51 protein-coding genes and 1 pseudogene (2 of these 52 cut by a window edge) are annotated in these 57,671 nt (G+C 68.4%); 47 read left to right on the forward strand and 5 right to left on the reverse strand.

What is annotated here, in order from left to right; genetic code table 11:
* Positions 1 to 199, reverse strand: partial view of an FAD-binding domain-containing protein gene (locus ASG64_RS16680; RefSeq protein WP_056074708.1) — the beginning only. The gene continues 1,055 nt to the left of window position 1, outside the view; the window shows 199 of its 1,254 coding nt (coding positions 1–199); its start codon is at positions 197 to 199; the stop codon falls past the left edge of the window.
* A gap of 107 nt (positions 200 to 306) precedes the next feature.
* On the opposite strand from ASG64_RS16680, the gene ASG64_RS16685 reads away from it, so the two are divergent.
* Positions 307 to 1,344: an Rv2578c family radical SAM protein gene (locus ASG64_RS16685; RefSeq protein ID WP_082518613.1), complete on the forward strand. Its 1,038-nt coding sequence runs from the start codon at positions 307 to 309 to the stop codon at positions 1,342 to 1,344.
* An 11-nt stretch (positions 1,345 to 1,355) separates the two neighbouring features.
* Here the strand turns inward: ASG64_RS16685 and ASG64_RS16690 are convergent, their stop codons facing one another.
* The gene (locus tag ASG64_RS16690) at positions 1,356 to 2,135 is read right to left on the reverse strand and encodes an MBL fold metallo-hydrolase (protein ID WP_235579639.1); all 780 of its coding nucleotides are present in this window, start codon (positions 2,133 to 2,135) and stop codon (positions 1,356 to 1,358) included.
* 41 nt (positions 2,136 to 2,176) lie between these two features.
* A complete protein-coding gene (gene ypfJ / locus ASG64_RS16695; RefSeq protein WP_056074713.1) occupies positions 2,177 to 3,094 on the reverse strand; it encodes a KPN_02809 family neutral zinc metallopeptidase in 918 nt (305 codons plus the stop codon).
* 146 nt (positions 3,095 to 3,240) lie between these two features.
* On the opposite strand from ypfJ, the gene aspS reads away from it, so the two are divergent.
* The 14 genes and pseudogenes from aspS (at position 3,241) to aroB (ending at position 21,657) form a co-directional block, all read left to right on the forward strand.
* Positions 3,241 to 5,049, forward strand: coding sequence for an aspartate--tRNA ligase (gene aspS / locus ASG64_RS16700; RefSeq protein ID WP_042575390.1), 1,809 nt, complete (start codon positions 3,241 to 3,243; stop codon positions 5,047 to 5,049).
* A 51-nt stretch (positions 5,050 to 5,100) separates the two neighbouring features.
* Complete coding sequence (locus ASG64_RS16705; RefSeq protein WP_056074715.1) at positions 5,101 to 6,024, forward strand: DUF389 domain-containing protein; 924 nt, start codon at positions 5,101 to 5,103, stop codon at positions 6,022 to 6,024.
* Between the two features lie 79 nt (positions 6,025 to 6,103).
* Positions 6,104 to 8,689: a circularly permuted type 2 ATP-grasp protein gene (locus tag ASG64_RS16710; RefSeq protein ID WP_082518559.1), complete on the forward strand. Its 2,586-nt coding sequence runs from the start codon at positions 6,104 to 6,106 to the stop codon at positions 8,687 to 8,689.
* Positions 8,686 to 9,588: a transglutaminase family protein gene (locus tag ASG64_RS16715; RefSeq protein ID WP_056074717.1), complete on the forward strand. Its 903-nt coding sequence runs from the start codon at positions 8,686 to 8,688 to the stop codon at positions 9,586 to 9,588. Before ASG64_RS16710 ends, ASG64_RS16715 begins: the two co-directional genes overlap by 4 nt.
* Before the next feature lie 194 nt (positions 9,589 to 9,782).
* Positions 9,783 to 10,955 carry a phosphotransferase family protein gene (locus ASG64_RS16720; RefSeq protein ID WP_056074719.1) on the forward strand — a complete coding sequence of 391 codons (1,173 nt, stop codon included), beginning with the start codon at positions 9,783 to 9,785 and terminating at the stop codon, positions 10,953 to 10,955.
* A gap of 8 nt (positions 10,956 to 10,963) precedes the next feature.
* Positions 10,964 to 12,340, forward strand: a complete 1,377-nt coding sequence (locus ASG64_RS16725) for a replication-associated recombination protein A (RefSeq protein WP_056074721.1) — start codon at positions 10,964 to 10,966, stop codon at positions 12,338 to 12,340.
* A 45-nt stretch (positions 12,341 to 12,385) separates the two neighbouring features.
* Positions 12,386 to 15,058, forward strand: coding sequence for an alanine--tRNA ligase (gene alaS / locus ASG64_RS16730; RefSeq protein WP_056074722.1), 2,673 nt, complete (start codon positions 12,386 to 12,388; stop codon positions 15,056 to 15,058).
* A complete protein-coding gene (gene ruvX, locus ASG64_RS16735) occupies positions 15,055 to 15,627 on the forward strand; it encodes a Holliday junction resolvase RuvX (protein ID WP_156388445.1) in 573 nt (190 codons plus the stop codon). The genes alaS and ruvX overlap by 4 nt, the downstream gene beginning before the upstream one ends.
* Complete coding sequence (locus ASG64_RS16740) at positions 15,624 to 16,979, forward strand: endolytic transglycosylase MltG (protein WP_056074726.1); 1,356 nt, start codon at positions 15,624 to 15,626, stop codon at positions 16,977 to 16,979. The genes ruvX and ASG64_RS16740 overlap by 4 nt, the downstream gene beginning before the upstream one ends.
* On the forward strand, positions 16,976 to 17,803 hold the full coding sequence (locus tag ASG64_RS16745) for a shikimate dehydrogenase (protein ID WP_056074728.1): 828 nt from the start codon (positions 16,976 to 16,978) through the stop codon (positions 17,801 to 17,803). Before ASG64_RS16740 ends, ASG64_RS16745 begins: the two co-directional genes overlap by 4 nt.
* Positions 17,804 to 17,975: 172 nt before the next feature.
* On the forward strand, positions 17,976 to 18,572 hold the full coding sequence (locus ASG64_RS16750; protein ID WP_056074731.1) for a prepilin peptidase: 597 nt from the start codon (positions 17,976 to 17,978) through the stop codon (positions 18,570 to 18,572).
* A gap of 12 nt (positions 18,573 to 18,584) precedes the next feature.
* Positions 18,585 to 19,772 (forward strand): chorismate synthase, encoded by a 1,188-nt coding sequence (aroC, locus tag ASG64_RS16755; protein WP_042574631.1) that lies wholly within the window; start codon positions 18,585 to 18,587, stop codon positions 19,770 to 19,772.
* Positions 19,769 to 20,359 (forward strand): annotated as a pseudogene (locus tag ASG64_RS16760) (shikimate kinase); the annotation flags it as partial. The gene aroC and the pseudogene ASG64_RS16760, both read left to right, overlap by 4 nt.
* Before the next feature lie 188 nt (positions 20,360 to 20,547).
* A complete protein-coding gene (aroB, locus tag ASG64_RS16765) occupies positions 20,548 to 21,657 on the forward strand; it encodes a 3-dehydroquinate synthase (protein ID WP_042574630.1) in 1,110 nt (369 codons plus the stop codon).
* A gap of 92 nt (positions 21,658 to 21,749) precedes the next feature.
* On the opposite strand, the gene ASG64_RS16770 is transcribed toward aroB, so the two are convergent.
* Positions 21,750 to 22,391 carry a B-4DMT family transporter gene (locus ASG64_RS16770; RefSeq protein ID WP_156388446.1) on the reverse strand — a complete coding sequence of 214 codons (642 nt, stop codon included), beginning with the start codon at positions 22,389 to 22,391 and terminating at the stop codon, positions 21,750 to 21,752.
* Positions 22,392 to 22,497: 106 nt separating this feature from the next.
* Between ASG64_RS16770 and ASG64_RS16775 the strand changes: the two genes are divergently transcribed.
* The 25 genes from ASG64_RS16775 to ASG64_RS16895 all read left to right on the forward strand — a co-directional run bounded on the left by ASG64_RS16775 (position 22,498) and on the right by ASG64_RS16895 (position 47,846).
* Positions 22,498 to 23,619 (forward strand): M24 family metallopeptidase, encoded by a 1,122-nt coding sequence (locus ASG64_RS16775; RefSeq protein ID WP_056074733.1) that lies wholly within the window; start codon positions 22,498 to 22,500, stop codon positions 23,617 to 23,619.
* Positions 23,620 to 23,693: 74 nt separating this feature from the next.
* A complete protein-coding gene (gene efp / locus ASG64_RS16780; protein WP_042574628.1) occupies positions 23,694 to 24,257 on the forward strand; it encodes an elongation factor P in 564 nt (187 codons plus the stop codon).
* The gene (nusB, locus tag ASG64_RS16785; RefSeq protein ID WP_056074735.1) at positions 24,258 to 24,842 is read left to right on the forward strand and encodes a transcription antitermination factor NusB; all 585 of its coding nucleotides are present in this window, start codon (positions 24,258 to 24,260) and stop codon (positions 24,840 to 24,842) included. It begins immediately after the preceding gene.
* Between the two features lie 90 nt (positions 24,843 to 24,932).
* Positions 24,933 to 25,499, forward strand: coding sequence for a bifunctional pyr operon transcriptional regulator/uracil phosphoribosyltransferase PyrR (pyrR, locus tag ASG64_RS16790; protein ID WP_042574626.1), 567 nt, complete (start codon positions 24,933 to 24,935; stop codon positions 25,497 to 25,499).
* Positions 25,496 to 26,464, forward strand: coding sequence for an aspartate carbamoyltransferase catalytic subunit (locus ASG64_RS16795; RefSeq protein WP_268793338.1), 969 nt, complete (start codon positions 25,496 to 25,498; stop codon positions 26,462 to 26,464). The genes pyrR and ASG64_RS16795 overlap by 4 nt, the downstream gene beginning before the upstream one ends.
* Positions 26,464 to 27,780 (forward strand): dihydroorotase, encoded by a 1,317-nt coding sequence (locus ASG64_RS16800; protein ID WP_056074737.1) that lies wholly within the window; start codon positions 26,464 to 26,466, stop codon positions 27,778 to 27,780. The genes ASG64_RS16795 and ASG64_RS16800 overlap by 1 nt, the downstream gene beginning before the upstream one ends.
* Positions 27,781 to 28,293, forward strand: coding sequence for a PH-like domain-containing protein (locus ASG64_RS16805; protein WP_056074739.1), 513 nt, complete (start codon positions 27,781 to 27,783; stop codon positions 28,291 to 28,293). It begins immediately after the preceding gene.
* Positions 28,290 to 29,444, forward strand: a complete 1,155-nt coding sequence (carA, locus tag ASG64_RS16810; protein ID WP_056074741.1) for a glutamine-hydrolyzing carbamoyl-phosphate synthase small subunit — start codon at positions 28,290 to 28,292, stop codon at positions 29,442 to 29,444. The genes ASG64_RS16805 and carA overlap by 4 nt, the downstream gene beginning before the upstream one ends.
* Positions 29,444 to 32,848: a carbamoyl-phosphate synthase large subunit gene (gene carB, locus ASG64_RS16815; protein WP_042574622.1), complete on the forward strand. Its 3,405-nt coding sequence runs from the start codon at positions 29,444 to 29,446 to the stop codon at positions 32,846 to 32,848. Before carA ends, carB begins: the two co-directional genes overlap by 1 nt.
* Positions 32,845 to 33,690, forward strand: coding sequence for an orotidine-5'-phosphate decarboxylase (pyrF, locus tag ASG64_RS16820; protein WP_042574621.1), 846 nt, complete (start codon positions 32,845 to 32,847; stop codon positions 33,688 to 33,690). The genes carB and pyrF overlap by 4 nt, the downstream gene beginning before the upstream one ends.
* 183 nt (positions 33,691 to 33,873) lie before the next feature.
* On the forward strand, positions 33,874 to 34,194 hold the full coding sequence (gene mihF / locus ASG64_RS16825) for an integration host factor, actinobacterial type (protein ID WP_042574620.1): 321 nt from the start codon (positions 33,874 to 33,876) through the stop codon (positions 34,192 to 34,194).
* 35 nt (positions 34,195 to 34,229) lie between these two features.
* Positions 34,230 to 34,823 (forward strand): guanylate kinase, encoded by a 594-nt coding sequence (gene gmk, locus ASG64_RS16830; protein ID WP_042574619.1) that lies wholly within the window; start codon positions 34,230 to 34,232, stop codon positions 34,821 to 34,823.
* A gap of 73 nt (positions 34,824 to 34,896) precedes the next feature.
* The gene (gene rpoZ, locus ASG64_RS16835; RefSeq protein ID WP_056075124.1) at positions 34,897 to 35,205 is read left to right on the forward strand and encodes a DNA-directed RNA polymerase subunit omega; all 309 of its coding nucleotides are present in this window, start codon (positions 34,897 to 34,899) and stop codon (positions 35,203 to 35,205) included.
* Positions 35,202 to 36,518 (forward strand): bifunctional phosphopantothenoylcysteine decarboxylase/phosphopantothenate--cysteine ligase CoaBC, encoded by a 1,317-nt coding sequence (gene coaBC, locus ASG64_RS16840; protein WP_056074742.1) that lies wholly within the window; start codon positions 35,202 to 35,204, stop codon positions 36,516 to 36,518. Before rpoZ ends, coaBC begins: the two co-directional genes overlap by 4 nt.
* Before the next feature lie 109 nt (positions 36,519 to 36,627).
* On the forward strand, positions 36,628 to 37,842 hold the full coding sequence (gene metK, locus ASG64_RS16845) for a methionine adenosyltransferase (RefSeq protein WP_042574616.1): 1,215 nt from the start codon (positions 36,628 to 36,630) through the stop codon (positions 37,840 to 37,842).
* Positions 37,843 to 37,966: 124 nt separating this feature from the next.
* The gene (locus ASG64_RS16850; RefSeq protein ID WP_200933494.1) at positions 37,967 to 39,934 is read left to right on the forward strand and encodes a primosomal protein N'; all 1,968 of its coding nucleotides are present in this window, start codon (positions 37,967 to 37,969) and stop codon (positions 39,932 to 39,934) included.
* Positions 39,935 to 39,939: 5 nt separating this feature from the next.
* Positions 39,940 to 40,863, forward strand: a complete 924-nt coding sequence (fmt, locus tag ASG64_RS16855; RefSeq protein WP_042574646.1) for a methionyl-tRNA formyltransferase — start codon at positions 39,940 to 39,942, stop codon at positions 40,861 to 40,863.
* Positions 40,860 to 42,398: an RsmB/NOP family class I SAM-dependent RNA methyltransferase gene (locus ASG64_RS16860; protein WP_082518563.1), complete on the forward strand. Its 1,539-nt coding sequence runs from the start codon at positions 40,860 to 40,862 to the stop codon at positions 42,396 to 42,398. Before fmt ends, ASG64_RS16860 begins: the two co-directional genes overlap by 4 nt.
* 47 nt (positions 42,399 to 42,445) lie before the next feature.
* Positions 42,446 to 43,186, forward strand: a complete 741-nt coding sequence (locus tag ASG64_RS16865) for an SGNH/GDSL hydrolase family protein (protein WP_156388447.1) — start codon at positions 42,446 to 42,448, stop codon at positions 43,184 to 43,186.
* Positions 43,187 to 43,219: 33 nt separating this feature from the next.
* Positions 43,220 to 43,888, forward strand: coding sequence for a ribulose-phosphate 3-epimerase (gene rpe, locus ASG64_RS16870; protein WP_042574613.1), 669 nt, complete (start codon positions 43,220 to 43,222; stop codon positions 43,886 to 43,888).
* Complete coding sequence (gene ribD, locus ASG64_RS16875) at positions 43,888 to 44,913, forward strand: bifunctional diaminohydroxyphosphoribosylaminopyrimidine deaminase/5-amino-6-(5-phosphoribosylamino)uracil reductase RibD (protein WP_056074746.1); 1,026 nt, start codon at positions 43,888 to 43,890, stop codon at positions 44,911 to 44,913. Before rpe ends, ribD begins: the two co-directional genes overlap by 1 nt.
* Before the next feature lie 10 nt (positions 44,914 to 44,923).
* Positions 44,924 to 45,526 (forward strand): riboflavin synthase, encoded by a 603-nt coding sequence (locus tag ASG64_RS16880; protein ID WP_042574612.1) that lies wholly within the window; start codon positions 44,924 to 44,926, stop codon positions 45,524 to 45,526.
* A gap of 90 nt (positions 45,527 to 45,616) precedes the next feature.
* Complete coding sequence (locus ASG64_RS16885; protein WP_042574611.1) at positions 45,617 to 46,888, forward strand: bifunctional 3,4-dihydroxy-2-butanone-4-phosphate synthase/GTP cyclohydrolase II; 1,272 nt, start codon at positions 45,617 to 45,619, stop codon at positions 46,886 to 46,888.
* Entirely contained in the window at positions 46,888 to 47,373 is a 486-nt protein-coding gene (gene ribH / locus ASG64_RS16890) for a 6,7-dimethyl-8-ribityllumazine synthase (protein WP_056074747.1), read from the forward strand. Before ASG64_RS16885 ends, ribH begins: the two co-directional genes overlap by 1 nt.
* On the forward strand, positions 47,370 to 47,846 hold the full coding sequence (locus ASG64_RS16895) for a PH domain-containing protein (protein ID WP_042574609.1): 477 nt from the start codon (positions 47,370 to 47,372) through the stop codon (positions 47,844 to 47,846). Before ribH ends, ASG64_RS16895 begins: the two co-directional genes overlap by 4 nt.
* A 24-nt stretch (positions 47,847 to 47,870) precedes the next feature.
* On the opposite strand, the gene ggt is transcribed toward ASG64_RS16895, so the two are convergent.
* Positions 47,871 to 49,817, reverse strand: a complete 1,947-nt coding sequence (gene ggt, locus ASG64_RS16900) for a gamma-glutamyltransferase (RefSeq protein WP_056075129.1) — start codon at positions 49,815 to 49,817, stop codon at positions 47,871 to 47,873.
* A 114-nt stretch (positions 49,818 to 49,931) separates the two neighbouring features.
* Between ggt and uvrC the strand changes: the two genes are divergently transcribed.
* From uvrC to tpiA, 7 genes are all read left to right on the forward strand, one after another.
* Complete coding sequence (gene uvrC / locus ASG64_RS16905) at positions 49,932 to 52,091, forward strand: excinuclease ABC subunit UvrC (protein ID WP_042574644.1); 2,160 nt, start codon at positions 49,932 to 49,934, stop codon at positions 52,089 to 52,091.
* A gap of 2 nt (positions 52,092 to 52,093) precedes the next feature.
* Complete coding sequence (rapZ, locus tag ASG64_RS16910; protein ID WP_042574643.1) at positions 52,094 to 53,011, forward strand: RNase adapter RapZ; 918 nt, start codon at positions 52,094 to 52,096, stop codon at positions 53,009 to 53,011.
* Complete coding sequence (locus ASG64_RS16915) at positions 53,008 to 54,063, forward strand: gluconeogenesis factor YvcK family protein (protein WP_056074749.1); 1,056 nt, start codon at positions 53,008 to 53,010, stop codon at positions 54,061 to 54,063. Before rapZ ends, ASG64_RS16915 begins: the two co-directional genes overlap by 4 nt.
* Positions 54,054 to 55,037: a DNA-binding protein WhiA gene (gene whiA / locus ASG64_RS16920; protein ID WP_042574606.1), complete on the forward strand. Its 984-nt coding sequence runs from the start codon at positions 54,054 to 54,056 to the stop codon at positions 55,035 to 55,037. The genes ASG64_RS16915 and whiA overlap by 10 nt, the downstream gene beginning before the upstream one ends.
* A gap of 194 nt (positions 55,038 to 55,231) precedes the next feature.
* The gene (gene gap / locus ASG64_RS16925; protein WP_042574605.1) at positions 55,232 to 56,251 is read left to right on the forward strand and encodes a type I glyceraldehyde-3-phosphate dehydrogenase; all 1,020 of its coding nucleotides are present in this window, start codon (positions 55,232 to 55,234) and stop codon (positions 56,249 to 56,251) included.
* Between the two features lie 4 nt (positions 56,252 to 56,255).
* The gene (locus ASG64_RS16930) at positions 56,256 to 57,467 is read left to right on the forward strand and encodes a phosphoglycerate kinase (RefSeq protein WP_056074751.1); all 1,212 of its coding nucleotides are present in this window, start codon (positions 56,256 to 56,258) and stop codon (positions 57,465 to 57,467) included.
* A gap of 3 nt (positions 57,468 to 57,470) precedes the next feature.
* On the forward strand, positions 57,471 to 57,671 hold the 5' portion of the coding sequence (tpiA, locus tag ASG64_RS16935) for a triose-phosphate isomerase (RefSeq protein WP_042574603.1). 585 nt of this gene lie beyond the right edge of the window; 201 of the gene's 786 nt are visible here — the first part of the coding sequence; the start codon lies at positions 57,471 to 57,473; its stop codon lies off the right edge, out of view.

Here is a 57,671-nt window from a genome sequence, read left to right on the forward strand (position 1 = left end):
TGCGCGAGCGCGCATACCCGGCGATGTCGAGGCCGGCCAACGCAGCATCGGCCGCCGTCTGACCGCCTCTCATGCCGCCCGCGCGGACGCCGGCCGGCCCTTCCCGCGTCAGATCACCGAGATGCTCCGCGACCCATTTCACGACGTCCGCCGTGTCGGCGCCGTCCGCGACGGACGGGGGAGTCGGTAGTTGCACCATGAGTTGACACTCTACTAGAACGGATGTTCGACTGTGGGCGGGAGCCGAATTCGACCACGTGTTCGATGACGACCGCGGCTCCGGTGGGCTCGGGGATGGGAGGGTTCGTGAGGTGGGACGGCCAGACACTCGACGCGCCCGACGGGGCGCTCCCGGGTCTCGAACGCACCGGCCTGGTGAAGGCGGGGCTGATCCGCACGGTCCGGACACCCGAGTTCGACGGGGTGACGTTCCACGAGGTGCTGTGCAAGAGCGCACTGAACCGCGTTCCGGACGAGTCGGCGCTGCCGGCCAAGTGGACCATCAACCCGGCGCGCGGCTGCTCGCACGCGTGCCGGTACTGCTTCGCGCGTCCGACGCACGAGTACCTCGATCTGGACGCGGGTCGGGATTTCGACTCCCAGATCGTGGTGAAGACGAACATCGTCTCCGTCCTGCGTAAGGAACTGGCACGCGCGTCGTGGAAGCGGGAACCGGTGGCGTTGGGTACCAACACCGATCCCTACCAGCGGGCGGAGGGACGGTACGAGCTGATGCCCGGCATCATCCGAGCGCTCACCGAGTCCGGTACCTCGTTCTCGATACTCACCAAGGGAACGTTGTTGCGGCGTGATCTGCCGTTGCTCACCCTGGCCGCGACGAAGGTGAACGTGCAGGTCAGCATCAGCCTCGCGTTCCACGACGAGGAACTGCAGAAGTCGCTGGAACCGGGGGCGCCGTCGCCGCGCGCTCGCCTCGACCTCATCCGCGCCGTCACCGACGCCGGCCTGCCGTGTCATGTTCTGATCGCCCCCGTCATCCCGTTCCTGACCGACAGTCCGAAGCACCTCGACGCGTTGATGGGGGCCCTGCAGGCAGCGGGTGCGACGGGCGTGACGGCGCTGCCGATGCACCTGCGCTCGAGCACGAAGGAGTGGTTCATGAGCTGGCTGGCCGAGAATCATCCGGCTCTCGTGCGTCGCTATCGCGTGCTGTACGGACGGGGTGCGTACGTCAGCCCCGAGTACAAAGCGTGGCTCCGCGGCAAGGTGGAACCTTTGCGGGAGAAGCACTCTCTGCTCGGTCTCGATCCGATGGCGGTTCACGCCGTGCAGTCCACCGCGCCCGTCGAGAGCACGCCGGAGCCGGCCATGACCCTGTTCTGACTCCGCTCCGGTCAGAAGCCCGGCGCGACCCCGATGTGTTCGAGATACCGACGAGCGGACCGGACCACAGCGCCGTGCGCATCCTGCTCGACGACCTTCCCCCACCACGCGCCGTAGATGCGCTCGAACGGAACGTCCTTCAGCAGCGCCACCGTGCGCCGGACCGTGTCGGGATGTTCCGGGATCATGTTCGGGTAGCTGTACATGAACGACACCCACCGTCGGTCCGCGGCAACAGCGATGATGTCTCCCGTGCAGAGCGCGCCACGACCGTCCGTGCCTGCCCACCGCAGGACCGATCCTCCGGCGAAATGCACGCGGGTGTTGATCAGCGTTCTGCCGGGGAGAATCTCGAGGGTGTCGCCGCTCCACGTCCTGACGTTGCCGTCGCGCGGCAGCCAGCGCTTGTCCGACTCGTGGATGTAGACGGGTACTCCACCGAACGCCTCGCTCCACTCGATCATGGCGCTGTAGTAGTGCGGGTGCGACACCGCTATCGCCGATATTCCGCCGAGCTCACGGATGCGGTCGATCGCCGCATCGTCGATCGTGGAGACGCAGTCCCACAACACGTTTCCGCCGTCGCCCGGAACGATCAGGGCGCGCTGACCGATGGCGAACGAGGGTTCCGTTCCCACGCCCCACAAGCCGGGTGTCTCTTCACGAACCACGGTGCGGTGCGTGTCGAGAAGTCGGTGAACCGTCGTCCACTGCTGACCGTCGGCGCCGACGTACTGCCGTTCGTCGGTGCACACCGGGCACTCGTCGGAGTCGACGACGTCGAATTGCACTCCACACGTCACGCAGACGGGGAGCGTGGATCGCGAGGACATCAGCGCACGGACGACGGGTTGTTCAGATCCGAGGCGTCGTAGGTGTTGCAGGCTGCGACCTGGCCGGTGCGGTAGCCCGCGCTGAACCATGCCTGACGCTGCTCGGACGACCCATGGGTCCAGCCCTCGGGGTTCACCCGCCCGGTCGACGCCTGCTGGATCCTGTCGTCACCGACGGACGACGCCGCCGAGAGCGCGTCGGACACGTCCTGCTCCGTCAGCGGTTCGAGTAGCGGTTCGCTGGAGCCGGGAGCGGGCAGGTCGTCCGCGTAGTTGGCCCAGATGCCGGCGTAGCAGTCGGCCTGCAGTTCGGTGCGGACGGCGCCGGACTCGGGACCGTTCGGATCGGCCTGTGCCCGTCCGATGTCACCGAGTTGGTTCTGGATGTGGTGGCCGAATTCGTGGGCCACCACGTACTCCTGCGCCAGAGGTCCACCGCTGGAGCCGAACTGGTCGACGAGCACCTGGAAGAAGCCGGTGTCGAAATAGGCCGTGGAGTCCGCGGGGCAGTAGAACGGGCCGACGTCGGATGTTGCGTTGCCGCAACCGGTGTCCACCGAGCCGGTGAACACACGGACCTCCGGCTGCTGGTAGGCGACTCCGGTCTGGGTAGCGAGCTCCGCGTCCCACACCTGATCGAGGCTGTTCACCGTCGCGGTGACGCGGCAGTCGACGTTCGAGTTGGCGTCGGTTCCGGTGTCGCAGTTCTCGATGGTTCCGACGCCCTGCTCCTGCGAGGCGGATTCGCCGCCGCCCAGTTGGCCTATCACCGACGAGGGGTCGCCACCGAGCAGCAACGTGATGACGACGAGGACGATGCCACCGAGACCACCACCGACGGCGATTCCCTTTCCGCGGCCCCCGGAGCTTCTCGAGACTCGCGAGGAGTCGATCCGAGCGTTGGGGTCGAACGTCATGGGTCACCACTTTCGTCAGGCGTGTGCGGCACACAGCTTCGCACGGCAGCACTACCCACACATCGCTGTTTCTTACCGGCGTCGGGACGAGCCTGGATGGTCCGTAGGATCACCAGCTGTATTCGTCTACTTCTGGAAGGACTCCTGTGCTGCGCACGCACCTCGCCGGTTCGCTTCGAGCCGAGCACGCGGACCGACACGTCACCCTGACCGGTTGGGTCGCTCGCCGGCGCGATCACGGCGGAGTCATCTTCATCGACCTGCGTGACGCCTCCGGAGTGGTCCAGGCTGTGTTCCGCGACGGCCCGGCGGCCGAGCAGTCGCACCGCCTGCGGTCGGAGTTCTGCGTCAAGATCACCGGCATCGTCGAGCTCCGCCCCGAGGGCAACCAGAACCACGAGATCCAGACGGGCGCCGTCGAGGTGAACGTCACCGAGCTCGAGGTGTTGGGCGAGAGCGCGCCGCTGCCGTTCCAGCTGGACGAGACTCCGGGCGAGGAAGCGCGGCTCAAGTACCGCTACCTGGACCTGCGTCGCGCCGGACCCGGTCACGCGATCCGGCTGCGGTCGAAGGTCAACGCGGCGGCACGGTCCGTCCTGGCCCACCACGAGTTCGTCGAGGTGGAGACGCCCACGCTGACACGCTCGACCCCCGAGGGCGCCCGCGACTTCCTGGTGCCCGCGCGACTGCAGCCGGGAAGCTTCTACGCACTCCCGCAGAGCCCGCAGCTGTTCAAGCAGTTGCTCATGGTCGGCGGCATCGAGCGGTACTACCAGATCGCTCGCTGCTACCGCGACGAGGACTTCCGCGCGGACCGTCAGCCCGAGTTCACCCAGCTCGACGTCGAGATGAGCTTCGTGACGCAGGACGACGTCATCGTCCTCGCCGAGGAGATCCTGACGTCGCTGTGGAACCTCATCGGCTACGAGATCACCACCCCGATCCCGCGCATGACCTACGCCGACGCGATGCGGCGATACGGATCCGACAAGCCCGATCTGCGGTTCGGCGTCGAGCTGGTCGAGTGCGCCGAGTACTTCGCCGACACGCCGTTCCGCGTGTTCCAGGCGCCCTACGTGGGCGCCGTGGTCATGCCCGGTGGCGCGTCGCAGCCGCGTCGTCAGCTCGACGCGTGGCAGGACTGGGCGAAGCAGCGCGGCGCCAAGGGTCTGGCCTACGTCCTGATCCAGGAGGACGGGACGCTCGGCGGACCCGTCGCGAAGAACCTGTCGGAATCCGAGCGCGACGGCCTCGCAGCCCACGTCGGCGCGAAGCCCGGCGACTGCGTCTTCTTCGCCGCCGGTCCCGCCAAGGCGCAGCGCGCACTGCTCGGCGCCGCCCGCGGCGAGATCGCGCGCAAGCAGGGACTCATCGACGAGAACGAGTGGGCCTTCGTCTGGATCGTCGACGCGCCGCTGTTCGAGCCGACGTCCGATGCCACCGCCAGCGGCGACGTCGCGGTCGGCTCGGGATCGTGGACCGCGGTGCACCATGCGTTCACCTCGCCCAAGCCCGAGTCGATGGACACCTTCGACACCGATCCCGGCAACGCCCTGGCCTACGCCTACGACATCGTCTGCAACGGCAACGAGATCGGCGGCGGCTCGATCCGTATCCACCGCAAGGACATTCAGGAGCGCGTCTTCGCGATCATGGGTATCGACGCGGAGCAGGCGCAGGAGAAGTTCGGCTTCCTCCTCGACGCCTTCGCCTTCGGTGCGCCGCCCCACGGCGGTATCGCGTTCGGCTGGGACCGCATCACGGCCCTGCTCGCCGGTGTCGACTCGATCCGTGAGGTCATCGCGTTCCCCAAGTCCGGTGGCGGCGTCGACCCGCTGACGGACGCGCCGGCACCCATCACCCCGGCGCAGCGCAAGGAGTCCGGCATCGACGCGAAGCCGGTGCCGCGCGGTGGATCGGGCGAGAAGCCCGCGTCGGACACTCCCGCGACCTAGGCTCGAGCCCGGCTCGTCAGGGCCGGGCCGACGCGGTGCGAGGGAGAGTGCATGCAGAACCTTCGGGTGGTCACTCCCGCCGACAGGACGGACGAGGTTCTGCGCGTCCTCGAGGACACCCCGGGCGTCGCGCACATCGTGGTGATGCGCGGCGCCGCGGTGCGGCCCGAAGGCGATGTCGTCGATGCCGTCGTCGTGCGTGAGTGTGCGAACGACGTCCTGTCCGGTCTGCGCTCGCTCGAGCTGACCCACGACGGCGCGGTGACGATGCAACCGGTCGAGACCGTGCTGTCGGACGCCGCTCGGAGCGCCGAGAAGGACGCACCGGGCGACCCGGACGACGCCATCGTGTGGGACGAGCTCATCGGACGCACCCGTGAGGAGTCGTCCTTCACGGTCACGTTCGTCGCGTTCCTCAGCATCGCGTTGCTGCTGGCGGCCATCGGCGTCGTGACGGACTCACCGGTCACGATCGTCGGCGCCATGGTGGTCGGGCCGGAGTTCGGGCCCCTGGCCGCGCTGTCGGTCGGTCTGGTGCGGCGTCAGCGGTCGCTGGTACGGCGGTCGTTGTTGGCCCTGCTCGTCGGTTTCCCGACGGCCATGGTGATCACGACGATCGGCGCCGTCGTCGCGGAGTCGCTGGGGTGGATCGCGCCGGACTCGATCGACGATCTCCAGCAGGTCGACTTCATCTACCAGGTGGGCCCGTTCTCGTTCATCATCGCGCTGCTCGCCGGTGCCGCCGGGATGCTGGCTCTCGTGTCGGCGAAATCCGCGGCGCTGGTGGGCGTGTTCATCTCCGTGACGACGGTCCCCGCTGCGGGTTTCGCCGTCGTCGCCGCCACCGTGGGGTCGTGGCGCATCGCTGCGCTGTCCGCGGGTCAGCTGGGCATCAACCTGGTCGGGATCGTCGTCGCCGCCACGTTCGTCCTGTCACTGCACCGGCGGTCCGCCGCGGGTCGCACCGGAGGGTAAGTTCTGCCGAGTAGCTCGCCGACCCGGCGCGGGTGCCGGCGAGAAGGGGCGTGAGGTGCAGCAGAGGGAGTCGTCCCCGGTGCGCGAGGACCCCCGCCCGCCCGAGAATCCTCTCCTCGCGGCGTATCTCGCCGATCTGCGTCCCGGTGTCTTCGACGAACTCCGGGCCGGGGGCGAGTTCGGTCGACGCTGGTCGGCACTGGCCGAGAGCGGCCGGTTCGACGCTGCCGCCGTCGCCGAGGCCCAACTGCGGGTGGGTCGGCTGGTCGACGACTCCGGCATCACCTACAACGACACCGGGGAACTCGGGCGCACCGGATCTCGGTGGGAACTCGACGTCGTCCCGACGGTCGTGTCGGCGGCGGACTGGACTCGACTCGAGGCCGGCATGGTGCAGCGTTCCCGCATCCTCGACGCGGTCCTGACCGACCTCTACGGTGCACGCACGGTGCTCTCGCGCGGTCTGCTGGACCCGGAGATCGTGTTCCGTCACCGTGGGTATCTGCGTGCAGCGCACGGCATCACCATCCCCGGCCCGCATCAACTGTTCTTCCACGCCGCGGACGTCGCGCGCTGCGCGGACGGTGAGTTCCGGGTTCTCTCGGACCGGACCCAGGCACCGTCGGGCGCGGGATACGCGCTGGCCGATCGCTCCATCGTCGCTCGCGCGGTTCCCACCACGTTCGGGAAAATCGCGCCCCTTCCGGCGAGTACGTTCGTCGGCGCCATGCGGGTCGCCCTTGTCGAGGTCGCGCCCGCAGCTGCCGAGAACCCCTTGGTGGTGGTGCTGAGTCCCGGCGTGTGGTCCGAGACGGCGTTCGACCAGGCGCACCTCGCGACGGTGCTCGGCTTCCCGCTGGTCGAGTCGGCCGATCTGGTGGTGCGCGACGGTGCGCTGTGGATGCGCTCGCTCGGGACTCTCCGCCGCGTCGACGTCGTGGTGCGACGCGTCGACGACGACTACGCCGATCCCTTGGATCTGCGTCCCGACTCCAGACTCGGCGTGGTCGGTCTCCTGGAGGTGGCACGCCGAGGGGCGGTGACCGTCGTCAACACCATCGGCAGCGGAGTGCTGGAGAACGTCGCGTTGCTGGGACGGCTGCCGGCACTGGGTCGCGAACTGCTGGGGGAGGACGCGCTGCTGGAGTCCGTTCCGTCGTACTGGGCGGGGGATCGACTCGGCTTGTCCCACATCATCTCTCGCATCAACTCGCTGGTCGTGACCGCCGTCGGGTCGGACGAGTCGTTCGTCGGGCCCATGCTGACCACGACGGCGCGCGAAGACCTGCTCCGACGAGTGCAGGCCGATCCGGGCGGCTGGGCCGCGCGGGAGATACCCGACCTCGCCACGTCACCGGTGGGCCCGGTCGGACATCGGCGACACGACGCCGCCGTGTTGCCGGCTGCGGTGGGTATCCGACTGTTCGACGTCGCTCAACGCGTGGGATACACCCCGATGACGGGTGGTCTCGCGCAGGTACTGGTGACCGAGCCCCTCTCCGAACCGATGGCCACCACGGCGGCGAAGGACGTCTGGGTGCTCTCGGAGCGGCGCGCCCCGGCGGAGTCCGTTTCGGCGCGCCCGATCGACGGGATTCCGGATCGGGTGATCGGTACGCGGCGCCTGCGGGTCATCGATTCGGTCAGCACACCTCGCGTCCTCGACGATCTCTACTGGATGGGCCGATACGGCGAACGTGCGGAAGCCACCGGGCGCCTCCTGGTCGCGGCCAGTCGGTGTTTCCGGGAGAACGACGGCGGGGTGGCAGGAGACGACGGATCCGTGGCCTCGGCGATCGTGCTCGGGGCACTGACCGATGTCACGGCCACCGGACCGGGCTTCCACGACGCACCGACACGCGCTCGGACGCTGGCAGAGTTCCGGTCGCTGACCGTGGACGCGCGGCGGCAGGGCACGCTCGCGCACTCGGTCGCCGCATTGCAGACCTGCGCGCGCGCCGTGCGTGACCAGCTGGGTGAGGACACGTGGGCTGTCTTCAACAGGCTCGACACCGCACTGGCCGAGTGCGCGCAGTCGTCCGCCTCCGACGAGGCCGGCCTGTGGGCGACCCAGAGCCGCGTCGTCGGGTCGATGTCGGCGGTGTCCGGTCTGTCGGCCGAGTCGATGGTCCACGACCCGGGCTGGTTCCTGATGGACACCGGCAAGCGCGTCGAGCGCGCGCTGCAGATCACCGCACTGCTGGCGGAGACCGTCGGAACGGCTCGTCCACCCGGCGTCGAGCAGGTCGTTCTCTCGGCCGTTCTGGGCGCGGCCGACTCGTCGGTCACGTATCGACGCCGGTACCGAGGCGCGCCGGAGGTGGGGGCCGTCGCCGAACTCGTGTTGTTCGACAGCGGCAACCCGCGGTCGGTGATGTACCAGGTGCAGCGAGCTGCGACGAATCTCGCGGCACTGCCGGGCGCCACCGGCACGTCGAAGACCGACCGGGCGCTCGAACGTATCGTCTCCACCCTTCGACGAGTGGATCCGGCGGACCTCGAGGACGTCGACGCCACCGGTACGCGGTCGGAGTTCGACGAGGTCGTCCGCGCGGTCCATGCCGACCTGCTGGATCTCTCGGAAACCATCACCGCCGCCCACCTGACTCTCCCCGGTGGAACTCAGCCGCTGTGGGGTAGCGGCGGCGGGCGGGTGCTCTCGTGACCGCCGCGCCCGATGTGCGCTGGTACGCGATCACTCACCGCACGGAGTACGCCTACTCGTCGGTGGTGTCGTCGTCGTACGGCCGGGGCCACATCTTTCCGCGAACGACGGCCGAGCAGCTCTGCCTCGACGCGTCGGTGACGGTGACGCCGACACCGACCGACAGGTCGACCGGTGTCGACCTGTACGGGAACGAGGACCTCTACTTCCACGTCACCACCGATCACGATCATCTGTGCGTGACGGGACGTGCGCTGGTCTCCGTCCGGCCCCCCGATCCGGCCCGGTTGACCAGCGCCGGAGCCGTCGGACCGTGGGAGGACGCCCGACCGACCTCGGCCGACGGCGCGCTCGACGTCGACTTCGTCCTCGACCTGGTCCCTGCCGAGATCACCGACGAGGTTCGCGCCTATGCGGCGCAGTCGTTGACGCCGGGTCGTCCCCTGGCGGAGGCGGTCTTCGATCTGAACCGTCGGATCCATCGCGACTTCACGTACCTGTCCGGATCGACGACGGTGACCACGACGGTCGCCGACGTCTTCGCGGCCCGGACGGGTGTGTGCCAGGACTTCGCGAGGGTTGCCGCCGCATGCCTGCGCTCGCACGGCCTCGCGGTGCGCTACGTCTCCGGGTACCTCGCGACACAGCCGCCGCCGGGCAAGGAACGCATGATCGGCGTGGACGCCACGCACGCGTGGGCCTCCGTGCGGATGCCGGGCGGGCAGTGGCTGGCGTTCGACCCCACCAACGATCAATGGGTCGACGAGCGCTACGTGACGGTGGCGTGGGGGCGCGATTACGACGACGTGCCGCCGCTGCGCGGAATCATCTACACGGAGTCCTCGAGCAGCAGGATCTCCGTCTCCGTCGACGTGGCGCCGATCTCCGCCGCACGGTGACTCACCTTGCTGTCAGGGTCGTGCGATAGAGTCGAAAAACCGCATGACGAGCCTGTTTCGTCGAACGCGACGTGGGGAACACTGTTCTGCTCTCGCTGTTCGCACCTGATACATCCGGCCCTCGGGCCGGCACGAGTACGGAAACGAGGAAAGACCCTGCTGCTCCTCCTGGACGCGGCCGGGTCGGCACATCGATGACGGCAATGTTGGCAGATCCGGTGACCGAGGCGGTCGCCGCAGCACGTGAACTCCTCACCAGACGCACGGGTGCTTCCGTGACGCTGGTCGATCCGGTCGACCTCGGTGGTAGCGGTCGTACGGTCGTCATCCGCGTTCGCGTCGCCGAGAACCCGTTCCAACTTCCGCGCACGCTGGTGATCAAACAGGTTCGCGACAGTGCGACCGAGTCGGTCACCCGCACCGGCCTGGGCGCCGGCGACGACACGGCCTTCCTCCGCGAAGCGGTGTCGTACCAGTTCGCCACCGCGCTCGCGACGGACACGCGACCGGGTCCGGCGCTCATCGCGTACGACCTGAAGGAACGACTGCTCGTCCTCAGCGATCTGGGAGATGCTGCGCCGTTCACCAGTCTCATCGCCCATCCCGACCCGGCGTCGGTCACCAATTCCCTGATGGCTCTCGCTCAGGCGCTGGGCCGGATGCACGCCGCCACGTTCGGCCGCGAAGAGGACTTCGGTGCACTGCTCGGCCGTGCGGGCGTCGGGCATACCCGCGACGGCTTGAGCGACCAGGTCGCGGACGCCGTCGCCGACGTTCCGACGATGTTGTCCGCCGACTTGGGCATCGAGGTACCGCCTCGGATCGCCGAGGCGGTCACCCGTGCCGCGAAGCTTTTCGGATCGGGCGGACACCGCGCGTTCAGTCCGTCGGACCTCTGCCCGGACAACATCATCGTCAACGACGAGGGTGTTCGTTTCCTCGACTACGAGTGGGGCGGATTCCGCGACGCCACCCTGGACGTCGCCTACACGCTGATGTCGTATCCCGGATGCCTCTGCCGCCTGGATCTGACACCCGAGCGGGCCGAGGCCATGGTCGACGCGTGGCGCGCCGAGGTGGTGGGCATCTGGCCGCACCTCTCCGACGACGACGTTCTGCACTCCACCCTGCTGGACGCTCAGTTGGTGTGGGCATGGTTGACCACCCACTGGTTCCTCCCGGACGACGACACCCGCAACGCGGCACTGCGTCGGCACCACCTGTCGGTGCCCCGCTCGGTGGCGCTGACCGCGCGCTGGTCGATCCTGTCCGAGTACGCGAGGTTCGTCGGGCACACGGAGATCGCGGACTTCGCCGGCGCCGTGGTCGGTGGGCTCTCCGCCCGCTGGTCCGACACCACGTCCTGATCGGCGCCATGACCGGCGACGATTCCCTGTTCGGCGACGACTCCGAGTACGACGGAGATGCTGTCGAGTCTCTCGCGCCTCCGGTTCGACGAGCAGGTGGGCCGACCACACCCCTCGCGGTCCGGATGCGACCGCGCACTCTCGACGAGGTCGTGGGTCAAGGCCACCTGCTGACACCCGGCGCTCCGCTGCGCCGCCTGGTGGAGGGCTCCGGCGCCGCGTCGGTCATGCTCTACGGCCCGCCGGGGACCGGCAAGACCACGCTCGCGTCGCTGATCTCGGGCGCCACGGGTCGCAAGTTCGAAGCACTGTCGGCATTGTCGGCGGGAGTCAAGGACGTGCGCGCGGTGATCGACCTGGCGCGTCGACGGTTGCTGAACGACGAGCAGACCGTGCTGTTCATCGACGAGGTGCACCGCTTCTCCAAGACCCAGCAGGACGCTCTGCTCGCCGCGGTGGAGAACCGCATCGTGCTCCTCGTCGCGGCGACGACGGAGAACCCGTCGTTCTCGGTGGTGTCTCCGCTGCTGTCCCGATCGTTGGTGCTCCAACTCCGATCCCTGACCGACGACGACATCCGTGAGGTACTCACCCGTGCCCTGGCGGACGAGCGGGGACTCGCAGGCTCGGTGACCGTCACGGACGAGGCGATCGGTCATCTGATCCGGCTCGCCGGTGGCGACGCGCGGCGCGGACTCACGGCACTCGAAGCGGCCACCGACACGGCCGGACCCGGCGGGACCGTGGATCTCGACACGGTCGAGAAGAGCGTCGACCGCGCAGCGGTGCGCTACGACCGGGACGGTGACCAGCACTACGACGTCATCAGCGCGTTCATCAAATCCATCCGAGGCTCGGACGTCGACGCGGCGATGCACTACCTGGCGCGGATGATCACCGCGGGGGAGGACCCGCGGTTCATCGCGCGGCGCCTGGTGGTGCACGCGAGCGAGGACATCGGTATGGCCGACCCGACGGCACTCCTGGCCGCCACCGCCGCGGCGCAGGCGGTGCAGATGATCGGCATGCCCGAGGCACGTCTCGCCCTCGCGCAGGCGACGATCCATCTGGCCACCGCCCCCAAGTCCGGTGCGGTCACCTCCGCGCTGTCCGCAGCGATGGCCGACATCGCTGCTGGGAAAGCCGGTGCGGTGCCGCCGCATCTGCGCGACGGCCACTACGCGGGTGCCGCGGCGCTGGGCAGTGCCGTCGGATACAAGTTCCCGCACGACGATCCCGGTGGCGTCCTGACGCAGCAATATCCGCCGGACGAGTTGGTGGGCACCGACTACTACCGTCCGACGACGCACGGAGCCGAGCGCGAGCTCGAGACGCGGCTGGGCAAACTGCGTCGGATCGTTCGCGGTCGACCGTCGGGTTCCTGACGAGGCGTACCTGATCGCACGTCTCCCGCGCGATAGGGTGCATCCGTGCAGACACACGAGATCCGCCGTCGTTTCCTCGACCATTTCGAGAAGCTGGGACACACCCCCGTGCCCAGTGCTTCCCTGGTTCTCGACGACCCGAATCTGCTGTTCATCAATGCCGGCATGGTCCAGTTCGTGCCCTACTTCCTCGGCCAGCGCACGCCGCCGTTCTCCCGCGCGACGAGCGTCCAGAAGTGTGTGCGGACCGGCGACATCGAGAACGTCGGCGTGACGACGCGTCACAACACGTTCTTCCAGATGGCCGGCAATTTCTCGTTCGGTGACTACTTCAAGCGCGAGGTCATCGGCTTCGCCTGGACGCTGCTCACCTCCTCCGTGGAGGACGGCGGATACGGCTTCGACCCCGAACGCATCTGGGCCACCGCCTATCTCGACGACGACGAGGCGATCCAGATCTGGAAGGACGTCGCCGGACTGCCGGAGGAGCGGATCCAGCGGCGCGGCATGGCGGACAACTACTGGTCGATGGGAATCCCCGGCCCGTGCGGCCCCTGCTCGGAGATCTACTACGACCGCGGCCCCGAATTCGGCAAGGAGGGTGGCCCCGAGGCGGACGAGGACCGCTACATCGAGATCTGGAACCTCGTCTTCATGCAGAACGAGCGCGGCCAGGGCACGAGCAAGGACGACTTCGAGATCCTCGGACCGCTGCCGCGCAAGAACATCGACACCGGTATGGGTGTCGAGCGCGTCGCCTTCCTGCTGCAAGACGTCGACAACGTCTACGAAACCGACCTCGTGCGGCCCGTCATCACCGAGGCGGAAGCGCTGTCCGGGCGTCGATACGGAGAGAACCACGAGGCGGACGTCCGTTTCCGCGTGATCGCCGACCACGCCCGCACCGCCGTCATGCTCATCGCCGACGGCGTTACTCCCGGTAACGACGGTCGCGGCTACGTGCTGCGCCGATTGCTGCGGCGAATCGTCCGCAGCGCACGGCTGCTGGGCGCGGAGGACCCGTCGATGGCGCGGTTCGTCACCGTCGTCCGGGACACGATGGCCGAGTCGTACCCCGAACTCGTCGCCGACTTCGATCGCATCGAGTCCGTCGCGGTGGGCGAGGAGCGGGCATTCCTGTCGACTCTGAGCTCGGGATCGCGACTGTTCGAGAACGCCGCTCAGGCCGTCACAGCGTCGGGTGGCACCAGGATCGGGGGCGACGAGGCCTTCGTCCTGCACGACACCTACGGATTCCCCATCGACCTCACGCTGGAGATGGCGTCGGAAGCCGGCCTCGAGGTGGACGAGGCCGGGTTCCGCACGCTCATGGCGGAGCAGCGCAACCGCGCGAAGGCCGACGCCCGGGCGCGCAAGCACGCACACACCGACCTGTCGGTGTACAAGGAATTCGTCGACCGCGGCCCCACGGAGTTCACCGGCTTCGACGAACTCGACTCCGAGGCAACGATTCTCGCGATCATCTCCGGGGGAGTCCGGGTACCGACCGCAGCAGCGGGGGAGAAGGTCGAGGTCATCCTGGATCGCAGTCCGCTGTACGCGGAGTCGGGTGGCCAGCTCGCGGACATCGGAACGCTCACCGCGCCCGGCGTTTCCGTCACCGTCGGCGACGTGCAGAAGATCGCGAAGACCGTCTGGGTGCACAAGGTGACCGTCGACGAGGGTCAGCTCACCGAGGGTGACGTCGTCGTCGCACACGTCGACCAGCAGTGGCGCCGCGGTGCGACCCAGGGTCACTCCGGAACGCACATGGTGCACGGCGCGCTCCGACAGATCCTCGGGCCCAACGCGGTCCAGGCCGGATCGCTCAACAAGCCGGGCTACCTGCGGTTCGACTTCACCTACCAGGGCGCACTGTCGGAGTCGCAGCGCAACGACATCGAAGCCGTCACCAACGACGCCGTCGGTGCGGACTTCGCGGTGAACACCTTCGTCACCGACCTCGACGACGCCAAGGCCATGGGCGCGATGGCGCTCTTCGGGGAGAACTACGGCGACGAGGTACGCGTCGTGGAGATCGGCGGACCGTTCTCGATGGAACTGTGCGGCGGTACCCACGTGCAGCACTCGTCGCAGATCGGCCCGGTCACGATCCTCGGTGAATCGTCCGTCGGATCCGGTGTGCGTCGGGTCGAGGCCTTCGTCGGCCTCGACTCCTACAAGTACCTGGCCAAGGAACGTGCGCTTCTCGCCGGCATCGCCTCGTCCCTCAAGGTGCCCACCGAGGAGGTGCCCGCCCGCATCGAGACACTCGTCGAACGACTTCGTGTCGCCGAGAAGGAGCTCGACGCGACCCGCGCGGCCGCGGTCCTGTCCTCGGCCGGTTCCTTCGTCGACAAGGCCCGCCGCATCGGCTCCGTGCTGGTCGTCGCGGAACCCGCGCCCGCCGGCGTGAGTGCCGCCGATCTGCGCACCCTCGTCGGTGACGTCCGTGGGCGTTTCGGAACGCAACCGGCGCTGGTCGCGCTGTTCGGGGACACCGACGGCAGGGTTCCGTTCGTCGTCTCGGCGACCAAGGCGGCTCAGGAACTCGGCATCGAGGCCGGGAAGTTGGTGGCTGCCTTCGGGCCCAGCATCGGTGGGCGCGGAGGTGGCAAAGCGGACACCGCGCAGGGTGCAGGGTCGGACGCGTCGGGCATCCCCGCGGCGATCGAGGCACTGACGGCCCGGGTCACCGAGATCGCCGGGGACTCCTGACGGTGACGGGTGACGAACCCGACCGCCCCGGCGCGGACGACCCCGGTCGCGGCCGTCGATTGGCGGTCGACGTGGGGTCCGTCCGAGTAGGTGTCGCGTCCTGCGACCCCGACGGCACCATGGCGACCCCCGTCGAGACCGTGGCTCGCTCGTCGAAGACGCACTCCGATTCCGACGACGTGCAGCGCATCGTGGCGTTGGCCGAGGAGTACGAGGCCGTCGAGATCATCGTCGGGCTGCCGCGGACGCTGCGCGGCGAACGGGGGGCCGCAGCGAAGCTGGCCGTCCGATTTGCCCGAGTCCTGCAGCGTGCGCTGCCGTCGGTGCCGGTGCGCCTGTCCGACGAACGTTTGACTACCGTGAGTGCCGCGCGTGGTCTTCGCGACAGCGGAATCCGCGCAAAGGACCAACGGTCCATGATCGACCAGGCGGCGGCAGTCGCGATCCTGCAAGGATGGCTCGACGAACGTCGTCGTGTTCTGACGCAGACGCGGAACGACGACGGTGTGAACGAGGGAGGGGCAACGGTGCCCGAGGAACGCAGCAGTGGTCCGGAGTCGACGCAGTGAGCGATCACGATCGCCCGCATCGTCGTGGACGGCGAGACGAGTGGGACACCGATCAGCTCGACCTCCCGGTGGACGATCTCCGACGCACGCCGCTCGGCGAGGCGAGTCGCGCCGGCACGGGCTCGGGGCGCGCCCGTCCCAGCCGCGTAGCCGAGGCGGGCGGCACCAGTCGCGCAGCCTCCCGTCGCGACCGTGCTGCACGCAACCGCAAGCGTCGTTCGCGCATCATCGGGGTCCTCGGAGCCGTGGTGCTCCTCGGGCTCGTCGCCGTGGGAGGGGTGTGGGGAGTGTCGAAGGTGTTCGGCGGTGACGCCGCGCAGGCCGAGGACTATCCGGGCCCCGGTGGCGCCGCAGTCGTCGTCGAGGTCAACCCCGGTGACACAGCTCAGGAGATCTCGACCGCGATGGCGGACAAGGACGTGACGGCCAGTTCCGCCGCGTTCTACGAAGCCGCCGTGCAGAACACGGCCATGAACGCTGTACAGCCCGGCTTCTACCGGCTGCAGTCCCAGATGACCGCGGCCGACGCCGTCGCCACGCTCGTCGATCCGACCTCCCGCGTCGGTCAGATCCAGATCGCGGAGGGTCGGCAGCTCCACGACTCGACCGACGTCAACACCGGTGCGCTCCGTAAAGGCATCTACACTCTGATCTCCGAGGCCAGTTGTGCTGTCGGAGAGGGCATTCCGTGTGTGAGCTACGACGACCTGAACCTGGCCGGAGCCGGTGAGGACCCGTCGGCACTCGGTGTCGCCGACTGGGCCACCGACGCGGTTCGCCAGGTTCCGGATCGGGACCGTCAGCTCGAGGGCCTCATCGCCGCGGGCACGTTCAACTTCGATCCCAGTGCGTCTCCCACCGACATCATCCGTCAGCTGGTGTCCGAGAGCGCCACCGTGTACGAGGACACCGGCCTTCTCGACGCCGGTGCGACATCGGGTCTCGATCCGTACCAGGTGCTTGTCGCGTCGTCGTTGATCGAGCGTGAAGCGCTGCCCCAGGACTTCGCGAAGGTCGCCAGGGTCATCCTGAACCGCCTCGCCATCGGCCAGCGTCTCGAGTTCGACTCCACCGTCAACTACTCGCTGGACACCACCGAGGTGGCCACGACGGACGACGACCGTGCGCGCGTCACGCCGTGGAACACCTATGCCAAGGAAGGCCTGCCGGCGACGCCGATCTGCTCGCCCGGTGTGGGAGCAGTGCAGGCAGCGGAAGCGCCCGAGGCCGGGAACTGGCTCTACTTCGTCACCATCAACGCGGCGGGGGAAACGCTGTTCACGGACGACTACCAGGTGCACCTGGACAACATCACGAAGGTCGAGGGCGGATTCCTCGACAGCGGCCGGTGACCTCGGACGATCGCCGAGCGGCGGTCCTGGGATCGCCGATCGAGCATTCGAAGTCGCCGATCCTGCACGGAGCGGCCTATGCGGCACTCGGCCTGTCGGGATGGACCTACGACCGGATCGAGTGCACCGCCGAGCAGCTCCCCGGCCTGGTGAGCGGTCTCGGTCCCGAATGGGTGGGGTTGTCGGTGACGATGCCGAACAAGTTCGCCGCCCTCGAGTTCGCCACGGAACGCACGGAACGAGCAGAGATCGTCGGATCGGCGAACACGCTCGTCAGGGTTTCGTCCGGGTGGCGGGCGGACTGCACCGATGTCGACGGTGTCACCGGAGCACTCGCCGACGCCGGTCTGACGGACCTGACCGGACGGACCGCGGTCGTGGTCGGCGCCGGTGGAACCGCCAGGCCGGCATTGGTGGCGCTGGCGTCGCTCGGAGCTCGGTCGGTGCGGGTGATCGCCCGCGACGAGAGCAGGGCACAGGGTGCGATCGCGTGCGGTCACGCCGTGGGACTCGACGTCGTGTGGGTCGGCTTCGACGAAGCGGCGATCTCCACCGCCGTGTCGGACTGCGCTGCGGTGGTGTCCACGGTTCCCGCGGACGGCGCCGCGCCCTTCGCCGAGGCGCTGTCCGCGGCGCCGCTCCTGCTGGACGCGATCTACGACCCGTGGCCGACCCCGCTTGCCGACGCCGTCACGCGCGCCGGGGGAGTCGTGGTCGGGGGTCTGTCGATGTTGCTGAACCAGGCGTTCGGTCAGGTGGAACAGTTCACCGGAATGCCGGCACCTCGTCGGGACATGGCGGAGGCGCTCGCAGCGGCTGTCTGACGGACGGACCGGCGGTAGTCCGACCTGTGGCGTTTCCGCTCCTCTCGGGGCAGTGCTGCGCGGGATCCCGCCGAAACCTCGTGCGAGGGGAGCAGAAACACCACTCGCGAGTTATCCACAGGCACCCTCTCGGCGAGGTGGTTCACCGGATCGCTCGTGCGAGAGTCGCCCGATGACTGTCGCGTGTGTCGCACTGATCGGCTTCGGGGCGGGCTGGTTCGCTCCGACCGTCGTCGCGCAGTGGATCGGGTCGGCCGGCAAAGCGGCGGCGTTGGTGTGTGCGGTGGCTTGCGCTGCGGTGTTCGCCGTCGCCTGCGTCGTGCGATCCGGTGACGCGTTCGCCGCGATCGGCTACTGGTGCGTCTGCCTCTCGCTCGTCGACTACTCGTGCCGCCGGCTGCCCGACATGCTGACGCTGACCGGCGCCGGGGCCGTTCTGGCCGCTGCGGTGTGGGACGGATTCTTCGTCGCGGCGCTGGTCGGAGGTGGACTACTGGTCGCGATGTACGTCGCGGTGTATCTGGTGAGCAGAGGCGGCGTCGGATTCGGCGACGTCAAACTCGCCCTCCCACTGGGTGCGTTCGCGGCGTCGGCCGGGGGCAGCAGCTGGTCGGCGGCCGCAATGCTGGCGCCGACGGCTACCGCAGTGCTGGGGGTTGCCGGTTCCGGAGCCGGCCGAGGCTCGTCGGGCCCCGTCGATCGTGCTGTTCCGCACGGCCCGTCGATGTGCGCGGCGACCCTGGTGGCGTGGGTGAGCGTCGGCTCGTGAAAAGATCGAGCCGTGCTGCGATGGATCACTGCCGGAGAATCTCACGGCCCTGCCCTGGTGTCGATCATCGAGGGCATGGTGGCCGGAGTCGAGGTGACCTCCGAGGACATAGGAGCTCAGCTCGCACGTCGACGCCTGGGCTACGGCCGCGGTGCGCGGATGAAGTTCGAGGCCGACAAGGTCACCGTCATCGGTGGTGTCCGCCACGGGTCGACGTTGGGTGGCCCGGTCGCCATCGAGATCGGCAACACCGAGTGGCCCAAGTGGGAGACGGTGATGGCCGCGGATCCCGTCGACCCTGCTGTCCTCGCAGACCTGGCGCGTAACGCTCCGCTCACCCGTCCTCGCCCCGGCCACGCGGACTACTCGGGAATGCTCAAGTACGGCTTCGACGATGCACGTCCGGTCCTCGAGCGGGCCAGTGCCCGTGAGACGGCGGCGCGTGTCGCCGTGGGTACGGTCGCGCGACAGTTCCTCAAGCAGGTGCTCGGCGTCGACGTTCTCTCCCACGTCATCTCCATCGGTGCCTCCGACCCGTACGAGGGGCCGGAGCCGTCCGCCGGTGACCTCGAGGCGATCGACGCTAGCCCGGTCCGCGCATTCGACGCGGTGGCCGAGCAGTCGATGATCTCCGAGATCGAAGCGGCCAAGCGTGACGGCGACACCCTCGGCGGCATCGTCGAGGTCGTCGTCCACGGTCTGCCCGTCGGACTCGGATCCTTCGTCAGCGGTGACAGCAAGCTCGACGCCCAGCTCGCGGCAGCGCTGATGGGCATCCAGGCCATCAAGGGCGTCGAGGTCGGCGACGGCTTCGAGACCGCCCGCCGCCGCGGCAGCGCGGCCCACGACGAGATCCTGCCCGGACCCGACGGCATCGTCCGCAGCACCAACCGTGCGGGCGGTATCGAGGGTGGCATGACCAACGGCGCCCCCTTGCGTGTCCGTGCGGCGATGAAGCCCATCTCGACGGTGCCGCGTGCCCTGTCGACGGTGGACATGTCGACCGGCGAGGGCGCGGTGGCCATCCACCAGCGCAGCGACGTCTGCGCTGTCCCCGCGGCCGGTGTGGTCGCCGAGACCATGGTCGCGCTCGTGCTCGCCCGGGCCACGCTGGAGAAGTTCGGTGGCGACTCCGTCTCCGAGACCGCCGGCAACGTCGCTCGCTACATCGAGAACGCGCACGCTCGACCACCCCGATGACCGGGGAGGCCGGAGGCCGGCCGGATGTGCCCGGGGAGGCCGGAGGCCGGCCGCATGTTCCCGGTGAGGCCGGGCAGCCTGTCGTGCCGCGGGCTGTCCTGATCGGTCCGCCGGGTGCCGGAAAATCCACCATCGGCCGTCGGTTGGCTCGTGCGCTGGGCACCGATGTCTACGACACCGATGTGGCGATCGAACGTGAGACCGGCCGTACCATCCCGCAGATCTTCGCCGAAGACGGCGAGGCGGAGTTCCGTGCGATCGAGGAACGCGTCGTCATCGAGGCGCTGAGGTCGTACCCGGGCATCGTGTCGCTCGGTGGAGGCGCCATCCTGTCGTCGCGGACCCGCGACGCACTACGGGGGCACACCGTGGTGTACCTCGAGATCAGCATCGGCGAGGGCCTGAGGCGGACCGGAGCCACCACTGCCTCCGCGACGCGTCCGCTTCTCGCGGGTGCGGATCCCCGTGCGAAGTACCGAGAACTGATGCGCATCCGTCGGCCGTTGTACCGGGCGGTGGCTACGCATCGCATCCGGACCGACGGTCGCAGCCCGGCCCGCGTCGTCACCACCGTGCTGGGTCGTCTCGGTGTGTCGTCGGTGGACCGTGCGGATACCGCACCCACCCCGCCCACCCGCTCGACGCCGCGCCGTCGGATCAGGCGTAAGGGTGGTCGACCGATTCCGACGGATCCTCGGACGCCACCGCCGAGTGCGGCACGACCGACCGGATCCCGCCCCCCGCACGACCCGCCATCAACCGAGGAGAAGCGCTCGTGACAGAACCCGTACGCATCGATGTCCGGACGGCGAACCCGTATCCGGTGATCATCGGCCGCGGTCTGCTGACCGAGTTGGTCGAACAACTCGACGGCACCCGCACCGTTGCCATCTTCCATCAGCCGCCGCTCGCCGAGACCGCCGAGGCGGTCCGGGCGGCATTGGCGGACAAGGGGATCGACGCCCATCGCATCGAGATCCCGGACGCAGAGGACGGCAAGGATCTCGCGGTGGCCGGCTTCTGCTGGGAAGTGCTGGGGCGCATCGGCCTCACCCGCAGTGACGCCGTCGTCAGCCTGGGCGGCGGCGCCGCGACGGACCTCGCGGGGTTCGTGGCCGCGACCTGGATGCGCGGAGTCCGCATCGTCCACGTGCCGACGACGCTGCTGGCGATGGTCGACGCCGCGGTGGGTGGAAAGACCGGCATCAACACCGACGCGGGCAAGAACCTGGTCGGGTCGTTCCACGAACCGGCCGCCGTCCTGGTCGATCTGGTGACGTTGGAAACTGTGCCCCACAACGAGATCGTCGCGGGGCTGGCCGAGGTGATCAAGACGGGGTTCATCGCGGATCCGGTGATCCTCGACCTGATCGAGGCCGATCCCGCAGCGGCGCTCGATCCGAAGGGCGATGTCCTGCCGGAACTGATTCGTCGATCCATCGAGGTGAAGGCGCGCGTCGTCGCGGCGGACCTGCGTGAATCGAATCTGCGCGAGATCCTGAACTACGGCCACACGTTGGGGCACGCGATCGAGCGCCGTGAGAAGTACAAGTGGCGTCACGGTGCCGCTGTGTCGGTGGGTCTGGTGTTCGCCGCCGAACTCGGCCGACTCGCGGGCCGACTGTCGGACGCCGTCGCCGACCGCCACCGGACGGTCCTGCAGTCCGTGGGTCTGCCGGTGACGTACGACCCGGACGCGTTCTCCCATCTCCTGTCGGGAATGCAGACGGACAAGAAGAACCGGAACGGTCTGCTGCGCTTCGTCGTGCTGGACGACCTGGCCAAGCCGGGGCGCCTCGAGGGGCCGGACCCGGCCTTGCTGGCGGCGGCCTACTCGGCGATCGCTCGCGAGGACGGTCCGTCCACCGCCTCGGTCTTCCTCTGACTTGCCGATACACAGACCCGACGGTCCACAGACCCCGAACAGAAAGACACCCCGACCGGAATGCCGGTCGGGGTGTCTTCGCTCTGCACGCTCTACTTGGGTTCCTGCCACGCCGATCGCTGCTGGTCGCCCTTCGACAGGTTCGGCCCCTGCGAGGACGAACGCTGGTCGCCGACGGGCGCGAAGACCTCGGTGTCGGCATCGGACTCACCGCGACGGCTCGCTGCACCGGCAGGGGCGCCGGCGCCGACACGCTCACGGCTGTCGTCGGACTTCTCCGTCTTGCCGGGGCGAAGGTTCTCGGACTTCTTGTCCCCGCGGCCCGCGAGCCAGCGGCCGGTGGTGACCGCGATGACGGCCGGAACGAAGACCAGCAGGATGGTGAAGGCGGCCCCGGACGTCAGTTCGAAGAAGATGGTGTTGCTGCTCACCGCGATGTTCGCGACAGCAGTGAAGAGCCACGAGACCAGCCCGGCGAGAAGGCCCGCGACGATGGAGGCCTTCAACCACAGCATGGTGAAGTCGGTGCGGTTGTCGCCGTCCTCACCGCGCCGGTGCGAGGAGATTCCGTCGATTCCGCCCCACACGAAGGCGATGAGAATCACCGCGACCAGTGTGATCATCCGCAGAACGGACCCCTGCGACGGCCATGAGCTCACCGCCAGCGCCAGCAGCACTCGCGCCACCACATGAACCAGCGCCATCCCCACACCACGTACAACCCACCCAGTCATGCTGCACACAGTAATCACCACCGCCGCGGCCATGTGTGTCTGCCCACATATTCGTCTCCCGCGGGGCGCTCCGGGCGGAACGGTGATCGGTCAGTAAGTTCGAAGGATGTCTTCTCCCGACCGCGTCGCACGACGCGATGCCCTTCGCGAACTGGTCCGCGAGCGCGAGGTCGACGCGCTGCTGGTGACCGATCTGCTGAACATCCGGTACCTGACGGGGTTCACCGGCAGCAACGCCTCTCTCCTGATCGACACGCACGATTCGGCGTCGGACGAGTCGGGGACGGTCCTGTGCACCGACGGTCGGTACGTCACCCAGATCGGCGAGCAGGTCCCCGATCTCCGGGCCGTCATCGATCGGGCCGGTCCGACGCGTCTGCTGCAGGACGCCCTGGACGGCCGGGCCGCGGGGGACCGCGCGCTCACCGTCGGCTTCGAGTCGCACGTGGTGTCCGTGGACGAGCACCAGTCGTGGACGGACGCGGCAGCAGGCGTCGAGCTTCGTCGACTCCCGCGTCTGGTGGAGAAGCTGCGGGTGGTCAAGGACGAGTCGGAGATCGACTCGCTGCGCGCTGCCTGCGGCGTTGCCGACGCGGCTCTGGCAGCCCTGATCGAACGTGGCGGCATCTCGGCGGGACGTACGGAGAAGCAGGTCGCGACCGATCTCGAGTTCCTGATGATCGAACTCGGTGCGGACGCCATCTCCTTCGAGACGATCGTCGCGGCCGGCGCCAACTCGGCGGTGCCCCATCACCGTCCGACGCGGGCCGTTCTCCAGCAGGGTGATCTGGTGAAACTCGACTTCGGTGCGACCGTGGACGGGTACCACTCGGACATGACGCGGACCTACGTTCTGGGCGAGCCCGCGGACTGGCAGCGTGAGCTGTACGACCTGGTCGCCCGCTCCCAGGCGGCCGGACGTGACGCTGTCGCGCCGGGCGCCGACGTGCAGGCCGTCGACGGAGCGGCGCGGTCCGTGATCGTCGCGGCCGGCCACGGCGACAAGTTCCTGCACGGCCTCGGCCACGGCGTGGGGCTCGAGATCCACGAAGCGCCGGGAATCGGTGCGACATCCACCGGTACACTGCTCTGCGGTGCAGCGGTGACGGTCGAGCCCGGCGTGTACTTCTCCGGTCGCGGAGGCGTACGGATCGAGGACACGCTCATCGTCCGAGAGGGCGAGCCGGAGTTGCTCACACTCACCGGCAAAGAGTTCACCGTTCTGTAGGCCTCTCGCGGGGCCTCGCGGGAACTTCAACGAACGACACGCACAACCGACATGACAGAGGAGACGCGAAGCAAGTGGCTTCCACCAGTGATTTCAAGAACGGTCTTGTGCTCAGCATCGAGAACCAGCTGTGGTCCATCATCGAGTTCCAGCACGTCAAGCCCGGCAAGGGTCCGGCCTTCGTGCGCACCAAGCTCAAGAACGTGACGTCCGGCAAGGTCGTCGACAAGACGTTCAATGCGGGCGTGAAGGTCGAGACCGCGACGGTCGACCGACGCGACATGACGTACCTGTACCACGACGGCACCGACTTCGTGTTCATGGACGGCGACACGTTCGATCAGATCTCGGTGGCCGAGGCCACCATCGGCGAGGTCTCGCGTTTCCTGCTCGAGAACATGAAGGTCCAGGTCGCGATGCACGAGGGTGTGCCGCTCTACGTCGAGCTCCCCGTCACCGTCGAGCTGATCGTGCAGCACACGGACCCGGGCCTGCAGGGCGACCGCTCCACGGGTGGCACCAAGCCGGCCACGCTCGAGACCGGCGCGGAGATCAACGTCCCGCTGTTCATCAACACCGGCGACAAGCTGAAGGTCGACTCGCGTGACGGCAACTACCTCGGGCGCGTGAATTCCTGAGTGAGCGAGACTGCTGGTACTCCGGACCGGTCCGCGGGCGCGGGCAAGCCGGCGACGAAGAAACTTGGCGCGCGTCACAAGGCGCGTAAGCGCGCCGTCGACTTCTTGTTCGAGGCCGAGGCGCGGGATCTCGATCCCGTGACTCTGGCGACCGAGCGGAGCGAGCTGTCCGCCCACGAGGAGACGGTGGCCCCGGTCAACGCCTACACTACGACTCTGGTGACGGGTGTCGCGGAGAACCTGGACCGTGTCGACTCGGTGATCGGTGATCACCTGCATCAGTGGACTCTGGCGAGGCTTCCCGCCGTCGACCGCGCGATTCTGCGGGTCGCGGTGTGGGAGCTGCTCAACGCCACCGATGTGCCTCCGGTCGTGGCGGTGGACGAGGCGGTCGAACTGGCCAAGCAGCTGTCCACCGACGATTCGCCGTCCTTCGTGAACGGTGTTCTGGGGCAGATCGTGCTGGTTGCTCCGCAGGTCCGTGCCGCCGCCGCAGCCAGGCCCGCCTCCGAGCGGGCAGCCGTCACCACCGACGACGTGACGGATACCACCGACGACGACGCCCGGCCGAGCACCTCGAGCTGAGTCGAGGGCCGGTCGCATTGCTATGCTGATCGCGCAAGATTTCCTTTAACGATCCGTCCAGTGAGGCGGAGAAGGAGGTCACCCACTCTCGTGTCCTCAGACGAGCCAGGTACCCCACCCCAGCCCCGGGAACTGTTGTCGTCGGCAGACGTCGGCCGCACGGTCGCCCGGATGGCCCATCAGATCATCGAGAAGACCGCGTACGGCTCGCCCGACGCCGCGCCTCTCGTGTTGATCGGCATTCCGACACGCGGATCAATTCTGGCCACGCGGTTGGCGGATCGGATCGAGGAGTTCTCCGGAACCCGTCCTCCGGTCGGATCCCTGGATATCACGCTCTACCGCGACGACCTGCGGAGCAAGCCGCACCGCGCCCTCGAGCGCACGTCCGTCCCCGATACGGGTGTCGACGGCGCCCTCGTCGTGATCGTCGACGACGTCCTCTTCTCGGGTCGCTCGGTCCGCGCCGCGCTGGACGCGCTCCGCGACCTCGGTCGTCCCCGCGCTGTCCAGTTGGCCGTGTTGATCGACCGTGGACACCGCGAGCTTCCGCTTCGGGCCGACTACGTCGGCAAGAACGTGCCGACGGCGCGCACCGAGGATGTCTCGGTACTGCTCGACGAGCACGACGGCCGAGACGGGGTGCAGATCTCGTGACCACGAGGCACCTGTTGTCGACGATGGATCTGAGCCGCAGCGATGCGACCGACATCCTCGACGAGGCGGAGCGGTTCGAACAGGCACTGCTGGGACGCGACGTCCGCAAGCTGCCGACGTTGCGCGGCAAGACGGTGATGACCGTCTTCTACGAGAACTCGACACGCACACGCGTGTCCTTCGAGGTCGCGGGCAAGTGGATGAGTGCCGACGTCATCAACGTCAGCGCGAGCAGTTCGTCCGCGTCCAAGGGCGAATCCCTGCGGGACACGGCGTTGACGCTGCGCGCGGCGGGTGCGGATGCTCTGATCGTCCGCCATCCCGCGTCGGGTGCGGCGCATCGCATCGCGCAATGGACCGCGCTTCCCGACGGTTCCGGACCGGCCGTGATCAACGCCGGTGACGGCACCCACGAACATCCGACGCAAGCACTGCTGGACGCGTTGACATTGCGTCAGCGCCTCGGCGGGATCGAGGGCCGTCGCATCGCGATCGTCGGCGACGTGCTGCACAGTCGCGTCGCACGGTCCAACGCCTTCCTGTTGGCGACGCTGGGCGCGGACGTCATCGTGGTCGCGCCGAGGACTCTGCTGCCGGTCGGCATCGAGACGTGGCCCGTGACGGTCGCGTCGTCACTCGACGCCGAACTGCCCGCCCTCGACGCCGTCATGATGCTGCGTGTCCAGGCCGAGCGGATGAACGGCGGTTTCTTCCCGTCGGCCCGCGAGTACTCCATCGGCTACGGGCTGTCCCAGAAGCGGTTCGACATGCTCCCGAGTCACGCGGTGGTGCTGCACCCGGGTCCGATGCTGCGCGGAATGGAGATCGGTTTCTCCGTCGCCGACGCGCCGGAAACCGCTGTCCTCCAACAAGTCCAGAATGGAGTCCACGTGCGCATGGCCGTGCTGTTCCGTCTCCTCATCGGGTCCGACGTCTCGGGCACGACCGCATCGGGGGTGTCGTGATGAGCGGCTCCGTGATCATCCGGGACGTGCGACCGTACGGCCAGGGCGAGCCGGTCGACGTGCTCATCACCGACGGAATCGTCGACGCCATCGGTGCCGACCTGTCCGCACCCGACGACGCCGAGGTGGTCGAGGGCGGTGGGGGAGTTCTCCTGCCGGGCTTCGTCGACCTGCATACGCACGTCCGTGAACCGGGACGCGAGGACACCGAGACGATCGAGACCGGTTCCGCGGCAGCAGCACTCGGCGGATACACCGCCATCTTCGCGATGGCGAACACGTCGCCGGTAGCGGATTCGGTCGTCGTCACCGACCACGTGTGGCGACGCGGACAGGAAGTCGGCCTCGTCGACGTGCACCCCGTCGGTGCCGTGACGGTAGGTCTGAAAGGCACCGCCCTCGCGGAGATGGCGACCATGAACGCCGGGGTCGGCGCCGTGCGGATGTTCTCCGACGACGGGCACTGCGTCGCGGATCCGCTGCTCATGCGGCGTGCGCTCGAGTACTCGGCCGGCCTTGGCGTGCTCATCGCGCAGCATGCGGAGGAACCTCGACTCACCGAAGGCGCTGTCGCACACGAGGGTCCGACTGCCGCGCGGCTGGGGCTGGCCGGGTGGCCTCGTTCGGCGGAGGAATCCATCGTCGCGCGCGACGCCATCCTGGCTCGTGATGCGCGAGCGCGCGTCCACATCTGCCACGCGTCCACCGCCGGCACCGTCGAACTTCTCGACTGGGCGAAGAAGCAGGGAATCTCGATCACCGCCGAGGTCACCCCGCATCACCTGTTCCTCGACGACTCCCGCCTCGAGACGTACGACGCGGTGAACAAGGTGAACCCCCCACTGCGCGAGAGCAGCGATGTCGACGCGCTGCGCAGGGCCTTGGCCTCGGGCGTCGTCGACTGCGTCGCCACGGACCATGCGCCGCATGCGGAGCAGGACAAGTGCTGCGAATTCTCGCAGGCGCGTCCGGGCATGCTCGGACTCGAGACGGCGTTGTCCATCGTGGCATCGACGATGGTCGAGACCGGTCTGCTCGACTGGCGCGGCGTCGCGAGGGTCATGAGCGAGCGTCCCGCGGAGATCGTGGGACTGACCGATCAGGGCCGGCCCATCGCCGTGGGGGAGCCGGCCAACCTGACCGTCGTCGATCCCGACGTCCGGTGGACGGTCGACTCGCGCGCCCTGGCGTCGTTGTCGTCGAACACCCCGTTCGAGGCACTCGAACTGCCTGCCAAGGTCACCGCAACCCTGTTGCGTGGCCGCATCACCAGCCGCGACGGTGTCGCCGCTGCTCCTTCAGGAGGCGCGAACTAGATGGACAGAGTGTTGCTGGTCGCCGGATTCCTGGTGTTCTGGGCCGCGATGATCGCCCTCATCCTGTGGGGGTGGAGAAACCGCCAGAAGCGTCAGAGCGACGCGATCGGTGAGCTTCCGAGCGCACCGGACGCCCTCGGCGACGTTCGCGTGGCGTCCTGCACCGGCCTCTACGTCGGCTCGACGCTGGCTCCGAGCTGGCAGAACCGCATCGCTGTCGGTGACATCGGCCATCGCGCCACCGGAACCCTCACGCGGTACGAGACGGGCATCCTCCTCGAACGTCACGGGGAGACCGACATCTGGATGCCGCAGGACGCCCTGCGGGCGATACGCACCGAGCGCGGGCTGGCCGGGAAGGTCATGACCAAGGACGGCCTGCTGGTCGTGCGATGGGAACTGCCCACCGGCACCGAGATCGACACCGGCTTCCGAGCCGACGACAAATCCGTCTACCCCGACTGGGTCGACGACACCACTTTCAGCAGCGAAGACGAGAAGGAGACCGCGTGAGCACTCAGGACGCTGCGGCATTGGTCCTCGAGGACGGGCGGGTCTTCCGCGGAACCGCGTTCGGGTCCCGGGGTTCCACCCTGGGCGAGGCCGTGTTCTGCACCGGGATGACCGGCTACCAGGAGACACTGACCGACCCCAGCTACCACCGGCAGATCGTCGTGGCCACCGCGCCGCAGATCGGCAACACGGGGTGGAACGGCGAGGACAACGAGTCCGTCGGACCGACAGGAGAGGCCGACGACTCGAAGATCTGGGTCGCCGGATTCGCGATCCGGGACGTCAGTCGACGCAGCTCGAGCTGGCGGTCCAGCGGAACCCTCGGCGACGAGATGGAGCGACAGAACGTCGTCGGCATCGCCGAGATCGACACCCGCGCCGTGGTGCGCCATCTCCGCACCCGCGGGTCGATGAAAGCGGGCATCTTCTCCGGTGACGCCCTCACCGACGTCGACTCCCTCGTCGCGACGGTGCGCGACCAGCCGAGCATGGCGGGCGCCGACCTCGCCGGCGAGGTCAGTACCGACACCGGGTACACCGTCGAGCCGGTGGGCGAGGCGCGCTACTCCGTCGTCGCCGTCGACCTCGGCATCAAGTCCAACACCCCCAGAATGTTCGCCCAGCGCGGTATCCGTGTGCACGTCGTTCCGGCGTACGCCGACATCGATCGGGTGCGCGCGCTCGGTGCGGACGGGGTGTTCCTGTCCAACGGGCCGGGTGACCCCGCGACCGCCGACTCCGTCGTGCGGCTCACCGAGCAGGTGCTGGGAGACGGAACACCGCTGTTCGGTATCTGCTTCGGCAACCAGATCCTCGGTCGCGCCCTCGGCCGCAGCACCTACAAGATGACCTTCGGACACCGCGGCATGAACATCCCGGTGATCGAACACGGCACCGGCCGCATCTCGATCACCGCGCAGAACCACGGCTTCGCGCTCGAAGGCGAGGCAGGGGAGGAGTTCGACACCCCGTTCGGACGCGCCGTGGTCAGCCACACGTGCGCCAACGACGGCGTCGTCGAAGGTGTCCGCCTGCTCGACGACTCGGCCTTCTCGGTGCAGTACCACCCCGAGGCCGCGGCCGGTCCGCACGACGCCGAGTACCTCTTCGACCGTTTCCTGCAGCTCCTCGACAAGAAAGCCGGCCAGTAATGCCACGGCGCACAGACCTCCAGCACATCCTGGTCATCGGATCGGGACCCATCGTCATCGGCCAGGCCTGCGAGTTCGACTACTCGGGCACCCAGGCCTGCCGCGTGCTGCGCGAGGAGGGGCTACGAGTCAGCCTCGTCAATTCGAACCCCGCGACGATCATGACCGACCCGGAATTCGCGGACGCCACCTACGTCGAGCCCATCACCGCGGAATTCGTGGAGAAGGTCATCGCGAAGGAGAAGGCGGAAGGTCACCCGATCGACGCCGTCCTCGCGACTCTCGGCGGACAGACCGCGCTGAACTGTGCGGTCGCATTGCACGAGCAGGGCATCCTCGAGAAGTACGACGTCGAGCTCATCGGCGCCGACTTCGAGGCCATCCAGCGCGGCGAGGACCGGCAGAAGTTCAAGGACATCGTCGCGAAGGTCGGCGGCGAGAGCGCACGCTCGCGCGTCTGCTACACGATGGACGAGGTTCACGACACCGTCGCCGAACTCGGCCTCCCCGTCGTCATCCGCCCCAGCTTCACCATGGGCGGTCTCGGTTCCGGCATGGCGTACACGACGGAGGATCTCGACCGCCTCGCCGGCGGCGGCCTCGCGGCGTCGCCGTCGGCCAACGTGCTCATCGAGGAGTCCATCTACGGTTGGAAGGAATTCGAACTCGAGCTGATGCGCGACAACCGCGACAACGTCGTCATCGTCTGCTCCATCGAGAACGTCGATCCCATGGGCGTGCACACCGGCGACTCGATGACTGTCGCGCCGGCCATGACGCTCACCGACCGCGAGTACCAGACGATGCGCGACCTCGGCATCGCCATTCTCCGCGAGGTCGGGGTGGACACGGGTGGCTGCAACATCCAGTTCGCGATCGACCCGAAGGACGGTCGCCTGATCGTCATCGAGATGAACCCGCGTGTCTCCCGGTCCAGCGCCCTCGCGTCGAAGGCCACCGGCTTCCCGATCGCGAAGATCGCGGCGAAGTTGGCCGTCGGCTACTCGCTCGACGAGATCGTCAACGACATCACGGGCGAGACTCCGGCATGCTTCGAACCCACGCTGGACTACGTCGTCGTCAAGGCGCCCCGCTTCGCCTTCGAGAAGTTCCCCGGCGCGGACCCCACGCTGACCACCACCATGAAGTCGGTCGGTGAGGCGATGAGCCTGGGCCGCAACTTCTCCGAGGCGCTCGGCAAGGTTCTCCGGTCCCTCGAGACCAAGGCCGCCGGCTTCTGGACACTGTCGGACGACGTGCTGGCGGGGGATCGCGCGCGCGATCTCGACGCCGTGCTCGCCGATCTGAAGGTTCCGACCGAGGGACGCATCTACGACGCGGAACTGGCCCTGCGCCTCGGCGGCACCGTCGAGGAGGTCGCCGCCGCGTCAGGGATCGACCCCTGGTTCGTCGACGAGATCGCCGGTCTGGTCGAGCTGCGAGGTCGCCTGCTCGACGCCCCTGTTCTGGACGAGAACCTGCTCCGCCGCGCCAAGCACTCCGGACTGTCCGACGGGCAGATCGCCGCACTGCGTCCCGAGCTGGCCGGTGAGGACGGCGTGCGGTCGCTGCGGCACCGCCTGGGCGTGCGGCCGGTGTTCAAGACCGTCGACACCTGCGCAGCCGAGTTCGAGGCCAGGACGCCGTACCACTACTCGACGTACGAGCTCGATCCCGGCGCCGAGTCCGAGGTGGCGCCGCAGACCGAGCGCGGCAAGGTGCTCATCCTCGGCTCGGGCCCCAACCGCATCGGACAGGGCATCGAGTTCGACTACTCGTGCGTCCACGCTGCGACGACACTGTCCGCGGCCGGGTTCGAGACCGTCATGGTCAACTGCAATCCCGAGACCGTCTCCACCGACTACGACACTGCCGACCGTCTGTACTTCGAGCCCCTGACGTTCGAGGACGTGCTCGAGGTCTATCTCGCGGAGAAGGAGTCCGGCGAGGGCGGACCGGGAGTCGTCGGCGTGCTGTGCCAGTTGGGCGGTCAGACCCCGCTGGGTCTCGCGCAGCGCCTGCAGGACGCCGGTGTGCCCATCGTCGGAACGTCGCCCGAGGCGATCGACCTGGCCGAGGACCGCAAGGCCTTCGGCGAGGTCCTCGTCGCGGCGGGGCTTCCCGCGCCGAAGTTCGGTACCGCCACCACCTTCGAGGGCGCCAAGCGCATCGCCGGTGAGATCGGCTACCCGGTGCTGGTCCGCCCGTCGTACGTCCTGGGTGGGCGCGGCATGGAGATCGTCTACGACGAGGCGTCGCTGGACGACTACATCTCGCGTGCCACCGAGCTGACACCCGAGCACCCGGTCCTGGTGGACCGGTTCCTCGAGGACGCCATCGAGATCGACGTGGATGCGCTGTGCGACGGCACCGAGGTGTACCTCGGCGGAGTCATGGAGCACATCGAGGAGGCCGGCATCCACTCCGGCGACTCGGCGTGCGCGCTGCCGCCGATCACGCTGGGTCGGACCGACATCGACGCGGTCCGCCGCTCGACGGAGGCGCTGGCGTTCGGCATCGGCGTCCGCGGACTCCTGAACGTCCAGTACGCGCTCAAGGACGACATCCTGTACGTGCTCGAGGCCAACCCGCGCGCCAGCCGAACGGTCCCGTTCGTCTCCAAGGCGACGGCGGTGCCGCTGGCCAAGGCTGCCGCGCGCATCGCGCTGGGAGCGACCATCGCCGAACTGCGTGCCGACGGTGTGCTGCCCGCGACGGGCGACGGCGGGCACTCCTCGTTCGACGCTCCCGTGGCCGTCAAGGAAGCGGTGCTGCCGTTCAACCGGTTCCGCAAGGCCGACGGGAGCGGTGTCGACACCCTGCTCAGCCCGGAGATGAAGTCGACCGGCGAGGTCATGGGTATCGACGCCGACTTCGGTACCGCGTTCGCGAAGTCACAGACCGCCGCCTACGGCTCGCTGCCGACGACGGGGTCGATCTTCGTCTCGATCGCCAACCGCGACAAGCGGTCGATGGTGTTCCCCGTCAAGCGACTCGCGGATCTGGGTTTCCGGATCCTCGCGACCGAGGGCACCGCAGAGATGCTGCGGCGCAACGGAATCCGTAGCGACGTCGTGCGCAAGCACTCGGACGTGCTGGCCGAGGGCGAGCGCACCATCGTCGATCTCATCCGCGAGGGCGAGGTGGACATGGTGTTCAACACACCGTTCGGCAACTCCGGGCCCCGCGTCGACGGCTACGAGATCCGCAGTGCCGCGGTGGCGCGCAACATCCCGTGCATCACCACCGTGCAGGGCGCCGCGGCCGCGGTGCAGGGCATCGAGGCGAGCATCCGGGGCGACATCGGTGTGCAGTCGTTGCAGGACCTGCATCGGACTCTGTCGACGTACGAGCGCGCCGGGACCGGACCGTCGGCGACGACCGAGCCGGTCACGGCCCGGTGACTCCGGCGACGCCCGTCGGCGGCGTCTGGCGTTCGCGTCTGACGGCCGCCGTCCGGGCGCGAGGCCGACTGTGCGTCGGCATCGATCCGCACGCAGCGATGCTCGACTCGTGGGGTCTCGACGACTCGGTCGACGGGCTCGAGCGATTCTCACGGATCTGCGTGGAGGCGTTCGCCGACGACATCGGCGTCGTCAAGCCGCAGGTGGCGTTCTTCGAGCGGTTCGGGTCCGGCGGATTCGCCGTACTCGAGCGCACGATCGCCGATCTGCGCTCGGCGGGTGTGCTGGTGATCGCCGACGCCAAGCGCGGCGACATCGGCAGTACCTCCGAGGCATACGCGCGGGCATGGCTCGAACCGTCGTCACCTCTCGCGTCGGACGCAGTCACGGTCTCGCCCTACCTCGGGGTCGGTGCGCTGTCCCCGTTCGTGGAGCAGGCTGCTGAGCACGGCTGCGGGCTGTTCGTGCTCGCGCGGACGTCCAATCCCGACGGCGCGGGCCTGCAACGGGCCGTCACGGACGGCGGAGCCAGCGTCGGGCAGTCCGTCGTGGACGAGGCCGTGGTGGTGAACACCCGCCTGAACGACGACGTCATGGGCCTCGTGGTCGGCGCGACACGCGGACACGGGCTCGATCTCGAGAATTTTTCGGGGCCGATTCTGGCGCCGGGTCTCGGCGCCCAGGGGGCGACGGCGGCGGAATTGCCGGGCTTGTTCGGCGGATCGTCAGAGTTGTTGTTGCCCAACTCTTCCCGCGACGTGCTTCGGCACGGACCCGACGTCGCGGAATTGCGGGACGCGGCGAGACGGGTGCGCGAGCAGGTCGAGGACGCGCTCGCCTAGCCCACCGCCGGACCGACACGGCCGCGGGGGGCGGGTTCGCAATCGGCGCCCTCCGACGGGTACGGTCGCTATCGCCGCTGGTCAATCCGGTGGCAGTGACTGGATCCACCAGAACAAGTGATGCATGCCACACCGTGGCGCAGCACGAACGCACAAGAGATTCACCGACGAGACGGAGGAACCGTGGCCCTTCCCCAGTTGACCGACGAGCAGCGCGCTGCTGCTTTGCAGAAGGCGGCAGCTGCACGTCGTGCCAGGGCTGAGCTCAAGGAGCGCCTCAAGCGCGGCGGCACCGACCTGAAGCAGGTACTCAAGGATGCCGAGACGGACGAGATTCTCGGCAAGATGAAGGTGTCCGCACTGCTCGAGGCCCTGCCGAAGGTTGGCAAGGTCAAGGCTCAGGAGATCATGACCGAGCTCGAGATCGCGCCGACGCGCCGCCTGCGTGGCTTGGGCGACCGTCAGCGCAAGGCGCTTCTCGCCAGGTTCGATTTCGAAGCCTGACGAGGACCGTGTCGACAGATAACGAGTCGACGGCAGTGTCGAGCGACAACACGTCGTTCAGGAGGGGTCGGCTGGTAGTACTGGCCGGCCCTTCCGCCGTCGGTAAGTCCAGTGTGGTCGCGAAGGTGCGCGAGCAGCTTCCCGATCTGTACTTCAGCGTGTCGGCGACGACACGCGCACCCCGACCCGGTGAAATCCATGGCCGGGACTACCGGTTCGTCGACTCCGCCGAGTTCGATCGCATGATCGCCGACGGAGAGCTGCTCGAGTGGGCCGAGATCCATCGCGGACTGCATCGCAGCGGCACTCCCGCCGCGCCGGTGCGCGACGCTCTCGCCACCGGTGAACCCGTTCTGCTCGAGGTCGATCTCCAAGGTGCGCGGGCAGTTCGAGCCGCAGCACCGGAGGCGCTGCTGGTCTTCATGGCACCGCCGTCCTGGGAGACCCTGGTGGGTCGACTGACCGGACGGGGCACCGAACCGCAGGACGTCATCGAGCGCAGACTCGAGACGGCGCGCGAGGAATTGGCGGCTCAGAGCGAGTTCGACACGGTCATCGTCAACGACGATGTCGAGCGGGCTTGCGCCGAGTTGGTATCCTTGTTGGTCGGTGGCGCTCCGGACGCTTAGTTCGGGGCCGTCACCCACGGAAGTCGTTCAGTTTTCATGTCCGGAGCATCCGCCCCGGTCAATCTTCAGGAGCATTGTGAGTAGTCCCTTGGCGAATGTGTCCGATTCCTTCACCAGTATCGACGTGGCGACGTACGACACCCCGCTGGGCATCACCAACCCGCCCATCGACGAGCTGCTCGAGCGCACGTCGTCGAAGTACGCACTGGTCATCTACGCAGCCAAGCGCGCGCGTCAGATCAACGATTACTACAACCAGCTCGGTGACGGAATCCTCGAGTACGTCGGACCCCTCGTCGAGCCGGGTCTGCAGGAGAAGCCGTTGTCCATCGCCCTGCGCGAGATCCACGCCGACCTTCTCGAGCACGTCGAAGGCGAGTGAGTTCCCTGTCTCCCTCGGTGGGAGCGCAGCGGCCGCGGCGGCACGTCGTCGTCGGAGTCGGGGGAGGAATCGCCGCCTACAAGGCGTGCGGCCTCATCCGACACTTCACCGAGGCGGGCGACGACGTCCGCGTCGTACCGACGGAATCGGCTCTGCAGTTCGTGGGCAGAGCCACATTCGAAGCATTGTCGGGTAATCCCGTCCACACCGGAGTCTTCGCCGACGTTCCGGAGGTGCCGCATGTCCGGCTCGGCCAGAACGCCGACCTCGTCGTCGTGGCTCCGGCCACGGCCGACCTTCTCTCGCGCGCCGCGGCGGGTCGCGCGGACGATCTGCTGACGGCCACGCTGCTCACCGCTCGATGCCCGGTCGTGTTCGCCCCGGCGATGCACACCGAGATGTGGGAACACCCCGCGACGGTCGACAACGTCGCCACGCTCCGCCGGCGCGGCGTCACCGTCATCGAGCCCGCATCGGGTCGTCTGACCGGCAAGGACACCGGCCCCGGCCGCCTCCCGGAAGCCGACGAGATCGCCGGTATCGCCGAACTCCTGCTCGAACGGCCCGATGCACTGCCCCGTGACCTCGAGGGCCGCCGCATCGTCGTCTCCGCCGGCGGCACACGCGAACCCCTCGATCCGGTGCGTTTCCTGGGTAACCGCAGTTCCGGCAAGCAGGGCTACGCCCTCGCCCGGGTGGCCGCACAACGCGGTGCCGACGTCGTGCTCATCAGTGGCTACACCAGCGACCTCGCGCCGCCGGCGGGAGTGCGAGTCGAGACGGTCCGCACCGCCGAGGACATGCGCGCAGCCGTCACCGCGGCAGCGGTCGGAGTCGACGCGGTCGTCATGGCCGCCGCCGTCGCCGACTTCCGTCCCACCACCCTCGCGCTGAGCAAGATCAAGAAGGGCGCGAACGAGCCCGACACCATCGCGCTGACGCGCAACACGGACATCCTGGCCGGTCTGGTGGCCTCCCGTGACTCCGGCGAGCTGCCGGGCGACCTCGCGATCGTCGGCTTCGCCGCCGAGACCGGCGACGAGCACGGCGACGTCCTCACCCATGCCCGCGCGAAGTTGGCACGCAAGAAGTGCGATCTCCTGGTTGTGAATGCAGTCGGAGAGGGTAAAGCCTTCGAGATGGATGTCAACGACGGGTGGATTCTGTCCGCGGACGGGACCGAGACGGCTCTCGAACACGGATCCAAAGCCCTGATGTCGTCGCGAGTGCTCGATGCGCTCGTGGCGCTTCTTCCCGTCGCGGACTCGTCGTCCCTGTGTGAAGACTGTACGAGCGCCGACGACTCGAGGTGACCCGCACCGCCCGAGACGTCGGTGGGCCCCGCTATCGTCGACAATCAGCTCGGGGAGCCGTTCGATCATGTCGACACACTCAGTCATGCGTGTACGAGAGGAAACATCTGTGAGCACGTCCGCAAGTCGGCTTTTCACCAGCGAATCGGTCACCGAGGGGCATCCGGACAAGATCTGTGACGCCATCAGCGATTCGATTCTCGACGCGCTCCTGACCGAAGATCCGCGCGCACGCGTCGCCGTCGAGACACTGGTCACCACCGGCCAGGTCCACGTCGCCGGCGAGGTCAACACCACGGCATACGCCGACATCCCGCACATCGTGCGCGAGAAGGTCCTCGAGATCGGCTACGACTCGTCGGCCAAGGGCTTCGACGGCAACTCCTGCGGCGTCAACGTCGCCATCGGAGCACAGTCGCCCGAAATCGCTCAGGGCGTCGACAATTCGCACGAGTCGCGCGTCGAAGGTCTGACCGACGACGAGATCGACCGTCAGGGCGCCGGTGACCAGGGCCTGATGTTCGGCTACGCCATCAAGGACACGCCGGAGCTCATGCCTCTGCCGATCGCGTTGGCGCACAGGCTGTCCCGTCGGCTCACCGAGGTGCGCAAGACAGAGGTGCTGCCGTACCTGCGTCCGGACGGCAAGACTCAGGTCACCATCGAGTACGAGGGCAACAAGGCAGTCCGCCTCGACACCGTCGTCATCTCCACCCAGCATGCTGCCGACATCGACCTCGACAACATGCTGACTCCCGACATCCGTCGGCACGTCCTCGAGTCGGTGCTGTCCGAGCTCTCCCACGATTCGCTGGACACCTCGTCGGTGCGGTTGCTCGTCAACCCCACGGGCAAGTTCGTTCTCGGTGGACCGATGGGCGACGCGGGCCTGACCGGCCGCAAGATCATCGTCGACACCTACGGTGGCTGGGCCCGCCACGGCGGCGGCGCGTTCTCGGGCAAGGATCCGTCGAAGGTCGACCGCAGTGCCGCGTACGCGATGCGGTGGGTCGCCAAGAACGTGGTGGCCGCAGATCTGGCCGAGCGCGTCGAGGTCCAGGTCGCCTACGCCATCGGCAAGGCAGCGCCGGTCGGCCTGTTCGTCGAGACCTTCGGCTCGGAGAACGTCGACCCCGTGAAGATTCAATCGGCCATCAACGACGTCTTCGACCTGCGTCCGGGCGCGATCATCCGTGACCTGGACCTGTTGCGTCCGATCTACGCGCAGACCGCCGCGTACGGCCACTTCGGCCGCACCGACATCGATCTGCCGTGGGAGAACACCGACCGCGCGGACAAGCTGAGGTCCGCCGCCGGCCTGTGAGCCGAGTCCGGTCGATTCCACGAGGAGTGTTCGAGAGCTGAGGGGGTCGGGGTCGGTGAGTGCAGCCGCCGCGGGTGGTGTGCGCGCACCGGCCCCGTCCGCACCGGTGGCGCGGGTGCTTCCGATGCTCGCGCTGTCCCACCTCGATCGCGACTTCGACTACCTTGTCCCCGCCGACCTGGACGAGGTGGCGCAGCCCGGCGTCAGAGTGCGTGTCCGTTTCGCGGGTCGGCTCGTCGACGGGTTCCTGCTCGAACGAATGGATGCCAGCGAGCATCCTGGCAAACTCGGGTTCCTCGACAAAGTGGTGTCCGCGGAACCCGTTCTGAACGACGAGTTGCTCGGTCTCACCGAGGCCGTGGCGGCGCGGTATGCCGGAACGCGCTCGGACGTCCTGCGTCTGGCGATTCCTCCACGGCATGCTCGCGTCGAGAACGAGATGGTCTCGCAGGGCGTCCACGCGACGCCGAGCCTGCGTCGCGACGCGTGGAGCGCCTACCGGCACGGCGGCGAGTTCCTCGACGCGCTCGCCGACGACCGAGCGCCCCGAGCGGTGTGGCAGGCACTGCCGGGGGAGGACTGGCCCGCCCGGTTGGCCGATCTTGCGGCGGTCACCGCATCCGTCGGCCGCAGCGCGATCGTCGTGGTGCCGGACCAACGCGACCTCGACCGCGTCGATGCTGCGTGCCGTGCTGTCCTCGACGACTCCTCCGTGGTGGCACTCGCGGCCGGTCTCGGGCCGGCCGAACGCTACCGACGCTGGCTGGCCGCCTCACGCGGAAGCGCGCGCGTGGTTCTGGGTACGCGCAGCGCGGTCTTCGCGCCGGTACGTGATCCTGGCCTCGTCGTCGTGTGGGACGACGGAGACGATTCGCTGTCCGAGCCACGCGCTCCCTACCCCCATGCTCGGGAGGTGGCGCTTCTGCGTGCTCACCGCAGTCGCTGCGCTGCCGTCGTCGGCGGAATCTCGCGCACCGCGGAAGCCCAGGCGTTGGTCGACACCGGGTGGGCACACGATCTGATCGCGACTCGCGACACGGTACGCGCGCGGGTTCCGCGCATCGTGGCGCTGGCGGACAGTGATCACGCACTCGCGCGGGACCCCGGCGCACGGGCGGCCCGACTACCGGCCATCGCCTTCGCCGCAGCCCGAGCATCCTTGACGGCCGGACATCCGGTACTCGTACAGGTTCCACGGCGCGGATACGTTCCGTCCCTGGCATGCAGCAAGTGTCGAACCCCGGCTCGCTGCCGTCGGTGCCACGGACCGCTGGCGCTCCCGTCGGCAGCCGGTGCCGACGGCGCGGGCAGCCCGACCTGCAAGTGGTGTGGCACGGCCGATCCCGCCTATTCGTGCCCCACCTGCGGGTCCCGCGCCCTGCGTGCCGTCGTCGTCGGCGCCGGACGTACCGCGGAGGAACTGGGTCGCGCGTTCAGCGGGGTCACCGTGCGGCAGTCCGGCGGCTCCGCGGTGTTGGACACCGTGCCCGCCGGTCCCGCCATCGTCGTGTCCACCGTCGGCGCCGAACCCGTCGCCGACGGCGGCTACGGAGCAGCACTGTTGCTCGACGGGTGGGCCCTGCTCGGCCGAGCCGATCTGCGTGCCACGGAACAGACTCTGCGTCGCTGGATGGGCGCGGCCGCTCTGGTCCGACCGTCGTCGGACGGCGGGGAAGTCGTCGTGGTCGCCGACTCGTCGCTAGCCACCGTCCAGGCCTTGGTCAGGTGGGATCCGGTCGGACATGCTCAGGTCGAACTGGCCGAACGCACCGAGGTCGGATTCCCGCCCGCCGTGCACATCGCCGCGGTGGACGGAACGTCGGAAGCGCTGCATGCGCTGCTCGACTCCGCCCGGCTGCCGGACGACGCCGTGACCCTGGGCCCGGTGGATCTCCCTCCGGGCGAACGACTGCCGTTCGGTAGCGAGGTGGATGCGGACTCGTCGGCGGCCATCGAACGGATGCTGGTGCGGGTACCTCGGGGTTCGGGTGGGGCACTGTCGCGCTCGCTCGGCGAAGCGCGCGCTGTGGTGGGCGCGAAGAAGACGGCGTCGGCGCTGCGAATCCAGGTCGATCCGCTCCGCATAGGGTGAACGGCGTGCGCCTCGTCTTCGCCGGTACTCCCGAGCCTGCTCTCCCGTCCTTGCGACGACTCCTCGAGTCGAGTCGGCACGAGGTGGTCGGCGTCCTCACCCGGCCCGACACCACCGCGGGGCGAGGCCGCAAGGTCGTACGCTCACCTGTTGCGCAGCTTGCGGACGATCACGGGATTCCGGTCCTGCAGCCCGCCAAGCCGTCCGATCCCGAGGCCCTCGCGACTCTGCGTGAATGGGCCCCCGACTGTTGCCCCGTCGTCGCGTACGGCGCACTGCTGCCGCGTTCGGTGCTCGACATCCCACGGTTCGGCTGGGTCAATCTGCACTTCTCGTTGCTGCCGGCGTGGCGCGGTGCGGCGCCCGTCCAGGCCGCGATCGCGGCAGGCGACGACGTCACCGGTGCTTCCACGTTCCTCATCGAGGAGGGCCTCGACACGGGGCCGGTGTTCGGCATCGTGACCGAACGTGTGCGACCCACCGACACTGCCGGCGATCTGCTCGGCCGCCTCGCCGACAGTGGGAGCGTGTTGCTCGAGTCGACGCTCGACGGGCTCGAAGAGGGTGCGCTGCAGGGTGTTCCGCAGTCGACGGATGGTGTGTCGCACGCGCCCAAGGTGTCGGTGGACTCCGCGAGGGTGGACTTCTCCCGCGCCGCGCATCTGGTCGACCGCCACATCCGGAGCGTGACACCGGCGCCCGGCGCGTGGACGGAGATCGGTGACGTCCGCGTCAAGGTCGGTCCGGTGACGATGACCGAGGACGTACTCGAACCCGGTGTGGTCGAGGTGCGCAAGAAGGTGGTGCTGGTGGGCACCGGGACGACGGCTGTCGCACTGGGAACGGTGCAGCCGCACGGGAAGAAGCAGATGGCAGCGACGGATTGGGCGCGCGGCGCCCGCGATGTGAACGGAGCGATCGCGCGATGAGTGGCGAACAGACGCCCGGAGCCGGCGGTGGCGGCCAGCGGAAGAGGAACGGCGGGAAGGCCGGAGGCCGGCCGGGAGAGGGCGGGAAGGCCGGAGGCCGGCCGGGAGGGGGCAGCGGGAAGGCCGGCGGGAAGTCGCGGTCGGGGAATTCCCGGCCGAAGCAACCCGGTCGCCCGAATCCGGCCGATGCGGGTCTGGATCCGGCGAGGATCGCGGCGCGCGATGTGTTGCGCGCGGTGCGGGAGCGGGATGCGTACGCGAATCTGGTTCTGCCAGGGCTCTTGCGCGACCGCAAGCTCGACGAGCGGGACGCGGCGTTGGCCACGGAGCTGGCCTACGGCTCGGCGCGCGCACAGGGCATTCTCGATGCCGTGATCGAGCACGCGGCGTCGCGGCCGGTGTCCGACATCGATGGTCGACTGCTCGATGTCCTCCGCCTCGGCGCGTACCAGTTGCTGCGCACCCGTGTCGCGCCCCACGCTGCCGTTGCCACGTCGGTGGACATCGTCCGGAGCGAGGCGGGCCAGGGCCAGGCAGGTTTCGTCAACGCTGTCCTTCGACGGGTGTCGGAGCGTACGAGTGAGGAATGGATCGAGCTGCTCGCGCCGTCGGCCGATCGTGATCCCGTCGCGCACTCGGCCTTCCGTCACGCTCACCCCACCTGGATCGCGCAGGCGTTCAACGACGCGCTCGGTGCCGATGCGGGCGAACTCGACGATGCGCTCGCGGCGGACGACGCACGGCCGTTGGTGCACCTCGTCGCCCGGCCCGGTGAGATCTCCGCGGACGAGCTGGCGTCGATCACGGGCGGCGAGGTGGGACAGTGGTCTCCCTACGCGGTACACCTCGACAGTGGTGGAGACCCCGGTCGCCTCGACGCAGTCCGTGAAGGGCTGGCGGCCGTGCAGGACGAGGGCAGCCAGCTGGTCGCACGCGCGCTGACTCTGGCCGAGCTCGACGGGCCGGACGGTGGTCGATGGCTCGACCTGTGTGCCGGACCGGGTGGGAAGGCTGCGCTGCTGGGCGCGATCGCGGCGATCGACGGTGCCACCGTCGATGCCGTCGAACCCTCCGAGCACCGGGCAGATCTGGTCCGTAAGACGGTGCGCGATCTGCCCGTCACCGTGCACGCCGTCGACGGTCGGGACAGTGGCCTCGAGGCCGGATACGACCGCGTCCTCGTCGACGCCCCCTGCACCGGTCTCGGCGCTCTCCGGCGCCGCCCGGAAGCTCGGTGGCGTCGGCAGGCGTCGGACGTGACCGGACTGGTCACGCTGCAGCGGGAGTTGCTCGCGGCGGCGGTCGACCTGGTGCGTCCGGGCGGCGTGATCGTCTACTCCACGTGCTCACCGCACCTCTCGGAGACCGTGGGAGTCGTCGCGGACGCGGTCCGGCGGCACGGACTGACCCCCCTCGACACGTCGACGTTGGTGCCGGAGGTGCCCCGCGCGGCGTCGGGGACCTCGGTGCAGCTGTGGCCGCACCGGCACGGCACCGACGCGATGTTCTTCGCGGCACTGCGGAAGGCCGTGTGACGCGCGGTCGTCACGGGTCGGTAACGACCGCGGGGTACAACAGGGGAGTGACATCGTCCCGACGTTCCCACCGACACCGGTGGCCTCGCGCCGCGGTGGTGGGGGCGACAGTGCTGGTGTCGGCTGCGTGTTCGACGGGTGGTCAGAGTCAGCCTCGTCCCACCGATCACGTCGATCGCGTGATGGCCGAGCAGACCGCGGCGGCCACCGAGGACGCCGTCACGACTCGACGAGTGACCGTGTCGGTGATCGGCGACTCGTTCTCGGCCGGGTCGATGAACGACGTCGTGTGGCCCGACATCCTCGCCGAGGAACACGACTTCGCGGTGACCAATGCGAGTCTCGGCGGCGCGGGATACGTCGCCGGTGACGACTACCTGGGGACCTTCGCCGACCAGGTGCCGCTGGCGACCGACGGCGAACCGTCGGTGATTCTCGTGGTGGGCAGTGAGAACGACGCCGACGCGGACCCGTCGGACGTGCTGTCGAACGCGGGTGACCTGTACGCCGAGTTGCAGGAGCGATCACCCGGCTCGCGCATCGTCGTGATCGGGCCGATCTGGAGTGGGGGCGATGTCAGCGACGCGATGTTCGACGTCGACGCCGCCGTGGAAACGGCCGCGCTGACCGCGGGACTGGACTACGTCGACACCCTCGACGCCGGGTGGCTGGCCGACCCGACGATCATCCAGGACGACGGTGACCATCCGACCGACGAGGGACAGTATCTGCTGGCCGGGTACATCGACGACGCCGTTCTGGGTGTGGACCCCGATCTATTAGGCTGACCGCTCGTGGCCGACCAGACTCCAGCGCACCCGATGATCGCTCCGTCCATCCTGTCCGCGGATTTCGCGCGGCTCGCTGACGAGGCCGCTGCCGTGGCCGGCAGCGACTGGTTGCACGTCGACGTCATGGACGCTCATTTCGTTCCCAACCTGACTCTCGGGTTGCCCGTCGTGAAGAGCCTGTTGAAGGCCACCGACATCCCCATCGACTGCCACCTCATGATCGAGGATCCGGCCCGCTGGGCCCCGCCCTACGCAGAGGCCGGCGCCTACAACGTGACGTTCCACGCGGAGGCAAGCGACGACCCGCGGGCGGTGGCCCGCGACATCCGGGCGGCCGGCGCGAAGGCCGGCCTCTCGGTCAAGCCCGGAACCCCCATCGAGCAGTACCTCGAGATCCTGCGCGACTTCGACACGTTGCTCATCATGAGTGTCGAACCAGGATTCGGCGGACAGAGCTTCATGCCGTCCGTGCTCGACAAGGCCCGGACCGTGCGGCGCCTGGTCGACTCCGGTGAACTCCGTCTCGTCGTCGAGATCGACGGGGGCATCAATGCCGACACCGTCGAGCAGGCCGCCGAGGCCGGAATCGATTGCTTCGTCGCGGGATCGGCCGTCTACTCCACCGAAGATCCGGCGCAGGCCGTGCGGTCGTTGCGCGCCGCTGCCGCAGCCGCATCGCCGCACCTCAGCGCGCCGTGATGCCGCTCCCGACCGACAGCCCGATCGAGGCGGCGATGCGCCGAGCCATCCTCGCCTCGGAGTCGGCTCGGGGAATCAGCACGCCCAATCCGCCCGTCGGAGCGGTGATTCTCGACGCGGACGGCCGGATCGTGGGCGTCGGTGCGACGTCGGCTGCAGGCGGCCCCCACGCAGAGATCGTGGCGCTGGCGCAGGCCGGCGAGAGGGCGCGCGGTGGTACGGCCGTCGTCACTCTCGAACCCTGTGACCACACCGGACGCACGGGACCGTGCTCGGTCGCGCTCGTCGACGCAGGGATCGCTCGCGTCGTGCACGCGCTGTCGGACCCCAACCCGCTCGCGGCGGGAGGCGCGGGCACTCTCGCTCGTGCGGGCGTCGTGGTCGACTCCGGCTTTCGTGCCGAAGAGGCTGCGGCGGGTCCACTCCGGGCGTGGCTGCACCGCCAGCGCACCGGGAGACCGATGATCACCTGGAAGTACGCGGCGACTCTCGACGGACGGACAGCGGCGCCGGACTCCACCAGCAAATGGATCACGGGGGTGACGGCGCGCGAGCACGTCCACGCCGAGCGATCGCGGATCGACGCCATCGTCGTGGGAACCGGCACGGTGCTGGCCGACGACCCGGCGCTCACCGCTCGGATGCCCGACGGGTCACCGGCGCAGCGTCAGCCGTTGCGCGTCGTCGTCGGCACCCGCGACATCCCGCCGACGGCACGAGTGTTGGACGATTCCGCGCCTACCCGGCTGATCCGGACCCGCGATCCGCTCGAGGTGGTGGCTGCTCTGTCCGACGTGAACGACGTGCTGATCGAGGGCGGATCCGTTCTCGTCGGCGCATTCCTCCGGGCCGGAATGGTCGACCGCGTCATGGCCTACATCGCGCCGATGGTGCTGGGCGAGGGCCCCTCGGCGGTGCGCGGCACGGGCGTCGGAACAATCGGGGACGCACTGAGGTTCCGACGAGTGTCGATGCAGGAACTGGGGGAGGACATCCTCCTCGAGCTCGTCCCGCGAGTGCTGTAAGGATGGACGGATGTTCACCGGAATAGTCGAGGAACTCGGCAGTATCACCGCGAAGGAAGACCTCTCGGACGCAGCCCGTTTCACGGTCAGCGGGCCGTTGGTCACGTCGGATGCGTCCCACGGGGACTCGATCGCCGTCAACGGAGTCTGTCTGACCGTCGTGGACGTGGTCGACGGAGCGTTCACCGCGGACGTGATGCAGGAGACTCTCGATCGGTCGTCGCTCCAGGCGTTGGCGGTGGGCAGTCGAGTCAACCTCGAGCGTGCGGCGTCCTTGGCGTCGAGGCTCGGCGGACACCTGGTGCAGGGACATGTCGACGGAACCGGCATCGTGCTCTCCCGCAACCCGTCGGACAACTGGACCGTCGTGCGCATCTCGCTGCCGCGCGACATCGCCCGGTACGTCGTGCACAAGGGATCGATCACGGTCGACGGAGTATCGCTGACGGTGTCGGCGCTGGGCGGTCAGGGTGACGACCAGTATTTCGAAATCTCCCTGATTCCAACCACCCTGTCCCTGACCACGCTGGGCACGGCCGAGCCCGGGACGCCGGTCAACCTCGAGGTCGACGTGATCGCGAAGTACGTCGAGCGGCTGCAGACCGCCGAGTAGAGGAAGGGCCCCTCGCGTAGGGGTCGTAGGCTGGAAGCAAGAAACAGATCTGTCCGAGACTGCGGACAGCAGACGTGGGGAGCGCACGGCGTGACCAGGTTCGACACCATCGAGCGCGCTGTCGCCGACATCGCCGCCGGCAAGGCCGTCGTCGTCGTCGACGACGAGGACCGCGAGAACGAAGGCGATCTCATCTTCGCCGCAGAGAAGGCAACACCCGAGTTGGTGGCCTTCATGGTGCGGTACACATCGGGATACCTCTGCGTGCCGCTGTCCGGTGAGGACTGCGACCGCCTCGGTCTACCTCCGATGTACTCGACGAACCAGGACAAGCACGGAACCGCGTACACGGTGACCGTCGACGCACGCGTCGGCATCGGCACGGGAATCTCCGCGTCGGACCGCGCCGCCACGATGAGGCTGCTGGCCGACCCCGAGACCGGGGCGAACGACTTCACCCGGCCCGGACATGTCGTACCGCTGCGCGCGAAGGAAGGCGGAGTGCTCCGCCGTCCGGGTCACACCGAGGCCGCAGTCGACCTCGCCCGGATGGCCGATCTCCGTCCTGCCGGCGTCATCTGCGAGATCGTCAGTCAGAAGGACGAAGGCGAGATGGCGCGGACGGACGAGCTCCGCGTCTTCGCCGACGACCACGACTTGGCCCTGATCTCGATCGCCGACCTCATCGCGTGGCGCCGCAAGCACGAGAAGCACGTGGTCCGCATCGCCGAGGCACGCATTCCCACCTCGCACGGCGAGTTCCGCGCCGTCGGCTACCAGAGCGTCTACGAAGAGGTCGAGCACGTCGCGCTGGTGCGCGGCGACATCGCCGGCCCGGACGGCGACGGCAGCGACGTGCTGGTCCGCGTGCACTCCGAGTGTCTGACGGGCGACGTCTTCGGCTCGATGCGATGCGACTGCGGTCCGCAACTCGACGCGGCGCTCGACATGGTGGCGCAGGAAGGTCGCGGAGTCGTGCTCTACATGCGTGGGCACGAGGGTCGGGGCATCGGACTGCTGCACAAGTTGCAGGCCTACCAACTGCAGGACGCAGGATCCGACACCGTCGACGCCAACCTCGCGCTGGGTCTGCCCGCGGATGCTCGCGACTACGGCATAGGCGCCCAGATCCTGGTCGATCTCGGCATCTCGTCGATGCGGCTGCTGACCAACAACCCGGCCAAGCGTGTCGGCCTCGACGGGTACGGCCTCCACATCACCGAGCGCGTCCCGATGCCGCTGCGGGCGAACGCCGAGAACCTGACCTACCTCAAGACCAAGCGCGACCGGATGGGTCACGACCTCGTCGGACTCGACGCGTACGACACGCCGGTCGAGGCTCCCGACGCGGGAGGTCTCTGATGAGTGGCGCGGGTGAACCGTCGCTCCAGCTCGAGGGCGCGGAGAAGCTCCAGGTGGCCATCGTGGCCGGGCAGTGGCACGAGAAGGTCAGCACGGCTCTGGTCGACGGTGCGTTGCGCAAAGCGAACGAGGTGGGCTTGCAGAACGTGACGCTCGTGCGAGTGGCGGGTGCCATCGAGATTCCCGTCGTCGCCCAGCAGTTGGCGCGCACCCACGACGCCGTCGTCGCTCTCGGCGTCGTCATCCGGGGCGGGACACCGCACTTCGAGTACGTGTGCGACGCAGTCACCGCGGGACTGACGCGGGTGTCCCTCGACGAGTCCACGCCGGTCACCAACGGCGTCCTGACCGTCAACGACGAGGAGCAGGCACTCGACCGCGCGGGTCTGCCCGGCTCGCGCGAGGACAAGGGCGCGCAGGCGGTCGCCGCCGCAGTGGACACGGCGTTGACACTGGAAAGCCTTCGTCGAGGTGACGCGGCATGACCGAGTCGGGATCCGCCGCGCCGACCGCGGACGAGTGGGAACTCGAAGCGCACCCGCGCAAGAGCGCCAAGTATGCGATCGCGGTCGCCGTCCTTCTCGTCGTGATCCACACGACGCTCGGCATCCTGCTCAGGACGGGCAACACCGGTGTGTTCTTCCAGCGGGCCGATCAGGTCGCGATGATCGCCATCGGATGCGGCCTGGCCGGCGGTGTTCTGCTGCTCACGCGCCCTCGCATCAAGGTCGGGGCGCAGGGAGTGCTGGTGCGCAATCTGGTCACCGAGAAATTGATCCCGTGGGACTTGGTGCGCGGCTTGTCCTTCTCGGCCGGCGCAACGTGGGCGCGAGTCGAACTGCCCGACGACGAGTACGTGCCGGTGATGGCGATCCAGGCGAACGACCGCGAGTACGCGGTGCACGCGGCTCGGACGTTCCGCGCCTTGGAGAAGAAGTACGCGACGCCCGTCTCCTGACCTGCCGTTCGCGCGATCAGGCGCTCACCCGACACCGTCACCCATCACGACGCCCTCGCGACGCGGATCCGCTCCGCCCGTCCATCCGTCGTCGGTTCTGACCAGCGCGCTCGACCCGCTCGACTGGTCGGCGACCGAGACCTGGTGGCCCATGGCGCGCAGTTGCGTGACCAGGGGATCGGCGGCCCCGTCGGCTGCGGCGTCGATGTTCGGGTGCTCGCCACCGACGTTGGTCGTCGGGGCGTTGGCCGCACCCACGTTCGGCGCAGAAACCGCCTGCTGCGGGTCGAGTCCCCAGTCCAACATGCTCACGAGGTTCTTGACGACGAACTGGATGATCACCGATCCGCCCGGTGAGCCGGTGACGAGACGGACGTCCCCTCGACTGCCGTCGTCGCCACGCTCGAAGACGATGGTCGGCGCCATCGAACTCCGTGGACGTTTGCCCGGTTCGACTCGGTTGGCCACCGGCACTCCGTCGGGTCCCGCGGGTTGCGCGGAGAAGTCGGTCAGCTGGTTGTTCAGGACGAACCCCTCGGTCATGTGGAACGAGCCGAACGCCGATTCGACGGTGGTCGTCATGGCGGCGACGTTGCCGTAGCTGTCCGCGACGCTGATGTGACTCGTGCCCGCCTCGGGACCGGCGTAGCTGCTCAGAGGAACGGGACCGAAGTCTCCCGGCTGCGCGGTGCCCATGCTGCGCTCCGGATCGATGGACTTCGCCCGCTGTTCGAGGTAGTCGGGGTCCAGCAGAGGGTCGGGGCTTCCGCCCGGCAATGGGATGTAGTCCGGATCGGCCACGTACTTGTCGCGATCGGCGTAGGCGAGCCGTTCTGCCTCGGCGATTAGGTGAACGCCCTCCGCGGTGGGAACCCCGCCGTCGGCATCGAGCGTGGTGGGTGCGTATTTCGCCATGTCGAAGTTCGAGAGGATGCCCATCGTCGACGCGACCGCGATGCCACCGGACGACGGCCCCGGCATCCCGCAGATGTCGTTGTCGCGGTACGGGGTGCAGATCGCATCCCGCTCCCTGGCCTCGTACGCGGCCAGGTCGTCGAGCGTGATCCGACCGGGCGTGCGTCCGCCGGTGGTGTCGGCGGTCGCGTCGACGATCGATCGGGCGATGGTGCCGGTGTAGAACGCGTCGGCGCCGTCGGTGGCTATCGCACCGAGCGTCTTGGCCATTGCCGGATTCGTCAGGACGGTGCCGACGGCTTTCGGTGCGCCGTCCGGTTCGAGGAAGTACGCCGCCGATGCGGGATCGAGCGCTAATTTCTGCGCGGAGTCCGCGATGGACGAGGCCATCCGCGGACTGATCTCGAACCCGTTGTCGGACAATGTGATCGCAGGATCGAACAACGACTTCCAATCCTTGTCGCCGTAGTCGCGGTGAACGTCGTCGAGCATGCGCACCACACCGGGCACGCCGATGGACCGGCCACTTCCTCGCGCGTCGGGCAGCGGAGCGGACAGGTTCGCCGGGGCTCCGGGGGCGGCCGCGTCGTCGACGAACCGGAGATAGTTTTCGGTGGCCGAGGCCGGCGCCGTCTCGCGGCCGTCGTAGGCCTGCAGGTTCTTCGACTCCGCGTCGTAGTACAGCAGGAACGCGCCACCGCCGAGGCCGGAGCTCTGCGGTTCCACCAGGCCCAGAACGGTCTGCGCGGCGACCAGCGCATCGGCTGCCGTGCCGCCGTCGCGGAGCACCTCGCAGGCGGCCTCGGTGGAGACGGGATTCGCGGTGGACACCGCGTACGTCGCCGTCCTCACGGCAGTCATGCCGCTGCGGTAACCGGTAGCGACTTCCGGTGCGCCGTCCGCACCCGTTCCCGGCTCTGCCGTCACGGGTGTTCCCCCGCCGCCGACGACACACGTCGGCGCGTACCGCGCGGTGTCGGTGGTGGACGAGCACGCGGTGGCGACGAGCACGGTCGCGGCGGTCAGGGCGACTAGGCGCAGAGGAAGTCCGGTCACGTGTCCATGAAACCGCGAACCGGCCGGCGCCGCCGGGTATCGGACCGATCGCTGCCGCCCGAGGTGCTCGTCGCCCCGGGGCACGGTGTCACACCCGGCGACTACCGTGGGGGTGTGTCCGACCCTGCTACCTACCGCCCGGCCACCGGAACCATTCCGGTCGAGCCAGGTGTCTACAAATTCCGCGACCCACACGGTCGAGTGATCTACGTCGGCAAGGCCAAGAGCCTGCGCAGCCGCCTCAACTCCTACTTCGCGGACATCGCCGGTCTGCACCCCCGTACGCGGCAGATGGTCACGACCGCGGCCAGCGTCGAGTGGACGGTGGTCACCACCGAGGTGGAGGCGCTGCAGCTCGAGTACAACTGGATCAAGGAGTTCGATCCTCGCTTCAACGTCCGCTACCGGGACGACAAGAGTTACCCGATGCTCGCCGTCACTCTGAACGAGGAGTACCCGCGGCTCTTCGTCTATCGCGGGCCGCGTCGCAAGGGTGTCCGGTATTTCGGCCCGTACGCCCACGCGTGGGCCATCCGCGAGACGCTGGACCTGCTCCTGAGAGTCTTTCCCGCGCGCACGTGCTCGGCCGGAGTGTTCAAGCGGCACAACCAGATCGGTCGTCCCTGCCTGCTCGGATACATCGACAAGTGTTCCGCACCGTGCATGGGCCGTGTGTCCGCCGCCGAACATCGCGCCACCGTCGAGAACTTCTGCGACTTCCTCTCGGGCAAGACGGACAAGCTGGTGCGCGAGCTCGAGGGCAAGATGCAGACCGCGTCGGAAAACCTCGACTTCGAGGCCGCCGCACGCTTGCGCGACGACGTGGGGGCGCTGCGCCGCGCCTTGGAGAAGCAGGCCGTCGTTCTGGGAGACGGCACCGACGCGGATCTCGTGGCGTTCGCGAGCGACGAGCTCGAGGCGGCCGTCCAGGTGTTCCACGTGCGCGGCGGCCGAGTGCGCGGTCAGCGTGGATGGGTGGTCGAGAAGGCCGGTGACGTCATCGACGCCGCCGCGCCTGCCGCAGACGAAGTGGACGACGAGGCCGACGCGACGACGGACGAGGCGACCGCATCGGACCTTCCGGCTCTCGTGGAGCAGTTCCTGACCCAGTTCTACGGCGAGCAGGCATCGCTGTCGGCGTCGACGGAGGACGGAGCGACCAACGCGGTGCCGCGTGAGGTGCTGGTTCCGGTGCTGCCGCCGAACGCCGACGAGGTGCAGGCGTGGCTGTCCTCCTTGCGCGGCAGTGCCGTGCAGCTGCGCGTTCCGCGTCGTGGAGACAAGCGGGCGCTCGCGGAGACCGTGCACCGCAATGCGATCGAGGCCCTGCAGCAACACAAGATGAAGCGCGCGGGTGACTTCACGTCTCGATCGGCCGCACTGCAAGGCATCCAGGAAGCTCTCGACCTCGACAGTGCGCCTCTCCGCATCGAGTGCATCGACATCTCGCACGTGCAGGGCACCGACGTCGTCGCGTCCCTCGTGGTCTTCGAGGACGGTCTCCCGCGCAAGAGCGACTACCGGCACTACTCCATCAAGGAAGCTGCCGGGGACGGCCATTCCGACGACGTCGCCAGCATCGCGGAGGTGACGCGCCGCCGCTTCCTGCGGCACGGCAAGGACTCCGGCGGTGACCTCGCTCCCGAGGCGTCGCTCGACCCGCAGACCGGGCGTCCCCGTCGGTTCGCGTATCCGCCCAACCTGTTCGTCGTCGACGGCGGCGCTCCTCAGGTCGCGGCGGCCGCCGAGGTGCTGGGCGAACTCGGTGTGACGGACGTCGCGGTCGTCGGTCTCGCGAAGCGCCTCGAAGAGGTGTGGGTACCGGGCGAAGCTGATCCGGTCATCCTTCCCAGGACCAGCGAGTCACTGTTCCTGCTGCAGCGCGTCCGGGACGAGGCCCACCGGTTCGCCATCACGTTCCATCGCAGCAAGCGCTCGAAGCGCATGACGGCGTCGGCTCTGGATTCGGTCCGAGGACTCGGCGAGGCCCGCCGCACGGCTCTGGTCACGCACTTCGGTTCGGTGGCCAAGCTGAAGCAGGCGAAGGTCTCGGAGATCGTCGAGGTGCCGGGCATCGGGGAGACCACCGCCCGCGCCGTGCTGGAGGCGCTCGGGGTGCCCGCGGAGACTCCCGATGTCGGTTCTGTCGGAAACGAGAACGGAGCGGATGCGGTCGCAGTAGGCAATGATGAAGCGACCGACGAGGCCGGCGGGACGGCGTACCGCGACACGGTGACGGCAACGCAGCGAGGAACAGGACACCCGGGCGAGTGAACATGCAGCGAGAGCAGGTGGGGTTCACCGCCGAACCGGAGTCGCTCGCCGACATCGACGTGGCCCTGGTGACAGGGCTGTCCGGCGCGGGACTGGGAACGGCGGCCAAGGTCCTCGAGGACCTGGGGTGGTACGTGGCGGACAACATGCCGCCCGAACTCATCACACGGATGATCGAGATCGGTCGCACGTCGACACCGGGCATCGAGCGCCTCGCCCTGGTCGTCGACGTCCGCAGCCGCCTGTTCAACGGTGATGTCGCCACCCTGCTGTCGGATCTGACGGCGGTGGGTGTGCGCCCGCGCGTGCTGTTCCTCGACGCGTCCGACGGTGTGCTGATCCGACGGTTCGAATCCGTGCGTCGCAGCCACCCGCTGCAGAACTACGGCTTCGACGGCACCCTCACCGAAGGCATCGCGGACGAGCGCGAGCGTTTGGCGTCGGTCAAGGAAGCGGCCGACATCGTCATCGACACGACGTCCCTGTCGGTGCACGGTCTCCGGGACCGCATCGCAGCAGGCTTCGGCACCGACATGGCGAACACCATCGCCGTCACGGTCGAGTCCTTCGGTTTCAAGTACGGCGTTCCGTTGGACGCGGACGTGTTGTGCGACATGAGGTTTCTGCCCAACCCCCACTGGATTCCCGAGTTGAGGGCGCTCACCGGGAAGGACGAGGGAGTGCGCGACTACGTCCTCGGACAACCGGGCGCCGAGGAGTACCTCGACCTGTACCACCGATTGGTCGGCATGACGCTCGCCGGCTACCGGCGGGAGGGCAAGAGATACATGACCATCGCCATCGGGTGCACCGGCGGCAAACATCGCAGTGTCGCGATGGCCGAGGCGTTCGCGGACCGCCTGCGCGACGACGCGGACACCAGCGTGCGCGTCGTCCATCGCGACCTGGGCCGCGAGTGAGTGCGGCCGGACCACGCGACGAGAACTCCCCGAGCATCGTCGCGTTGGGAGGTGGGCACGGGCTGTACGCCACGTTGTCCGCCGTGAGAACTCTGTCGAGGAACGTCACCGCTGTCGTGACCGTCGCCGACGACGGCGGGTCGTCCGGGCGCCTACGGGCCGAGCTCGGAATGATCCCGCCCGGTGACCTCCGGATGGCGCTCGCTGCGCTGGCCGCGTCGGATCCCCGCAGCGCGCTGTGGGCCGACGTCCTCCAGCACCGGTTCGGCGGAAGCGGCGCACTCGCAGGACACTCCGTGGGCAATCTTCTTCTCGCCGGATTGACGGAGGTCGTCAAGGACCCCGTGGTCGCACTCGACGAGGTCGCCCACCTCCTCGACGTCGACGGACGTGTCCTGCCGATGTCGCCCATCGCCTTGGACATCGAGGCCGATGTCTCCGGGCTCGAGTCGGATCCGCGAGTGAGCCGGGTCATCCGAGGTCAGGTAGCGGTGGCCACCACGCCCGGCAAGGTCCGACGAGTGCGTCTGCTGCCCGTCGATCCACCGGCGACCGAACAGTCGGTGCGCGCGATCGAACGCGCCGACCTCGTCGTTCTCGGACCGGGATCGTGGTTCTCCAGTGTTCTGCCCCACGTTCTCGTTCCCGACCTGGCGGCGGCTCTGCGCAGAACAGACTCCCGCAAGGTGCTGGTACTGAACCTCGGACCGGAGCCGGGGGAGACCACAGGATTCTCGGCGGAGCGCCATCTCCACGTACTGTCCCAACACGCACCGGGTTTTCGGGTGCATCACGTGGTGGTCGACTCGGCGTCGGTACCGCCGGGTTCCGAGCGCGAACATCTGGCACGGGCCGCCGCAGTCTTCGGTGCGGACGTGATCTACGCCGATGTCGCGGGGGCGACACCACACGCACACGACGTCGCCAAGCTCGCGGCCGTGTTCGGCGCCGTTCTGGGCGCGGGTAGACCCGCGTCCGCGGTCGACGACACGCGCCCTAACGACGGCGACACCAGCAGTGACAGCAGGAAGGAACCGACATCGTGGCCATGACAGCCGATGTCAAGGACGAACTCAGCAGGCTCACGATCACGCAGGTCAGCTGCCGCAAGGCAGAGGTCGCCGCGTTGCTGCGCTTCGCCGGAGGCCTGCACATCGTGGCCGGGCGCGTCGTGGTGGAGGCGGAGGTCGACCAGCTGTCCATCGCCCGACGCCTCAAGCGCGAGGTCTTCGAGTTGTTCGGGTACAGCGCCGACGTGCACTCCATCGGCGCGGGCGGACTGCGGAAATCGACGCGCTACATCGTGCGCGTCGCCAAGGACGGTGAGGCGCTCGCGCGTCAGACGGGTCTGCTGGACATGCGCGGCCGTCCCGTTCGCGGGCTCCCGGCGCAGGTGGTCGGCGGCACGGTCGCCGACGCGGAAGCCGCCTGGCGAGGCGCCTTCCTGGCACACGGCTCGCTGACCGAACCCGGGCGCTCCTCGGCTCTCGAGGTCAGTTGCCCCGGACCGGAGGCAGCGCTGGCTCTCGTCGGTGCCGCTCGTCGGCTGGGTGTCGCCGCCAAGGCGCGCGAGGTCCGCGGCGCCGACCGCGTCGTCGTTCGCGACGGTGAGGCCATCGGCGTGCTGCTCACCCACATGGGCGCCCAGGACACTCGCCTGACCTGGGAGGAGCGACGCATGCGCCGCGAGGTGCGGGCGACGGCCAACAGGCTCGCCAACTTCGACGATGCCAATCTGCGCCGGTCCGCGCGGGCCGCCGTCGCCGCCGCCGCGCGCGTGGAACGGGCGTTGGCCATCCTCGGGGAAGACGTCCCCGACCATCTCGCCGCGGCCGGTCATCTGCGCGTCGAGCATCGGCAGGCGTCGCTCGAGGAACTGGGTCAGCTGGCCGACCCGCCGATGACCAAGGACGCCGTCGCCGGTCGGATCCGCCGGTTGTTGTCGATGGCGGATCGCAAGGCGAAGGACACGGGCATCCCGGACACCGAGTCCGCCGTGACCGCGGACCTGCTCGACGACGCCTGAGCGGGACGAGGCGGCTGACCGAGAGATGCACCACCCCGAACCATTAGGGTGGACACGTCACAGATCGAGCGCACCGCCCCCGGGCCGGCACGCTCGCGTGACGCAGACGTCCGCACCACCACGTGCGGGAGACGAAACGGTGCACGACCCGTGCACCGACGCGGAACACCAGTTTCAACACTAAGGAGCGAACAGTGACGGTTCGGGTTGGCGTGAACGGCTTCGGTCGTATCGGTCGTAACTTCTTCCGGGCGGTCGATGCGCAGAAGGCGCTCGGCACCACGGACATCGAGATCGTTGCGGTGAACGATCTCACCGACAACGCAACGCTCGCTCATCTGCTCAAGTACGACTCCATCCTCGGCCGCCTGCCGTACGACGTCTCGCTGGAGGGCGAGGACACCATCGTCGTCGGCGATCAGAAGATCAAGGCGCTCTCGCTCCGTGAGGGCCCGTCGGCTCTTCCGTGGGGCGATCTGGGTGTCGACGTCGTGGTCGAGTCCACCGGCATCTTCACCGACGCATCGAAGGCTCAGGGCCACATCGACGCCGGTGCCAAGAAGGTCATCATCTCCGCGCCCGCCAAGGGCGAGGACATCACCATCGTCATGGGCGTCAACGACGACAAGTACGACGGCAGCCAGAACATCATCTCCAACGCCTCGTGCACCACGAACTGCCTCGGCCCCATCGCCAAGGTGCTCGACGACGAGTTCGGCATCGTCAAGGGCCTGATGACCACGATCCACGCGTACACCCAGGACCAGAACCTGCAGGACGGCCCGCACAGCGACCTGCGTCGCGCCCGCGCCGCAGCCCTGAACGTCGTCCCCACCGGAACGGGCGCCGCCAAGGCCATCGGCCTGGTTCTCCCGCAGCTGCTCGGCAAGCTGGACGGCTACGCGCTGCGCGTGCCCATCCCCACCGGCTCGGTCACCGACCTGACTGCGAACCTGAAGAAGTCCGCCACCGTCGAAGAGATCAACGCCGCGATGAAGGCTGCTGCCGAGGGTCCGCTGAAGGGCATCCTGAAGTACACCTCGGACCCGATCGTGTCCTCCGACATCGTCACGGACCCGCACTCGTCCATCTTCGACTCGGGCCTGACCAAGGTCATCGACGACCAGGTCAAGATCGTCTCCTGGTACGACAACGAGTGGGGCTACTCCAACCGTCTCGTCGACCTCATCGGACTCGTCGGAAAGTCGCTCTGACCCGATGGCTGTCAAGACACTGCAGGACCTGATCGACGAGGGCGTCGACGGACGTGGCGTCCTCGTGCGGGCAGACTTCAACGTTCCGCTCGAGAACGGGCAGATCACCGACGCGGGTCGCATCGAGGCGTCGCTCCCGACGCTGCAGACGCTTCTCGAAGCCGGTGCCAAGCTCATAGTCACCGCCCACCTCGGTCGGCCCGACGGCACTCCGGACGCCAAGTTCTCGTTGGCACCGGTGGCCGCCAAGCTGGGTGAACTGCTGGGACGCCACGTCCAGCTCGCCGGTGACGTCGTCGGCCAGGACGCCGAGGCTCGCGCCGAGGGTCTGACCGACGGTGACGTTCTCCTCCTCGAGAACATCCGCTTCGATCCTCGTGAGACCAGCAAGGACGATGCCGAGCGGCTGGCGTTGGCGAAGGAACTGGCCACGCTGGCCGGCGACGGCGCCGCGTTCGTCTCCGACGGTTTCGGTGTCGTGCATCGCAAGCAGGCGTCGGTGTACGACGTGGCGACACTCCTCCCGCACTACGCGGGAAACCTGGTCGCCACCGAGGTCGACGTGCTCACCAAGCTGACCGAGACCCCCGAGCGGCCGTACGCGGTCGTGCTCGGCGGCTCCAAGGTGTCCGACAAGATCGGTGTCATCGAGGCACTCGCTCCCAAGGTCGACACCCTGGTCATCGGCGGCGGCATGGCCTTCACGTTCCTTGCGGCACAGGGGTATTCGGTCGGAACCTCCCTGCTGCAGGAAGATCGCATCGAGACGTGCAAGGACCTGCTCGAGCGTTTCGGTGACGTCATCCACCTCCCGACGGACTTCGTCGTCGCCGACAGCTTCTCCGCCGACGCGGAGTCGAAGACGGTGAAGGCGTCGGAGATCCCCGACGGCTGGATGGGTCTGGACGTGGGACCCGACTCGGTGGATCGGTTCGAAGCGGTGCTCAGCAACGCCAAGACCATCTTCTGGAACGGTCCCGCCGGAGTCTTCGAGTTCGAGAAGTTCTCGAAGGGCACCGAAGGTATCGCCCGGGCGATCATCGCGGCGACCACGAAGGGCGCGTTCAGTGTCGTCGGTGGTGGCGACTCCGCCGCGGCCGTGCGCACTCTGGGTCTCCCGGATGCCGGCTTCTCCCACATCTCCACCGGTGGCGGTGCCTCCCTCGAGTACCTCGAGGGCAAGCAGCTCCCCGGCCTGTCGATCCTGGAGGGCTGACACATGGCACGGACCCCGTTCATCGCCGGCAACTGGAAGATGAATCTCAACCATCTCGAAGCCATCGCGCTGGTGCAGAAGATCGCGTTCTCACTGCCCGCGAAGTACTTCGAGAAGGTCGACGTCGCGGTCATCCCGCCGTTCACGGACATCCGCAGCGTCCAGACGCTGATCGAGGGCGACAAGCTGCTGCTCACCTTCGGT

The organism is Rhodococcus sp. Leaf247 (genome assembly GCF_001426185.1).
Lineage (GTDB): Bacteria > Actinomycetota > Actinomycetes > Mycobacteriales > Mycobacteriaceae > Rhodococcoides.

Coding starts and splice junctions, on each gene's coding strand:
- ypfJ (WP_056074713.1), bottom strand. CDS start 3,094: ATGACGTTCGACCCCAACGCTCGGATCGACTCCTCGCGAGTCTCGAGA.
- ASG64_RS16705 (WP_056074715.1), top strand. CDS start 5,101: ATGCAGAACCTTCGGGTGGTCACTCCCGCCGACAGGACGGACGAGGTT.
- ASG64_RS16720 (WP_056074719.1), top strand. CDS start 9,783: ATGACGGCAATGTTGGCAGATCCGGTGACCGAGGCGGTCGCCGCAGCA.
- ASG64_RS16725 (WP_056074721.1), top strand. CDS start 10,964: ATGACCGGCGACGATTCCCTGTTCGGCGACGACTCCGAGTACGACGGA.
- ASG64_RS16750 (WP_056074731.1), top strand. CDS start 17,976: ATGACTGTCGCGTGTGTCGCACTGATCGGCTTCGGGGCGGGCTGGTTC.
- ASG64_RS16770 (WP_156388446.1), bottom strand. CDS start 22,391: ATGACTGGGTGGGTTGTACGTGGTGTGGGGATGGCGCTGGTTCATGTG.
- ASG64_RS16775 (WP_056074733.1), top strand. CDS start 22,498: ATGTCTTCTCCCGACCGCGTCGCACGACGCGATGCCCTTCGCGAACTG.
- ASG64_RS16800 (WP_056074737.1), top strand. CDS start 26,464: ATGAGCGGCTCCGTGATCATCCGGGACGTGCGACCGTACGGCCAGGGC.
- ASG64_RS16805 (WP_056074739.1), top strand. CDS start 27,781: ATGGACAGAGTGTTGCTGGTCGCCGGATTCCTGGTGTTCTGGGCCGCG.
- carB (WP_042574622.1), top strand. CDS start 29,444: ATGCCACGGCGCACAGACCTCCAGCACATCCTGGTCATCGGATCGGGA.
- ASG64_RS16850 (WP_200933494.1), top strand. CDS start 37,967: ATGCTCGCGCTGTCCCACCTCGATCGCGACTTCGACTACCTTGTCCCC.
- ASG64_RS16860 (WP_082518563.1), top strand. CDS start 40,860: ATGAGTGGCGAACAGACGCCCGGAGCCGGCGGTGGCGGCCAGCGGAAG.
- rpe (WP_042574613.1), top strand. CDS start 43,220: ATGATCGCTCCGTCCATCCTGTCCGCGGATTTCGCGCGGCTCGCTGAC.
- ribD (WP_056074746.1), top strand. CDS start 43,888: ATGCCGCTCCCGACCGACAGCCCGATCGAGGCGGCGATGCGCCGAGCC.
- ASG64_RS16880 (WP_042574612.1), top strand. CDS start 44,924: ATGTTCACCGGAATAGTCGAGGAACTCGGCAGTATCACCGCGAAGGAA.
- ribH (WP_056074747.1), top strand. CDS start 46,888: ATGAGTGGCGCGGGTGAACCGTCGCTCCAGCTCGAGGGCGCGGAGAAG.
- ASG64_RS16895 (WP_042574609.1), top strand. CDS start 47,370: ATGACCGAGTCGGGATCCGCCGCGCCGACCGCGGACGAGTGGGAACTC.
- rapZ (WP_042574643.1), top strand. CDS start 52,094: ATGCAGCGAGAGCAGGTGGGGTTCACCGCCGAACCGGAGTCGCTCGCC.
- ASG64_RS16930 (WP_056074751.1), top strand. CDS start 56,256: ATGGCTGTCAAGACACTGCAGGACCTGATCGACGAGGGCGTCGACGGA.